Source organism: Photobacterium sp. TY1-4 (assembly GCF_025398175.1).
Lineage (GTDB): Bacteria > Pseudomonadota > Gammaproteobacteria > Enterobacterales > Vibrionaceae > Photobacterium.
On sequence record NZ_CP099735.1, the window covers coordinates 1441790 to 1499460 of the forward strand.

The 57671-nt window shown below is 54.9% G+C and carries 47 protein-coding genes (2 of these 47 running past the window's edge); 22 read left to right on the forward strand and 25 right to left on the reverse strand.

The window, feature by feature from the left end; genetic code table 11:
* A protein-coding gene (locus NH461_RS23200; RefSeq protein ID WP_261603319.1) for an efflux RND transporter periplasmic adaptor subunit crosses the window boundary here: on the reverse strand, positions 1–55 show its 5' portion. 1067 nt of this gene lie to the left of the window's left edge; only the first 55 of its 1122 coding nucleotides appear in the window; it begins with the start codon at positions 53–55; its stop codon lies beyond the left edge, outside the window.
* 352 nt (positions 56–407) lie between these two features.
* Positions 408–2408, reverse strand: coding sequence for a replication initiator protein RctB domain-containing protein (locus NH461_RS23205; protein ID WP_261603320.1), 2001 nt, complete (start codon positions 2406–2408; stop codon positions 408–410).
* 1421 nt (positions 2409–3829) lie between these two features.
* Here NH461_RS23205 and NH461_RS23210 point away from each other — a divergent pair.
* The 5 genes from NH461_RS23210 to NH461_RS23230 all read left to right on the forward strand — a co-directional run bounded on the left by NH461_RS23210 (position 3830) and on the right by NH461_RS23230 (position 11120).
* Complete coding sequence (locus NH461_RS23210; RefSeq protein ID WP_261603321.1) at positions 3830–5044, forward strand: AAA family ATPase; 1215 nt, start codon at positions 3830–3832, stop codon at positions 5042–5044.
* Between the two features lie 8 nt (positions 5045–5052).
* Entirely contained in the window at positions 5053–6027 is a 975-nt protein-coding gene (locus NH461_RS23215) for a ParB/RepB/Spo0J family partition protein (RefSeq protein WP_261603322.1), read from the forward strand.
* Positions 6028–6206: 179 nt separating this feature from the next.
* On the forward strand, positions 6207–8276 hold the full coding sequence (locus NH461_RS23220; RefSeq protein WP_261603323.1) for a tRNA(Met) cytidine acetyltransferase TmcA: 2070 nt from the start codon (positions 6207–6209) through the stop codon (positions 8274–8276).
* Between the two features lie 288 nt (positions 8277–8564).
* Positions 8565–8960 carry a hypothetical protein gene (locus tag NH461_RS23225; RefSeq protein WP_261603324.1) on the forward strand — a complete coding sequence of 132 codons (396 nt, stop codon included), beginning with the start codon at positions 8565–8567 and terminating at the stop codon, positions 8958–8960.
* Positions 8961–9488: 528 nt separating this feature from the next.
* Complete coding sequence (locus NH461_RS23230; protein WP_261603325.1) at positions 9489–11120, forward strand: DUF342 domain-containing protein; 1632 nt, start codon at positions 9489–9491, stop codon at positions 11118–11120.
* A 103-nt stretch (positions 11121–11223) separates the two neighbouring features.
* On the opposite strand, the gene NH461_RS23235 is transcribed toward NH461_RS23230, so the two are convergent.
* From NH461_RS23235 to NH461_RS23245, 3 genes are all read right to left on the reverse strand, one after another.
* A complete protein-coding gene (locus NH461_RS23235; RefSeq protein WP_261603326.1) occupies positions 11224–13176 on the reverse strand; it encodes an EAL domain-containing protein in 1953 nt (650 codons plus the stop codon).
* A gap of 488 nt (positions 13177–13664) precedes the next feature.
* Positions 13665–15017 carry a sigma-54-dependent transcriptional regulator gene (locus NH461_RS23240; protein WP_261603327.1) on the reverse strand — a complete coding sequence of 451 codons (1353 nt, stop codon included), beginning with the start codon at positions 15015–15017 and terminating at the stop codon, positions 13665–13667.
* Complete coding sequence (locus NH461_RS23245) at positions 15014–16846, reverse strand: ATP-binding protein (protein WP_410000149.1); 1833 nt, start codon at positions 16844–16846, stop codon at positions 15014–15016. Before NH461_RS23245 ends, NH461_RS23240 begins: the two co-directional genes overlap by 4 nt.
* Before the next feature lie 192 nt (positions 16847–17038).
* Between NH461_RS23245 and pdxH the strand changes: the two genes are divergently transcribed.
* The gene (gene pdxH / locus NH461_RS23250) at positions 17039–17674 is read left to right on the forward strand and encodes a pyridoxamine 5'-phosphate oxidase (protein WP_261603329.1); all 636 of its coding nucleotides are present in this window, start codon (positions 17039–17041) and stop codon (positions 17672–17674) included.
* 379 nt (positions 17675–18053) lie between these two features.
* On the opposite strand, the gene NH461_RS23255 is transcribed toward pdxH, so the two are convergent.
* From NH461_RS23255 to NH461_RS23265, 3 genes are all read right to left on the reverse strand, one after another.
* Complete coding sequence (locus NH461_RS23255; RefSeq protein ID WP_261603330.1) at positions 18054–18764, reverse strand: helix-turn-helix transcriptional regulator; 711 nt, start codon at positions 18762–18764, stop codon at positions 18054–18056.
* Positions 18765–19345: 581 nt separating this feature from the next.
* Positions 19346–20542, reverse strand: coding sequence for a putative manganese transporter (locus tag NH461_RS23260; RefSeq protein WP_261603331.1), 1197 nt, complete (start codon positions 20540–20542; stop codon positions 19346–19348).
* A 106-nt stretch (positions 20543–20648) separates the two neighbouring features.
* Positions 20649–21605, reverse strand: coding sequence for an AEC family transporter (locus tag NH461_RS23265; protein WP_261603332.1), 957 nt, complete (start codon positions 21603–21605; stop codon positions 20649–20651).
* Positions 21606–22276: 671 nt separating this feature from the next.
* Between NH461_RS23265 and NH461_RS23270 the strand changes: the two genes are divergently transcribed.
* The 4 genes from NH461_RS23270 (at position 22277) to putP (ending at position 28987) form a co-directional block, all read left to right on the forward strand.
* Positions 22277–23062: an AraC family transcriptional regulator gene (locus NH461_RS23270; protein ID WP_261603333.1), complete on the forward strand. Its 786-nt coding sequence runs from the start codon at positions 22277–22279 to the stop codon at positions 23060–23062.
* Positions 23063–23503: 441 nt separating this feature from the next.
* Positions 23504–26632, forward strand: a complete 3129-nt coding sequence (gene putA, locus NH461_RS23275; protein ID WP_261603334.1) for a bifunctional proline dehydrogenase/L-glutamate gamma-semialdehyde dehydrogenase PutA — start codon at positions 23504–23506, stop codon at positions 26630–26632.
* Between the two features lie 25 nt (positions 26633–26657).
* Positions 26658–27356 (forward strand): aldehyde dehydrogenase family protein, encoded by a 699-nt coding sequence (locus NH461_RS23280; RefSeq protein ID WP_261603335.1) that lies wholly within the window; start codon positions 26658–26660, stop codon positions 27354–27356.
* A 134-nt stretch (positions 27357–27490) separates the two neighbouring features.
* Positions 27491–28987 (forward strand): sodium/proline symporter PutP, encoded by a 1497-nt coding sequence (gene putP / locus NH461_RS23285; protein WP_261603336.1) that lies wholly within the window; start codon positions 27491–27493, stop codon positions 28985–28987.
* A gap of 99 nt (positions 28988–29086) precedes the next feature.
* On the opposite strand, the gene NH461_RS23290 is transcribed toward putP, so the two are convergent.
* Together NH461_RS23290 and NH461_RS23295 are read right to left on the reverse strand one after the other, a co-directional pair.
* Entirely contained in the window at positions 29087–30217 is a 1131-nt protein-coding gene (locus NH461_RS23290) for an HlyD family secretion protein (protein WP_261603337.1), read from the reverse strand.
* A complete protein-coding gene (locus tag NH461_RS23295; protein ID WP_261603338.1) occupies positions 30217–30645 on the reverse strand; it encodes a DUF3302 domain-containing protein in 429 nt (142 codons plus the stop codon). The genes NH461_RS23290 and NH461_RS23295 overlap by 1 nt, the downstream gene beginning before the upstream one ends.
* Before the next feature lie 267 nt (positions 30646–30912).
* Here NH461_RS23295 and NH461_RS23300 point away from each other — a divergent pair, with 267 nt between their 5' ends.
* Positions 30913–32220 (forward strand): tetratricopeptide repeat protein, encoded by a 1308-nt coding sequence (locus NH461_RS23300; protein ID WP_261603339.1) that lies wholly within the window; start codon positions 30913–30915, stop codon positions 32218–32220.
* A 12-nt stretch (positions 32221–32232) separates the two neighbouring features.
* Here the strand turns inward: NH461_RS23300 and yieH are convergent, their stop codons facing one another.
* Positions 32233–32928 (reverse strand): 6-phosphogluconate phosphatase, encoded by a 696-nt coding sequence (gene yieH, locus NH461_RS23305; protein WP_261603340.1) that lies wholly within the window; start codon positions 32926–32928, stop codon positions 32233–32235.
* Positions 32929–33333: 405 nt separating this feature from the next.
* Here yieH and NH461_RS23310 point away from each other — a divergent pair, with 405 nt between their 5' ends.
* The gene (locus NH461_RS23310; protein WP_261603341.1) at positions 33334–34005 is read left to right on the forward strand and encodes a CatB-related O-acetyltransferase; all 672 of its coding nucleotides are present in this window, start codon (positions 33334–33336) and stop codon (positions 34003–34005) included.
* Between the two features lie 133 nt (positions 34006–34138).
* On the opposite strand, the gene fabV is transcribed toward NH461_RS23310, so the two are convergent.
* Entirely contained in the window at positions 34139–35341 is a 1203-nt protein-coding gene (fabV, locus tag NH461_RS23315) for an enoyl-ACP reductase FabV (RefSeq protein ID WP_261603342.1), read from the reverse strand.
* A gap of 364 nt (positions 35342–35705) precedes the next feature.
* Between fabV and NH461_RS23320 the strand changes: the two genes are divergently transcribed.
* Positions 35706–36899: an acetate/propionate family kinase gene (locus NH461_RS23320; protein WP_261603343.1), complete on the forward strand. Its 1194-nt coding sequence runs from the start codon at positions 35706–35708 to the stop codon at positions 36897–36899.
* A 91-nt stretch (positions 36900–36990) separates the two neighbouring features.
* Here NH461_RS23320 and NH461_RS23325 read toward each other — a convergent pair whose 3' ends face one another.
* Positions 36991–37161 carry a CCGSCS motif protein gene (locus NH461_RS23325; protein WP_261603344.1) on the reverse strand — a complete coding sequence of 57 codons (171 nt, stop codon included), beginning with the start codon at positions 37159–37161 and terminating at the stop codon, positions 36991–36993.
* 268 nt (positions 37162–37429) lie between these two features.
* Between NH461_RS23325 and NH461_RS23330 the strand changes: the two genes are divergently transcribed.
* Both NH461_RS23330 and NH461_RS23335 read left to right on the forward strand, forming a co-directional pair.
* Positions 37430–37879: a GyrI-like domain-containing protein gene (locus tag NH461_RS23330; protein WP_261604620.1), complete on the forward strand. Its 450-nt coding sequence runs from the start codon at positions 37430–37432 to the stop codon at positions 37877–37879.
* A 283-nt stretch (positions 37880–38162) separates the two neighbouring features.
* Entirely contained in the window at positions 38163–38783 is a 621-nt protein-coding gene (locus NH461_RS23335) for a LysE family translocator (RefSeq protein WP_261603345.1), read from the forward strand.
* Between the two features lie 123 nt (positions 38784–38906).
* Here the strand turns inward: NH461_RS23335 and NH461_RS23340 are convergent, their stop codons facing one another.
* Positions 38907–39854, reverse strand: coding sequence for a siderophore ABC transporter substrate-binding protein (locus NH461_RS23340; RefSeq protein WP_261603346.1), 948 nt, complete (start codon positions 39852–39854; stop codon positions 38907–38909).
* A gap of 325 nt (positions 39855–40179) precedes the next feature.
* Positions 40180–40377, reverse strand: a complete 198-nt coding sequence (locus tag NH461_RS23345; RefSeq protein ID WP_261603347.1) for a hypothetical protein — start codon at positions 40375–40377, stop codon at positions 40180–40182.
* A 164-nt stretch (positions 40378–40541) separates the two neighbouring features.
* Here NH461_RS23345 and soxR point away from each other — a divergent pair, with 164 nt between their 5' ends.
* Positions 40542–41009 carry a redox-sensitive transcriptional activator SoxR gene (gene soxR / locus NH461_RS23350; RefSeq protein WP_261603348.1) on the forward strand — a complete coding sequence of 156 codons (468 nt, stop codon included), beginning with the start codon at positions 40542–40544 and terminating at the stop codon, positions 41007–41009.
* A 207-nt stretch (positions 41010–41216) separates the two neighbouring features.
* On the forward strand, positions 41217–41366 hold the full coding sequence (locus tag NH461_RS23355) for a hypothetical protein (RefSeq protein ID WP_261603349.1): 150 nt from the start codon (positions 41217–41219) through the stop codon (positions 41364–41366).
* A gap of 131 nt (positions 41367–41497) precedes the next feature.
* On the opposite strand, the gene NH461_RS23360 is transcribed toward NH461_RS23355, so the two are convergent.
* The gene (locus tag NH461_RS23360) at positions 41498–42841 is read right to left on the reverse strand and encodes a nicotinate phosphoribosyltransferase (protein WP_261603350.1); all 1344 of its coding nucleotides are present in this window, start codon (positions 42839–42841) and stop codon (positions 41498–41500) included.
* A gap of 280 nt (positions 42842–43121) precedes the next feature.
* Here NH461_RS23360 and NH461_RS23365 point away from each other — a divergent pair, with 280 nt between their 5' ends.
* A complete protein-coding gene (locus NH461_RS23365) occupies positions 43122–44063 on the forward strand; it encodes a universal stress protein (RefSeq protein ID WP_261603351.1) in 942 nt (313 codons plus the stop codon).
* Between the two features lie 40 nt (positions 44064–44103).
* Here the strand turns inward: NH461_RS23365 and NH461_RS23370 are convergent, their stop codons facing one another.
* Entirely contained in the window at positions 44104–45045 is a 942-nt protein-coding gene (locus NH461_RS23370; RefSeq protein ID WP_261603352.1) for a LysR family transcriptional regulator, read from the reverse strand.
* A 77-nt stretch (positions 45046–45122) separates the two neighbouring features.
* On the opposite strand from NH461_RS23370, the gene NH461_RS23375 reads away from it, so the two are divergent.
* Positions 45123–46109 (forward strand): aldo/keto reductase, encoded by a 987-nt coding sequence (locus NH461_RS23375; RefSeq protein ID WP_261603353.1) that lies wholly within the window; start codon positions 45123–45125, stop codon positions 46107–46109.
* Positions 46106–47374, forward strand: coding sequence for an MFS transporter (locus NH461_RS23380; RefSeq protein ID WP_261603354.1), 1269 nt, complete (start codon positions 46106–46108; stop codon positions 47372–47374). Before NH461_RS23375 ends, NH461_RS23380 begins: the two co-directional genes overlap by 4 nt.
* A 105-nt stretch (positions 47375–47479) precedes the next feature.
* On the opposite strand, the gene NH461_RS23385 is transcribed toward NH461_RS23380, so the two are convergent.
* The 8 genes from NH461_RS23385 to NH461_RS23420 all read right to left on the reverse strand — a co-directional run bounded on the left by NH461_RS23385 (position 47480) and on the right by NH461_RS23420 (position 54420).
* Positions 47480–48463, reverse strand: a complete 984-nt coding sequence (locus NH461_RS23385) for a LacI family DNA-binding transcriptional regulator (RefSeq protein ID WP_261603355.1) — start codon at positions 48461–48463, stop codon at positions 47480–47482.
* On the reverse strand, positions 48453–49199 hold the full coding sequence (locus tag NH461_RS23390) for a copper homeostasis protein CutC (RefSeq protein ID WP_261603356.1): 747 nt from the start codon (positions 49197–49199) through the stop codon (positions 48453–48455). The genes NH461_RS23385 and NH461_RS23390 overlap by 11 nt, the downstream gene beginning before the upstream one ends.
* A gap of 116 nt (positions 49200–49315) precedes the next feature.
* On the reverse strand, positions 49316–50110 hold the full coding sequence (locus NH461_RS23395; RefSeq protein WP_261603357.1) for a transporter substrate-binding domain-containing protein: 795 nt from the start codon (positions 50108–50110) through the stop codon (positions 49316–49318).
* Positions 50111–50125: 15 nt separating this feature from the next.
* Entirely contained in the window at positions 50126–51040 is a 915-nt protein-coding gene (locus NH461_RS23400) for a N(4)-(beta-N-acetylglucosaminyl)-L-asparaginase (RefSeq protein ID WP_261603358.1), read from the reverse strand.
* On the reverse strand, positions 51040–51777 hold the full coding sequence (locus NH461_RS23405) for an amino acid ABC transporter ATP-binding protein (protein ID WP_261603359.1): 738 nt from the start codon (positions 51775–51777) through the stop codon (positions 51040–51042). The genes NH461_RS23400 and NH461_RS23405 overlap by 1 nt, the downstream gene beginning before the upstream one ends.
* A 9-nt stretch (positions 51778–51786) precedes the next feature.
* Positions 51787–52458, reverse strand: a complete 672-nt coding sequence (locus NH461_RS23410; RefSeq protein WP_261603360.1) for an amino acid ABC transporter permease — start codon at positions 52456–52458, stop codon at positions 51787–51789.
* 2 nt (positions 52459–52460) lie between these two features.
* Complete coding sequence (locus NH461_RS23415; RefSeq protein WP_261603361.1) at positions 52461–53126, reverse strand: amino acid ABC transporter permease; 666 nt, start codon at positions 53124–53126, stop codon at positions 52461–52463.
* Positions 53127–53502: 376 nt separating this feature from the next.
* Complete coding sequence (locus tag NH461_RS23420) at positions 53503–54420, reverse strand: LysR family transcriptional regulator (RefSeq protein ID WP_261603362.1); 918 nt, start codon at positions 54418–54420, stop codon at positions 53503–53505.
* Positions 54421–54686: 266 nt separating this feature from the next.
* Between NH461_RS23420 and NH461_RS23425 the strand changes: the two genes are divergently transcribed.
* The gene (locus NH461_RS23425) at positions 54687–56591 is read left to right on the forward strand and encodes a dipeptide ABC transporter ATP-binding protein (RefSeq protein ID WP_261603363.1); all 1905 of its coding nucleotides are present in this window, start codon (positions 54687–54689) and stop codon (positions 56589–56591) included.
* Positions 56560–57671, forward strand: the 5' portion of a protein-coding gene (locus tag NH461_RS23430) for an ABC transporter substrate-binding protein (protein WP_261603364.1). The gene runs 418 nt beyond the window's last position; 1112 of the gene's 1530 nt are visible here — the first part of the coding sequence; the start codon lies at positions 56560–56562; the stop codon falls past the right edge of the window. Before NH461_RS23425 ends, NH461_RS23430 begins: the two co-directional genes overlap by 32 nt.

A 57671-nucleotide genomic window follows, 5' to 3' on the forward strand; every position in this document is an offset into this window, starting at 1 on the left:
ATTTCATGGTCCCTGCCTGATACCTGCGCCACAGCATCGTCAAAAGAAAGGTCATGATGTCTCCGCCGTCTCAGTGGATCCGCAGCGGAGATCAGAATTGGATTGATTTAAGTATAGGCAGGAGAATGCGCAGCGATGCTGCTGCAAATTCAGGAAGGTCCGCGGTAAAACAGGCAAAAAAAAGCGAGCCGCAGAGGACTCGCCAAAACTCATATATGCTTTTCGAAGGGTGGCTGATGAATGACTCCGACAACCATTTCAGGTCTTTCACCGCATTTCGAAAGGGACAAAGGTTATATCACGAACAAGTATGCCGGATTTCGTTGCCGTCATGTCAGGGGGATGTCAGAACTCTGTCCGGATGCGGTCAGCCCCGCGGGTCTGGACAGAAGATCACAGTTTTGTGCTTATATCCCGCGGGCCATGTCATCCAGCGCCGTCATCACCTGCTCATTCATATGCCCCTGGAGGATCAATTTACACACCTTGCGCCGTACCGCCAGGCCGGAGATCAGCCGCTCGATCGACAAGTGGCGCTCATCCTGCTGGGTGTTATAGAGCTCAATCGTCTGACTCAGCGTTTCGTATGGGATCACCTCATCCCCGACGCGCAGCCAGTCCAGCTTCTCCAGAAGCCCGTGACACTCTTCTGAGATAGAGGCAGCGGAGTGCCCTGTCATGGCCGATAACGCCGTGATACTGCGCTGGAGGGCTTCTGAGGAGGTATATTTGGACAAGATGATCGTCAACTCGTCGGCATTGATCTCCACCAGATGCTTTCTCAGCTTCACTCGACGCCCCAGACGACCCTTAGTACGACCTTCCTTGCGCTGGATCGGCTCGAACTCACCGTCGATGATCTCGGAAAGCTGATCAAGCTCCTGCTTGGGCAAAATTTCATTGCGCAGCGGGTTCGGCATGGTCGGCGCCATAGTCCGCTTGCCTTCGTTGGTGGTCTTGGCACGGGAGAAGCGGATCACCTCGTCGGCATCGCAGCGGATGTCGATCCGGTAGTCGCAATAACGCTTGTCCTGATCCTCGGGGCTGATCGTCAGATGGTAACCCCACAGATTGACCGCAAACACATGGTCGGTGATCTTACCTTCCGCAAGCTTGCGCAGCTCACGGATTAAATCCGTGGAAAAACGCCGCCATTCGATATTGCGCGCCAGCTTCTGGTTCAGCTCGCTCAGCAGCATCGAATCATTGGCCCGGCGTGACATCCGGCTGCGGAAAAACGAGTACAGCTGAAACACCAGAGTATGCTGGCGCAGAATTTCCGGCGGGAACAGGAAAAAATAATCCCGGGTCAGCAGCTCATCGAAAAACGACGGCTCCCAGACCAGAATGTAAAGATTCGGCTTGATCCGGATCTCGCCGTCTTCCCCTTCCTGCGGGGCTTCTTCAGAAGCGGTGATCGTCCGGGCCAGGAAGCGGAACCGATCACTCTTGAACCCTTCCGGCATGTTCTCGCTCAGCCAGCGGCCGGTCAGCTCATGAAGCTGGAAATCAGTAAATTCAATCCGATCAATACTTTCGCGAATGGAATCCCGGGCCGGGCCGCTGTCTTTCTTACCGCGCAGGGCCAGAATATCCGTGATGTAAATTGGGGTTTTATTACCCATCTGCCGGGACTGCAACTCATAATCAGGCAAGTGATGATCATGGTACTGCACGGTCAGGGTGAACAGGGCAAACAGCGTCATCAGATCATCGACCGTCATGATCGACTTGGAAGATCGGGTTTCAATGATCGCCTTGGTGCCGCTGATCGCCACCATCGACTTTTGGTAACTTTTCTTGGTCCGTGGCGGTGCCAGGGCCTGGTCAATGATCCCGGCCCAGCTGGTGGGAGAGACAACAATCTGATCAGCCTCATCCGGCATGGCGGGTGGCGTGCCCAGACCATATTCGGTCAACAGGCGACGGTTGACCTGATTTTGGGCCAAAGCTTTGGAGCGCTTCTGTTTCTCTTTGACCTTGCTTTGTTCTGAGTTCAGGCTGCCGACCCCGAGCTGGGCAATCAAGGAGGCCGGGTTGATGAAGTGGTGCAGCATGGTTTTGCCGGCCAGACCTTCTTCAAAGCGAACCGGTTGCTGGGTAAACAAGCCAATATTCACGGCTGCCCGCAAACGTTGCTGGACCGCAGCACGGGTTAATTGGCCTTCCGTCGCTTCAACCAGCTCAGTCGTCGAGACCATGCCATCCTGACAGGACAGGCCGCGCAGAGAAATCAGGTTCAATAATTCGATGATGCTTTTGGTCACGCCCTTGAAGTGTTGGTACTGCGGTAGCCAGTCAACCAGCGCATCAGGGATCGCAAAGAGATGGCCGTCTTTGTGGGATCGCGGAGCAGGGATCAGGATCTTTTCAGGATGTTTTGTGTTTGGGTGATCTGGCGCGTTCATCTGTCAATAGCCGTAGATTCATCATCTTTCCGGAAAGATTAATAGAAATAAACCAAGAAAGAAAGTTCTTTTTATTGAATCAGTTAAATACTGATCTTTTTGTTTTTGATGATCTATATGATGATGTGATCTTATGATCTGGCCAGGGTTTTCGCTATAACTTTATGAAATATATAGTGTTTCAAATCAGCCTGTTCGGAAAGATGATCAATGGCGGTCCGGAACGTTGATCAACACATCCCGGAAACCATGATCAAACCACGGCTGCAACGATGATCATCGGATCCTCGTATCAATGATCATTAGCGACCAGCAACGATGATCAGGGTGTGATTACAGGTTATCCACAGGGTTATCCCAGTCCATGGTTCCCCTCCCCTTTCCATGAGGTTCTTTGCGGCGATTTTTAGCCGATTTTGCCCCGGAACAATGATCAAGTTCAGGCCATTGCAATGCCGTGCGGCTAAAAAGCCATCGCTTTGGTGGCCTTGTCAGCACAGTTGAATCGACACCGACCGTAATTGGCCGAGCCGTTTGCATCTATCCGGCTGGATTACAGGGCGGAGAACAAGCTACGTGAATCCGGAAAAATGATCAAGTGTCGCGCGCTGCATTTCAATTCTATTTCACGATCCGGTTTTCAGGGCTCCGGGGCGACCGATTTCCGGCCCTTACTGACGTTTTTCCCAGTTCCGGCCTGCATTCACCGTAATTTAGCTGATGTTTTCCATGCTTCCGCAATGCCTCGAAGCAGTACCTGAAAAGATGATCGTTGGCTTGATCATTTTTCCGGATCTAGGCTCAAGTCGATCGGTCCGATGTCAGTTCAATACACGGCGTTTTTCGACCTTGATCATTGTTTCAGAATTTCGCTGGATCCGGTTGAAATTACGGAAGATTGATCAAGAGAGTGGAGATTGCCTTGCTTAAAGTGATCCGGTGTCCGGGTTGACGTTCGCTGTTTTATCGCCGCTATATCGAAGCTTTTACTCGGTTTGACGTAGCCGCCGCTGGCATGATTTCAGCCTGATCGGCTCGATGGTCATGAAATTATTCGATTTCATCATCTTTTTTGCTATTTTCTCAAGTTGAGCAGAAACTGAACGGAAATTACAGCGGAAAATCCAAATAACACACGCCGTAATTTGGCCCATGAAATATACGCTTCCGGCACGGATCCTTCAGGATCCAAATTTACATTGTAAAATAGTGACGCTGTAACTGTTTAAATCTGAGTATGTTCACTGTCTTGTTAGTCGCATTTGAAGCTTGCGTTGGTGTCGAAAATAGCGCTGTTTTTTTGCATTAAAAGCGGATTTTTACTTGAGACGAACATCACACGACTCTGTTCAGCTTTTTATTGTATGCGGTGTATATTGCTGTACAATAACGCAAAATACTCATAATGGCGAATTACACCAATGAATAGGGAACAGACGATTCAAAACTTGCTCCATATTGCGGAGCAGACGAAGCAGGTTCAGGCGGATAGGATCGAGATCGTGTTGGAAGAGCGTCGTGAAGAGCTTTTCCCTCCGATGTCCAAAGCGCTGATGGAAACGCGCTCGGGGCTGACGCGCCGGAAGCTTGATGATGCGATTGCACGTATGGAAGCCGCGGGCCACCAGTTTACTAAAAACAATGCCAACCATTATTCCATTACGCTTGAAGAAGCACACCAGTTGATGACTGCGGCAAAGAAGCCGGCATTCCACGAGCGTGAAGGCGCAGGCCGTAAACCTTGGATTGTAAATGTGCAAAACCAGAAAGGGGGCACCGGGAAGTCGATGACCGCCGTTCACCTGGCGGCATGCCTGGCTCTGGATCTCGATAAGCGCTACCGAATCTGTCTGATTGACCTCGATCCCCAGGGCTCGCTGCGTCTGTTCCTGAACCCGCAGATCAGCATTGGTGATCAGGAAACCATTTATTCGGCAGTTGATGTGATGCTGGGGAATGTGCCGGAAGGTCAGGCCATGGATAAAACCTTCCTGATGGAAAACGTGGTGATGCCGACCCAGTATCCGAACCTGAAAACCATTGCAGCCTTCCCGGAAGATGCGATGTTTAACGCCGATGCCTGGCAGGATTTGGCGGTAAATCAGGATCTGGATATTGTTCGCTTGCTCAAAGAGCGGGTGATTGATCCGATTGCCGATGAATTCGATGTGATCATGATTGACACCGGTCCGCATATCGACCCATTGGTGTGGAATGCAATGTACGCCTCGAATGCGCTGTTAATTCCCTGTGCCGCGAAGCGGCTGGACTGGGCATCGACGGTGAACTTCTTCCAGCATTTGCCGACGGTTTATGAGATGTTTCCGGACAATTGGCATGGACTGGAGTTTATCCGTCTGATGCCGACCATGTTTGAAGATGATAACAAGAAGCAGGTTTCAGTCCTGACGGAAATGAATTATTTGATGCGGGAGCAGGTGATGATGGCGACGGTGCCGCGGAGCCGGGCGTTTGAGACTTGCGCAGATACTTACAGTACCGTGTTTGATTTGACGGCTGCCGAATTTGAAGGTGGTAAAAAGACGCTTTCGACGGCTCAGGAAGCGATCCAACGGGTCGGGCTTGAGCTGGAGCGGGTCATGCACAGCCATTGGGCGAATTTGAATCAGGAGTAATTTAGCAGATGGCAATTAAAACCACAGATCTCAATGCACGTCTGTTCGGCAAGGCGGATAAACGCCGGGCTACGACCCCGGCGGAGGCGCAAACAGCGGCCCGGGATAAAGCGGCGGTGATTGAACTGGCTGTTGCCGGCGAGCAAACGGTCGCGTTCGAACTGGTCAAAATCAATGCTGCCGATGTGGCCGCCAAGACTCAGGTCTTTGCGGAAAATGCCCGTGAACAGGCATTTTTGAATGAACATGCGCTGGCAGATATTTTAAATACCCTCAAAGAGCGTGGTCAGCAATATCCGGCCGTCGGCCGATGGCTTGACGATGGTCGTATTGAAGTGCTGGACGGTAGTCGGCGTCGGATGTCCTGTATCCTGGCCGAGCGGGATTTTCTGATTTATGTCGCCAAGGGGATCAATGGCGAGCATGCCAAGTTCCTGTCTGACGTCGCCAATGCCCATAAACCACTGTCGCTGTACGAGCGCGGCAAAGAGATGCAATTGTTGCTCAGTAGCGGCAAAGTGGCCGATCAAAAAGAGCTGGCCAAGTATTGCCAGTGTAGTGAGGCCTTGGTGAGTGGTGCGCTGAAGGCCGCCAGCCTGCCGATGGAGCTGCTGATGGCCTATCCGAGTGTGGGTGAGCTGGGGCGTCCGACGATTGTTAAACTACACCGTTTATACTTTGGCCTGGATGACACGCAGCGTGATCAGCTGGTGCGCCAGGTGAATAACGGCGGCCAGGCTTTGTGGAAGACCATCGATGCCCAGGGGATCACCCGGATCACCCGTGAGGTCACCACCCAACTGGAGAGCTTCAGCGAAACGCTGCAGCCGAAGGTTGAAGTGGAAAAACCGAAAGCCCAAGAGTTGGTGAAAGGGAAGGTGAGCTATACCCGGGATGGCGATAAGCTGCAGCTCAAACTGAAAAAGCTGACCGAGCGCCAGAGTGAGGAAATCCTGGCGTATCTGGCCGATTATTTGAAGTAACCGTCATCAGCGTAAACCAGCCACGCCCGGCAACCATGCCCGGCGTGGCTTTTTTATACCTGCACATTTTGTTCGTGAGGGTATCAATCATCACGCTGTTGATTGTACTTTGCGGAGTCTACAGTTCGACAATTTATCCATGCTATGATCTGGCCTGAATATCAGCGTTGAGTACGAGCATGTTAGATCTTATCGATTATCAAAGCGCCCTGATCGAGCGCGCCAAGCAGGCCAATATCCGATACCTGGTGACGGTTCAGGGGGAGTGGGCCTGGTGCGAGCAGCAGGCGCGCCATTTGGCACAGCCATTTCCCCGGGTGCTGTGGGCAGGGGATCATGCGCCTGAGAACATGCAAGGTTTGGCGCAGAAAAAGGCCCGGCAATGGCTGGGGCAGGAATGCGATTGTTTAATTTTTAATGGTTATGACTCGATTAGTGCGGATGCCCTTGGCGCGTTATCCGGCACAGTGGCCGGCGGCGGGCTGTTGTTGTTACTTCTGCCACCGGACGGGGAGACGGCGTCGGCGCCCCCCTCTCGCCAACGCTTGTTCAATCTGATCGATGCGCCGGGTGTAATCGGCTTGAAACAAGGCCACCCGTTACCGCTGTTACCGGGCAACGTACTGCCGGCGCCAATTTACCAGGATCCGGAATTTGGCTGCCTGACCGCAGAGCAAACTGATGCTGTTCATGCGATCCGCCGGGTGGTGCTCGGTCACCGTAAACGCCCTTTGGTCCTGACGGCTGATCGCGGACGGGGAAAATCGGCGGCGCTGGGTATTGCTGCCGCCAGTCTGATGCGAGAGCGCTCGCTGCGGATTGTCGTTACCGCGCCATCATTTGCCTGCGCCGAAACCTTATTCCGTCACGCTGCTGCGGGTTTGGGCCAGGCTGAATCGTCGCAGAAGCAGTTGTCTTTCCTGCACAGTACGATCGAATTTATTGCGCCGGATGCGTTGCTCGACGATGGGGCTGCGGTGGATTTTCTGATCGTCGATGAAGCAGCCGCCATTCCGGCGCCATTGCTGCAAGCTTTCTTAAACCGTTTTCGCCGGATTGCATTTGCCAGTACGGTCCATGGCTATGAAGGGACCGGTCGTGGTTTTGCGATTAAATTTCGCCAGCAGCTCGACCGGATCGCGCCGCAATGGCGGGCGATGAAACTCAGCACTCCAATTCGCTGGGCTGCCGGTGATCCGCTAGAGTCCTGGATGTTCAAGGCCCTGTTGCTTGATGCCGAGTATCCGCAGTTCACCCTTCCGCTGAAATCGCCGGTTCAGTATCGCACGGTGTCTGCTGCTGAGCTCTTGAACCACGAATCGTATTTGTCGGCGCTGTTCGGCTTGTTGGTGAATGCGCATTACCAGACTTCGCCATCCGACCTGACGCAAATTCTCGATGACCCGGATGTTCAGGTGATTGTGGCGGAGGCGGCGCAGCAACTGGTGGGATGTGTGCTGCTGGCATCAGAAGGTGGATTTAGCGCGACGTTAGCCCAGCAAGTTATGCTTGGACAGCGTCGGCCGCGGGGGCATTTACTGGCGCAGTCGGTGGCGGCGCACTTGGGACTTGACGTTGGGGCGCAGCAGCGATGTGCTCGGATCATGCGAATTGCGGTTCATCCCGATTGTCAGCAGCAGGGGATCGGTAGCGGTTTGTTGGCTTACTGCCGGGCATGGGGGCAAACCCAATCCCTGGATTACCTGGGAACCAGTTTTGGGTTAGTCCCGGAGCTATTGAGCTTTTGGCAGCAAGCCGGGTATCGACCCGTTCGTCTCGGGATCAGCAAAGATGCAGCCAGCGGCGCCCATTCCATGTTGATGGTGTTGCCGCTCAGTACAGAGGCACAGACCTGGTGTGAGAGCGCAAGTGATATCTTTGCCGACAATTTTAATGCCCAGCGTGTCGAGCAATTTCGTAGCTTGAATACGACTTTGTTTTGTCAGCTTTACCAGAACCTGCTCGTATCGCAACCGACACGGTTACCCGGCCTGACGGCTGTTCATCGCCATCAATTACAAATCTATGCCGAGGGTGGTTTGGGTTATGATTTGATTGTCGCTGCACTGGAGCGCTGGTTGGTTGCACAGCTGGCACAGGCAACAGTGATTGAGCCGGTTCTGCAGATGGCGGTCGCCAAAATTTTGCAACGTCAGTCATGGGAGCAAGTGGTAAAAGAGTTTGGATATGCCGGGAAGCAGCAGGCGGATGCAGCACTACGTCAATTGGTGGCTCAAACCCCTTTATAGCCTGTTCACCATCACTTTACACTGTAAATTTAAGTTGAGCGTCTGCCATTCATACGGGTTTACAGTGTAAATTCAACAGCGACAAACAAGCATCATCCGATTCACCCCTGTAAAGCCCTGCCATAATAAAACATCGTTTCATTATGGCAGGGCTTTGTTCGATAGAAATATACGAGATTGGACCTTACTGCCAGAAAAATGGACTAAAGTTAGAAAGGAGAGGGAAGACTTTTTTGCGGTTAAATTAGTCCATGCGGAGTATGGCCACAGGAATATGGGGGAAACGAGATGAGTTTTGTCAAAGTTCATAGCCGGGCGTTGGAAAAGCTGACGCTGCCTGTATTTCATCCTGTGCAGCCGGATATCTTTTATTCACCGGGCAAGGCGGGGCTCGCTGCGCGCCTGTATCATCACTCTGTACTCGACAATGAGCTAGGATTTGGCATCGGATCCCGGGTTTGTGTGGCGCGGCTGAGCAAGCGTAGCCTCTACCTTCGTGCAAGTACGCCATTGGAGATGACCGCGGTGTATGAGATCGGGCTGCAAGGCATGCCGCCGTTGGCGGGGTATCTGACACCGGTTGAGCGGGGTGATACAGAAGGGCGTGGGTGTCAGTACCAGTTTCATTTCAATCATTGGCTGACAGATGAACAGCTGATGCGGCTGGTGATTGATCTGGATTAAGCCCTGTGCCCCGGTCATCGGGGCATACCCGTTTGACCGAGGTTGAGACAAAGGTTCGGTTGCCCTGCTGCCGGGTTGATAAAAACCTTGGCTTTCAATCAATGTTGATACGCACTGATGATAACAGACGCTAACTGACAGGCTGATAGTCGTGGGTTGCCGCCAATATATTTCAAAGCCCGCCCGAAAATTTACCCGGCGGGCAGCACTGCTCTTCGCATGTGACCGTCTGGGTCAAATCTCACTCGAAAATCTATCGTCTGCTCAGAAAAGAGTGGCTTTGACGGCTGCCCGGCAATACCTTTTCTGCTCTAATAGTGTCATAGACTCCTTGTTATTGCTCTTATCAATAAATTTGCAAATAGAAGTGTGACTAAGGCGTGATCCACTACATTGTCGCAGAGGTAGGATGAGTGGTAGTGTGGTCCTGTCGTGTTTTATTTCAATTATTTCCGGATACTTATGGATTGGTGTCAGAGGTGATACGTGCCCGTTCTTCAATTCTCTCAAGATGGTTGTTCGCTCTCATTGATTGCAAATTCTGGTCAGCGCCAGCATGAGCCGCCGCTGACGCGGGAGCTGATCACAGCCCAGATGATTGAACTGGGTGCGGAGCATTTTTTTGTGTTCGAACCGGCGCTTGCTGAGGCACTGGCGCAGCTAAACGCGGCTGCGACGGCAGAAGACGGCGATACCGATGTCGCCGTTGAAATTCGCCAGATTGTGATTGCTGAACGGCGGGATACCGGATTATTGGTCAAGACGGAACCGGATTTAATGACTGCATCGGTGACGGTGACAGGCGCATATGGCGGCGCGTTGCTCTCCGGCCAGCAGTTGATCACCGCGCTGCAGGAAAATCACATCGTCAAGGGGATCAGCAAGGCTGTGTTGCAGGAGCTCCTGGTTCAAGCTCAGCAATTGAAGCCGGGAGAAAAGCTGACGATGGCGGTGGCATTTGGCCGGGAGCCGTGCCATGGGTCGGATACCCGATTCGAACCTCTGGTCGCAGACGCCAGTCAGCGGATCCTGTGTCCGCAGGCGACTGAAGATGGCAAAGTAGATATGCTGGATTTGGGCGCCTTGATCACCGTTGAAGCCGGGCAGGCCCTGATGAAGCGGCATCCACCGACGCCGGGAAAAGACGGTTTTAATGTGCTTGGCAAAATGATGTCTGCGACGCCGGGCCAGGCGCTTGATTTTGAGGTGGGTGAAGGGACGGTAATGGATCCTTCAGATGAGAGCCTGTTACTGGCCGTAAAATCTGGGATCCCGCTGCGGAAGGGGCGCGGGATGCAGGTTGACGATGCGTTGACCTTAGCCGGGGTTGATGTTTCTACCGGACACATCCAATTTGATGGTAGCGTGGTGATTAACGGGGATATTAAACCGGGAATGAAAGTCGCCGCGACGGGGAATATAACCGTCAGTGGCTTCGTTGAGTTGGCAGTATTGGAAGCCGGCGGTGATATTCTGGTGACACAAGGGATCATTGGTCGTCAGCAGGACGGCAAAGCATTGCCTTGTCGGCTTCAGGCCGGGGGGAAGGTGGTCAGTAAGTTTGCCCAGTACGCCGATATCAGCGCTGGCGAAGGGATTTCATGCACCCTGCATGTGCTGCATTGTCGGGTGCAGACACCGGGCTTGGTTTCGGTTATGGATCAGACCCGACGGCAGGGAACGTTGAGTGGTGGGCTGATTGACGCGGGCCAGGGCGTGATTGCGGTAAATATTGGTGCCGCGGCCGGAGTTCCCACTGAGATTGTCGTCTTCAGCCAATATGGTGAGTGGCGTGAACGTCTCGGCGAGTTGCATCAGCAAATTGAAAGCGAGCAGCGCAATGGGTTCAAGCTCAAGCAAGCAAAGTTGAAGTTACTCAAAGTGACGGCGGACAAACGTCCGCCGGCGCTGATTGAAAAATTGAAAGCGGCCTCGTTATCTCATCAGCACAACCTGGATGATTTGAAGCAGCGCTATCAGACGTTACGTCAGCGCTATGATGAAACCCTTGAAGGGGCTCAGATCACCGCCGTCGGGCATTTCTATGCGCAGATCCGTTGTCAGATAGAAAAAGAAATGATGACGGTGACTGAAGAGCACGGTCCGACGGTTGTCCACTATTCAGAACGGAGCTTACAGCGCGCTCCTTACCATGCCTGAAATTTACACTGTAAATGCCTTTTTCATGATGCTCAAACTTTTCTGCGGATTGCCGGTTTGAAGGCAACTGAGCAATTTACAGTGTAAATGACCTAGTCCGATTTTACCGATGCGCAACCAAAGGTTGTAAGGGTGGCTGCGGACGATAGCCCTCGGTAATAAACCCCTGAAAACCACTCACGAATAATTCCGATAGCCGTTCGAGCTGTGTTTCCGTTTCGACGCGGGTTGCAATCGTCATGATATCCAAGCTATGCGCCGTCCTCGAAATAGAGGAAAGCAACTGGGACTTGGTCGGATCATTGAGCTGGTGAGTATACGCAAAATCGATTTTGACATAGTTCGGGCGAAAATCTGTCAGGTAGTCGAGCGATTTGAAATGGCGGCCATAATGATCGACCCCAAAACCAAACTGGTAAAAACGGATGGCGGCACACAACAAGCTTGTGGCGTCGGGGTGGTGAATGAAACAGGCTTCGGGAATTTCAAAATAGAGCCGGCCGGCTAAAGCCTGGTTTTTGTCGAGCAACTGGTTGAGCCAATGAATAAATGCCGGATCTCGGGTGCTGGTGCTGGTCAGGTTAATCGCCAGGGGACCGAGCTGTGTATCAGCATTGAGTCGGTTAATCTGCTGGGCCAGCACGTGGCGGTCGAATAAACTGCCGGCCCCGAGATCTTCGATGGCCCCGAGGAACTGGCTGGCTGAATAAGATTGACCATGCTTGGTGATTGCGCTGAATACTTCATGATGATAAACCTCATTTTGATCGGCAATCACCGGTTGGAAGCGGTAGCTGAACAAGTCGTTGTCGATTGCTTCAATCAGCAGCGCTTTCCATTGCTGTTTGCCCATGGCTGTCTGGCTATCGGGATCGGATACAAAGGCGATAGGTTGTTGCGGAGACAGTGCGGCCTGGCTCAGGGCGTTATCGAGCTGGGTTAGCAAGGTACTGGCATTGGATGCGTGATAGTTCAGGATCAGGCCGACATGGGCGGGGGTGGCTTGCTGGCTAGCGACCCGGGGTTGTAGCTGCGCGACGACAGAAAGCATGAACTGCCCGATTTCGAACAGCTTCTCCCGGCTGATATCCGGCGCCAACAAGGCAAACTCATCATAAGAAAGCCGGGCCAAGGTGAGATCGCTATAGGTGATCGACTGATTCAATCCATCGGCAATATCCCGGACCAGCGCATCGCCCGCCGTATAGCCCTGTTCACGATAACAGGCTTCAATCAGTGACGTTTTCATTAACGCCAGCCCGCCCTGGGCAGAGTTCGTCAGCCAGGAGTTGAGTTGACTGATAAAAAAGCTGCGGTTTCCCATGCCCGACACCTGATCCCGGTAGACCTGCTCGCGCAGCTGCATCGCTTCTCGGGCCTGAGTTTTGAAATTCTTCTCCAGTTGTACCGAGACATGATTGATGGCTTTGGCCAAACCTTGTAAATCACTGGCTGTGGGGAGGGAAAGTGGCGCACCAAACTGGTTTCGCAGCAGGGCATCGGCTCGACCTACCAGACTGCGCAGCGGTTTTAATGGCTGATTCACCGCCCAATGTATTCCTATCAGTGTCAGGGCCAACAGCACACCCAACGTCACCGAGGTCGTCAGCAGGGTTTGCCCCCACTGTTGATAAAACGCCTGCGGATTAGAAGAGACGGTGAGCCGGGCCATTATGGCACCTTCATTTGTGATCAGGCGCGTTTGGGTTTTACCGGGAAATAAATCAAAGGGCACTGCCCAAGCCGGTATCACAGCTTCAGCAGCCTGTGGATTGAACGAGAGCGTGAGGTCGTGCGCCAGCACTTCCAACTGAGCAGTATGCCAGCCCGAAGCATGGGCCAGCTCGGTCAGACGTTGTTCCAGCGCACGCGGTTCCGGCTGAGCGATTTCAGTAGCCAGGACCTGCGTCGCCAGCTGGAGATGTCGGTTCATCAGGGATGTTTGCTGTTGGATCAGCTGTTGATACTGGCTGTAGACAAACTGTGCTGCGATGGTGAGCAGGAGGACCACCACCAGAGCAACCAGACGGCGAAATAATTGTTTTTGTAATGTCATAGGGCACACTCATGCAGCGCTCGGATTCAGTCTCTGGCGTGTTCCTACCATTGGGGGCCGAGTTGTTGATGAATATGAGTCACTGCGTCGATAAGATTTATCAACACGAAATCACGGGGAGCGATGATGACCTGCCGCGATCGCTTGACAGAAATGGATAACCAAATTTAACAAAGTTGCTGTGCCATGGCGGTGAAAGATGCAAGCTTGTGAACAGTTTCGGAAGATGATTCAAAATATTACTGCATATCCGAGAGGCTTTCAGTTGAAAGAGCTGAGCCGGGACAAGATTGGTTGGGGGTCACAGGTCGGTGCATCGGAGAGCACCGATCCGTGGTTTATGTTGTGACGGAAGAATGCCTGTCTTCCTGCCCTCTGTATTTGGTCATCGCATCTTGCGCGGCTTAAGTTAACTGAATCGAATTACTCGCGCTGGCGACGGTGCAGGCTACGTGTGAACGAACCATTTTCCCCGGAATACTTTGGTATTACTGAGAGAGTTTGAAATCGTCCTTATCAATGTTGTGCTTTTTCATTTTGTCGTACAGCGTTTTGCGTGCCAGTCCCAGCTCTGATTGCACCTCCTTCAAGCGGCCGTGATGGCGTTTCAGTGCATCGGTCAGCAAGGTGTATTCGAATTGGTTGATGCGTTCAGCCAGAGTCGCTGTCTGCGTGTCGTCATCGAACGGATTGCTTTCGTTGAGGCGCGATGCATCTCCCATCAGCACCATCCGCTCGGCAAGATTGCGGAGCTCACGGATATTGCCCGGCCAGTCGTGCGCCATCAGGGTCTGTAGTTGCGCCAGGCTGATTTGCGGTGGCTCTGTCCCGTAGCGGGTGGCGGTAGTGCGAATAAAGTTTTGAAACAGGATCGGGATATCCTCCTGGCGCTCGCGCAGCGGTGGCAGGTTGATGCTGACCGCGTTGAGTCGGTAGTAGAGATCCGGTAGAAATCGGCCCCGATCACTGAGCTGCTGGAGGTCGGTTTTGGTCGCCGCGACAATACGGAGATCCAGCGGGAGGGCCGGCTGGGTGTCGGAGGCCTCGATGTGCCGCGCTTCCAGGACCCGGAGCAGTTTGGTCTGTATTGCCATCGGCATCGACTCTATTTCATCAAGAAACAGGGTGCCGCCGTTGGCGTGGATGAGCTTGCCGGTCCGTTTCTTCTGTCCGCTGGTCGGCATGGCAGGGTCGTTGCCGAATAGCTCGCTCTCCATCATGGCTTCCGGAATGGCGTCACAGTTGATTGGCACAAAGGGCTGATGTTGGCGGGCACTGTGCTCATGGAGAAAACGTGCGACGAGCTCTTTGCCGGTACCGGTTTCACCCTGGATCATCACATCTGTCCGGGTATCTTTGATATGGGACAGGATCCGGCGTAGTTGCTTGATTTGCGGGGTATTGCCGAGGATCCGCTGGCCCGGACCGCTCTGCGCCTCCAGCTCACGGCGCAGCTCCCGGTTTTCCAGCACGAGTTCTCGCTTATCGGCAGCGCGCTTGACCACGTCGAGCAAGTGATCGGTCGAAAACGGTTTTTCCAGGAAATCGTAGGCGCCGAGGCGCATGGCTTCAACCGCCATGGAGATGTCGCCGTGTCCGGTCAGCAGGATCACCGACAGCTCCGGGTCGATTGCCAGCGCCCGTTCGAGAAACGCCAGTCCATCGATCCCCGGCATGTTAATGTCGGAAATAATCACCCCCGGATAGTGGTTATCCAACACCTCCAGGGCCGGTTTGGCACCGGAAAAAAGCTGGACGTCGTAATCTTCGAGTTCCAGGGTTTGGCCCAGCGCGTCGCGGATCGATTTCTCGTCATCAATAAAAATTACTTGTGGCTTCATGCGGTGTCCTTGGTACTGCGGGGAAGGGTGATCACAAACTCAGCGCCGCCTTCGGGGTGATCGGTGACGGTGAGCGTCCCGGCAAATGAATCAATGATCCGGCGGGAAATGGTCAGCCCCAGTCCGAGCCCGTCATGTTTGGTGGTAAAAAACGGGGTAAAAATCTGGTGTTTCTGCGTCTCATCCATGCCGGGACCATTGTCCCAGATACGTACTTCCACCTGCTCGCCATCGGCCTGGAGTTGGATGCCGATTTGCGGCTGATGGGCGTCGGCCAGGGCCTGGATGGCATTGTGGAGCAGATTGACCAGCACCTGCTCGAACTGGACCGCATCGGCGTTGACCTGAATGTCCGGGGAAAGCTCGCCGACCCGAAGGATAATCCCCGCTTTGATCAGCTGATTGTGGAGCAGGGTGGTGGCCGCCCGGATGGCGTCGGCGGCAACGGTCCGGTTGTCACTGCCGCGGGCTTTGCGGGCAAATACTTTGAACCGGGCGATGATCTCAGCAACGCTGTGGTTGAGGTGAAGGATTTCATCTAAATTGCTGGCGACGGCATCGTAGCGCTCCTTCGCCAGCAGCTTGCGTGAGTTTTCCGTATATGTACGCATGGCGGCCAGAGGCTGGTTGATCTCATGGTTAATACTGGCCGATAACTCCCCCAGGGTGGCGAGTTTGGCAGCCTGGACCAACTCACTCTGGGTTTGCTTCAGTTCGGCCTGGCTGTGTTCATATTGCTTGACCGTTTCGCGCAGCCGCTGGTTGCTCTCGAGTAAGTTATTGGTTCGCTTGATCACCAGTTGTTCCAGGCGATCGTTCAGCTGGGCCAAGGCGCGCTGTGCCTTGCGGGTCTGCCACCAGGAAATCACGGCCAGACACAGCAGGGTATAGATCAGGGCAAACATCATGATGGCCTGGAAGACATAGCGATAAGCCACGGTGATCGGGCTGAATCCGTAAATTGTCATACCGGCCTGGGCCATGTCGCGGCTGGCAACCACGAAAGAAGCCCGGTGATCCTGGGCCGGCAGGGTCATCTGGCTGATGCTGTTTTGCTGAAAGGCTGCCAGCTCCCGGTGGGCGGTCAGCGGTGCCAGCGGCGCATTGCCGTATTGGCGGGAGGCGAAAATCTGGCTTTTCTGCTGGGCGGTGAGCGGCACCAGGGCGCGATACAGCCAGCTGGGCTCTGAGCTGTAAAAAATGACGCCGAACGGGTCGGCAATGACGTATTCCAGATCTTCGTATTGCCAGATATCTTCAATCAGCGACAGATCGACTTTGATTGTCAGGACCCCGATGATTTGCTCCCCTTGCGATACCGGCGAGGAGAAATAGTAGCCGCGCTTGTTTGAAAGCACGCCCAGCGCAAAAAATTGCCCTTTGCCGCCTTCGATGGCATCGCGAAAATAAGGGCGATAGCCGTAGTTGTGGCCGACAAAACTGTCCGCCTGCTGCCAGTTGCTGGCAGCAAGCGTGGTACCGGACTGGTTCAACAGGTAAATGGTATCGGCCCCGAGAATGGTGCCCCATTGCTCCAGTAATTCGCTGGTTGCCTGGTATTGCTGGGCGCTAGGTTCAGCAGGGGGCTCAATGGCCATATCTTGCAGCAAAGGCCGCAGCAGGCGGGGATCGCGGGCCAGTACTTCCGGCAGTTTACTGTAGCGCATCAGCTGGGCGTCGAGCTTTTGCCCCAGTTGGTTCACATTGAGGGTCAGTTTCTCCGTGGTATGTCGGGCAACCTGATGGTAAGTCAGGTAACCGATCCCTGCGCAAAGAAGCAGTCCGACGCCTGCCATCCACAATAGCGTTTTGAATTTTTGCACGATCATCATCCGGCTGGGTTGAACCGGCTTGTATAGCAGACTTTGGCGCCTGAAAATACGAGCTGGCTAGCAGAGCTGCAAGTCTCCGGGAAAAGAGTTGATAAACAGCTGAAAAACCGACCATTCTGCTATCGGAACTTGTTTTTCCGCCACGCAGGGCGCACAATTTCCCCAGCATAACCAAACGCGGAGTTAACAATGGAACTGTCTGATATTCGACGTGAGTATACTCGTGGCGGCTTACGGCGTCATGATTTACCCGAAGAGCCAATAAGCTTGTTCAGCAAATGGCTGCAGCAAGCGGTGGACGCACAATTGAGTGATCCGACAGCGATGACAGTGGCAACGGTGGATCCGCAGGGGCAGCCTTATCAGCGGATCGTGTTGCTGAAGCATTTTGATCAGGATGGATTTGTTTTTTATACCAATCTGGGGAGCCGGAAAGCGTCACAACTGGGCGAGAATCCGCGGATCAGTCTGCATTTTCCATGGCACCCGATTGAGCGACAGGTGCATATCACGGGTGAAGCCGAGAAACTCTCGACGATGGAAGTCATGAAGTATTTCTCTTCCCGGCCGAAAGAAAGCCAGATTGCGGCCTGGGCCAGCAAGCAGAGCAGCCGCATTTCGGCACGTCAGGCGCTGGAGAGTAAGTTCATGGAGCTGAAACAGAAGTTCGCGAAAGGGGAAGTGCCTGTCCCGACATTCTGGGGCGGTTACCGGGTGAAAGTGAACAGCATTGAATTCTGGCAGGGCGGTGCCAACCGGCTGCACGATCGGTTTTTGTTTACCCGGGACGGCGAGCAGTGGGATATCGAACGTCTGGCGCCTTAATTCGACCTTATCTGAGTGCAGCGCAATGCTGCACTTTTTATGGCTGAAGGGGATGCATTTTCCATCGGGCGTCATGTCGCATCGCCGACGGTCTTTTCATCGACACGCTCAACTACTGTCTGTAAATAGATATATTGGTGTTCAGAATATTTGCGTAGCTGTCATGATGCAGAGAAGCGCTGGACATGATCACTCGCCTGCGCCGGTAAAATGACACCAGGTTCAATAGATGATGCCAAATTCAGTGAGCCATGTGCAGGACGTTTATTGATTTCAGTTGTGGTTTATTTTATTACCGGAAGAATTCATTGTATCCATAAAGTTGATGTGCCGATTCGGAAATAAAAAATATTCTGAAAATAAAATAATCAAATAAAGTTTATTCTTTCAAAATAACCGAGAGTTGCCGCTTAAGCATACTCTCCGGAATATTCGATCCGAACCCCAGATCCAACGCGAGGTCGATTAATTCATTTTTCGAATTCGCGTTAAATTTCTCCCGCAGTCGCAACACATAGTTTTCAACGGTTTTGACGGAAACATTGAGGACCTTGGCAATGTATTGCGGCTTTTTACCATACAGCAGCAGAAACAGCACCTCAGACTCCCGGGTGTTCAGGGCGATGGGTTGGTTGGTTAAATCCAGGTTGAACGAGGCCTGCTCTTTGGTGCTGAGGCCGGCTGCCCGGCAGATCCAATGGCCGACTTCCAATATTGCCGTGTCTTTGAGTTCCACCCCTGAGAAAATGGTGCCGACGGTTTCATTGTCCTGATTTTTCCAGGGCGTCTTCGTGAATAAATGTGCACGCCAGCTACCGTCGGAATAAGGGTGAATATCTAAAATTCGCATCCGATTTCCGGTATTCATCACCAAATGGTCCTGCTCTTGAAAAGAATCCGCGCATTCGACCGTTGGGCTCGGCATATCAAAATCAGTGCGGCCGATACAATCTAAATGATGGTTAACACCGATGATATTTCCATATTCCTCGTTGGCGTAGACAAAAACAGAGTCTTTATCTTTACATCCCCAGCAACCGGGAAGTTGATCAAAGAGGTGGATAAGAGAGGGGTCGACTTTTTCTTTCACGGTGCAGTGCCTGGTCAATAGCGGATAGATTCACGGACTGGACAAAGTGTAATAGAAAGGAAAAATCTTACAATATCTCAATGCCGGATAGTTGGACACAAATCCAGAGAAAGGCAAAAAAAAGCCGGTCCAAGATGACCGGCAAAGACAAGAGTTTGACTCCGAAGAGCACAATCCTGTACGACGTGTAGAAGAGGTATCCAATTTAGTTCATATCTTTGATATGAGGGTGTATATCAAAGAAAACTCAATTGGCATGTATCCAATTGGATACTGCAAACAGTGAACTGTGTAGTTAGCTCCCTGTCTACGAGATGAAATATAGCGAATCGGGGTCGGCGAGATAAGGGGGGAAATCACCTATTGACATCGTTTGGATTATCTGAATGTTGATTATTTTGCTGTCGCGCCATATGCCGCAAAAAATTATGCATCATTTTGATTCTATTGTGAAAATAAAAAATGGAGCAAAAGCTCCATTTTTGATTAACGATGCATTTTGGCCGCATGAATTATACTGTTGCCGATCTGCCAGAGCGGTCACTGATGCCGCAGGCTTGAGCCCGGTGAAAGGTTCGGGGTTAAACCCATTCAAACCACGCAAAATAACCGTAGGCGACCACTAAGGCCGGGAGGGTTGAGTAAACCGTTGCCATCAAGGCTGCTTTCGGAGCCAGCGCAATTGCCGGGAAGAGGGCGTCGCCGTCATTGCTGATCGCATTGCCTAACTGTGCAGACAGTGGCACTGCGCCGGTGAGATATAAGCTGGTCACCAAAATCTGTGGGCCACAGCCGGGCAACAGGCCTACCATCACGCCCATCAGTGGCAGCAAGATGTACCATTGGGAGAAAAATTCGGTTGGATCCAATCCGGTCCAGAAAATCGTCAGTTCAAACAGCAGGAACGCTCCTACCACCCAGCTGGTGACGAAGTTGGTATCCTGGGCGACTCGCTGAAACAGGGTGTTGGTGGTGGGTTTTGGGTCTTCGGACACTGCAGATTGGTAGTTTGTGACATCCCGGCTGGTTGCCCACAGGAGCATTGCGACGAGGGCTGCGACGGCACCGATGATGCTGATGGTGCCACTGCCAAGGTGGAACATCTGATCAATATCGAGCTGGAGTGAACCCATGACGGCAATCACCGCAGCGGGAAGCAGCGCCCATTTCCAGAACAGTCCTTGCAGCTTCAGCGTTGAAGCCGTTGGCCGGTCTGATGATTGACCGGCGGCCTCTGGAGCATGTTGCGGTTTGGCCGGGCGCATAAAGTCGGGGCCGTGGATCCGATCGACGATCAGGCCGGAGATCAAACCGACGGCAAAACCGGTACCGACAATGGCCAGCCCGGTCGTCGGCTGGGCTGCGAGGAGCAGAAATGCGGCATCACCCATGGTCGCGGTTAATACGGCGACCACGGCTCCGAAGCTGAGCTTGCCGCTGACAAATTGGGTGATGACCACAATCGCGCCACCACATCCGGGCAAGGCGCCCATCAAAGATGCAAACAGCACTTGGTAGCGCGATTGGCCTTCCAGCAGATGTGTGAGTTTACTCTTTCGGGCCAGCCGGTCGGCAATCACATGATAAAGCGCCAGCGTTGCTGCGACGTAACTGGCCACCTGCCAGAACGCATCGGCGAGGACGCCGACGGTCAGTTCGGTGGTGCTGGGGGTCAGTAGTAAGGCGAACAGACAGACCGGCAGGATCAGCCGTTTATTCGCCAGCCGCCAGCGGTGCGATTGCAACTGTTGGTTGAAGACTTTTTGTAGCGATGCCATAGGGGCTCCCGAAAACTGAAGACAGATAATCTTTGATTCTCTTCATAGTAGATGTTAATGAGAATGATTATCAAGTGCCTTTGAGGTTTTTTCGGGAGAACTTGACTCAGTGCAACAATCCGGCGCTACTCAGGGCGGTGATCCCCAGGCTGCAGGTCAGCAGGGAGCCCAGCGTGGTCAAGGCTATCACATTGGCTGCCAGCCGGGCATTGGCACCCATCGATCGGGCCATGACATAGCTGGCTGCCGCGGTGGGGGCGGCGCTCATCAGAAAAAGGATCCCCAGCTCCATACCCCGAAAGCCGATTAGGCCGCCGGCGAGGGTGATCAACACCGGAGCGATGATCAAGCGGCCGCAGGTCGCATAGTTGGCGTGGGCCGAGTCCTGGCGCAGTTGGTTCAGATCCAGACTGGCGCCGGTGCACAGCAGCGCCAACGGCAGGGTCATATCCGCAAAATAACGGCCCGATTGCACCAGCACCGTCGGAAGCTCAATCTGGAGCAGGGAAAATGGCAGGGCTGCGCAGATACTGATGATCAGCGGGTTTTTGAGGATCGAGCGACACAGGCCGCTCAGGCTGAGCCCTTGCTGGCCGTTGGCCCGGGTTAAGGTGATCACGGCCAGGATGTTATAGAGCACCGTGATCACCGCAACATATAAAGAGCCGACGACAAGCCCGGTGTCACCGAAAGCATTGCTGACGTAGGCCAGTCCGATGATCCCGGTGTTGGCCCGAAAAGCGCCCTGGACCACGACGCCGACTTCCCGTTTATCTTTGATCAGCCAGGGGGCGAGCAGTTCGAACAGCAGGTAAACCAGGATGTTGGCGACAATCGCGAAGCCAAGCAGGCCGGCATTGCCGATTTGTTGCAGATCGGAGCCCACCACGCTGAGAAACAGCAGGGCCGGTAAGGTGACGGTAAATACCAGCCGGGAGCCTGATTCGACAAATTTTTCCTCAATCAGCCCTTGCCGGCGTAACAGCACCCCAAGCCCGAGCATAATAAAGATCGGCCCGGTCACCGAGAACGAGTAGTCAAGCTGGGTCAGAAATTCATCCATGATCTGTTTCCTTAGCATTTTATCAATTTGTATCACAAAGCATTGAAATACGGTATCTTTCGACGGAACGATGATCAAGTGCGGCCAGATAACGGTGAATGTCATTTCAATTGGAACGATGATCAAGAATGATCGGATTGGGATCTGATTTCCGGACCAATGATCAAGGTGCTTGCCGTATTTTTTCACCTGGAGATCAACCGGCCCCGCGTGTCTCCATCCGGAAAACCGGAACGATGATCAAGTGATCCTTTTTATAAGCTATTGATATTTATCGGGTGACGTGGTTTTGTGGGCGCAGGCCTCCAGCGAAACCCTGTCGGCATGGGCAGAGGAACCCTAGGAAAGTGCTGGGATATCTGTACTGAATCGCGCCGGGAAACAGTTGAAATGACACTCACCGTAATGAAAGCCAGCTTGATCATTGTTCCAGATTCTCCTGATCATCGATCCGCTTTTTTGCCTTCAGGCACTGTTGCTGGGGGAGCCGATCCGTCATGCTTGCGGTGATCCTTTGTGGCGGCGTGCCCCTGCGGGAGATATTCTGTCCACAATGGTGTGTTTACCGGCAATGATAATCACACGCATTACAAGCCGTAGGTGGCGAACGAGCGAGTTATGGTATGCTTCGTTAATGATGGAAACGTTAATCTCATTGAGTGCAATGCGCGATGAATGACAAGCATGATCCGAGCGTGTTTAAGCCTTCAGAATTGATCAAACTGCCGGAGCAGATGGAACACCATAACCATGGTTACAACCAGGTAGTGATTGGGCTGTCCGGGCAAACTGAGTTTGATATTGAAGGGTACGGCAATCTGGTGTGCCCGGGCCAGGGCTGTCTGGTGACCGCGGACTCAGAACATGCGTTTTCCGGCGTTGGCCGTAATGAAATTCTGGTGCTCAATATTCCGGCCAAACAGTTGCACCCGAGTTACGCCGGGGATCGGATGACCCGGTTGTTTGAACAATCGTCTTATTTCCACCTTGATACTCAGGCGCAGAATCTGATCCAGGCCCTGACGGCGGAAATGGCCGCGCATCCTGATGATCTGCTGCTGAGTAAGGCGTGTACTGATACCCTGATGTGTGTGTTGCAGCGTCATTTTAAACCCCAGCACGGGGAGCGCACGCTGCAGCGGCTGAACATGGATATTATTGATCAGTACATACTTCAGCATCTGACGCGCAAAATCTCGGTAACACAGCTGGCCGGGCTGGTGTTTCTCGGCGAGAGCCAGTTTCACCATTTGTTCAAAGAACAGACTGGGGTGACCCCTCACCAATACGTGTTGAAAAAACGGCTGGAGATGGCCAAACAACTGATCGAGGAAACCCCGCTGAGCATGGCGCAAGTGGCCCAGACCTCAGGGTTTGCCAGCCAGAGTAGTTTTACCCAGGCGTTTACCCGCCTTTACGGGGTGCCACCGGCCCGCTATCGGAAAGAACACGGCTGAAACTGCTAACTAATTGAATTATCAAGGCCCGGTGACGAATGTACCGGGCCTTTTTTATTCATCTTTCCTGAGTTTCTATTGATTTTCCGCAAAATCATGGTGGCTCGGCGTGTGGCGTTTTGTCCGGATCGCGCCTTGATCAGCGTTCCGCACATGCCATCAAAATGGGTTGGTGCGGAACGGGCAAACAGCCCGTGAGTGTCATGTAAATTTTGCAATCGGCGATATGAAACTGAAATTTTTGCTGTGGTTTTGTGTCAATTTCTGTTAAAAAACGGAGTTTTTCTAAAAACTATCGGAGAATCCAGCAAGACGGCGAGTGCGGCGGAAAAATACAATCCACCTCAATCCTAACACTGGTGTAACATTTATGGGTGACGCGATCGCCTTGGATATGGCTTACACTGGTCTTCAATCAGGTTCTTAATTGAGGGAATGATTATGTTCAATGCGGCAGATGTACTTCAGCCATCTTTTATTGAGCGACCATTGGATGAAATCTGGCAACTGATTTCCCCGCTCTATTCTGTTGATGAGTCTCAGTGGCTGAATCAACTTTTGCCGATGGCAGAGCCAACGGCGCAAGAGCGTCAGGCGACGGCAGATGAGGCAACGACACTGATTGAGCGTGTCCGTGCCGATCAGAATGCCATCCAGATGATCGATGCGTTGCTGCTGGAATACAGCCTGGATACCAAAGAAGGGATTTTGCTGATGTGTCTGGCAGAAGCCCTGATGCGGATCCCGGATGCGGCCACGGCTGATGCGCTGATCCGCGATAAGCTCAGTGTGGCAGACTGGAAGTCGCACCTGAAAAATTCCGACAAGCTGTTTGTGAACGCCTCCACCTGGGGCCTGATGCTGACCGGTAAGGTGGTCACGATGGATGCCAAGGAAGACGGGACACCAAGCCATGTGATCAACCGTCTGGTGAACAAAATGTCTGAGCCGGTGATCCGCCAGGCGATGAACCAGGCTATGAAGATCATGGGGCACCAGTTCGTGCTGGGTCGCAGTATCAGCGAAGCAATGAAAAATGGGAAGGAAAAGCGCGATCAGGGCTTTACTTACTCGTTTGACATGCTGGGTGAAGCCGCGCTGACTGTGCAGGATGCCCAGAAGTATTTTAAAGATTACATCATGGCGATCGAAGCGGTCGGCCGTGATAGCTACGGCAGCCAGAAGAGCAGCAACACCCGTTCACCGGATCCGACGGTGTCGATCAAGCTGTCGGCGCTGCATCCGCGATACGACGTGTCGAATGAAGCGCGGGTGATGGGCGAAATGTACGACTCCGTCCTGGCGCTGCTCAAGCGTGCCCGTGAACTGAATGTCGGGATCACCATTGATGCCGAGGAAGCGGACCGCTTGGAGCTGTCGCTGAAACTGTTTGAAAAGCTGTACCGCGCTGATGAAGTGCGTGGCTGGGGTCGGTTTGGCCTGGTGGTTCAGGCTTACTCGAAGCGGGCTCTGCCGGTTCTGGCCTGGTTGGCCGCACTGAGTAAAGAGCAGGGCGATGTGATCCCGCTGCGTCTGGTGAAAGGGGCGTACTGGGACAGTGAGCTCAAACTGTGTCAGCAAAGCGGTTATGAAGGTTACCCGGTCTTTACCCGTAAAGAAGGGACCGACTGTTCATACCTGGCCTGTGCCCGCTTCCTGCTGTCAGAGCACCTGCGTGGCCTGATTTACCCGCAGTTCGCCAGCCATAACGCCCACACGGTGTCAGCGATTGTGGCCATGGCCGGGAACAGCCGTAATTTTGAATTCCAGCGTCTGCATGGGATGGGCGATGCCCTCTACAACCATGTAATGGAAATGCACAAGGTGAACGTGCGGATTTACGCACCGGTCGGCAGCCACAAAGATCTGCTGCCGTACCTGGTTCGCCGCCTGCTGGAAAACGGGGCCAACAGCTCATTTGTTCACCGTCTGGTGGATGCCAACTGTCCGGTGGAAACCCTGATCCAGCATCCGGTTGATCAGCTGCGCTCGCGTGCGACGCTGCACAACCACCTGATCCCGCTGCCGCCGGCAATTTTCGGCGACACGCGTAAAAACTCAGCCGGGATCAACATTGATATTGAATCGCAGTGGCAGCCATTTACCGCCGCGGTGAAGGGCTTCAACGATCACCAGTGGACGGCCGGCCCGATCATCAACGGGGAGCACCTTGCCGGTGATGCGCAGGCGGTGACCGCACCTTACGATCGTCGTGAGTCGGTGGGGACTGTGGGCTTTGCCAACGCGGAGCAGGTTGATGCGGCGATTTCAGCGGCTGCGGATGCTTATCCTGCCTGGTCGGCGCGTCCGGCGGCGGAGCGTGCGGAATATCTGCAGCGTCTGGCGGACCTGCTGGAAAGCAATACCCCTGAGCTGGTGGCCCTGTGTCACCGTGAGGCTGGGAAGACCATCCAGGACAGCATTGATGAAATTCGTGAAGCGGTCGATTTCTGCCGTTTCTACGCCCATCAGGCTGCGACTGAGTTTGCTGACGCGAAGGAAGTGACCTGCTTTGATGGTACTTCAAAGCTGCTGAGCTACCAGGGCCGTGGCGTCTTTGTCTGTATCAGTCCGTGGAACTTCCCGCTGGCGATCTTCCTTGGTCAGGTGTCTGCGGCGCTGGCGGCAGGGAACACCGTGGTGGCCAAACCGGCAGAGCAGACCTCGCTGATTGCCCACCGCGGGATTGAGCTGATGCTGGAAGCCGGCTTGCCGGCCGGGGCGATTCAGTTTGTGCCGGGCACCGGGGCTGTGGTGGGGACGCCACTGACGTCGGATCCGCGCATCGCCGGGGTGGCCTTTACCGGCTCCACCGAAACCGCGCAGCGGATCAACCGCACGCTGGCTGCCCGCGACTGTGAGCCTGCGGTTCTGGTGGCCGAGACTGGTGGCCAGAATGCAATGATTGTCGACAGTACGGCGTTGCCGGAGCAGGTGGTCCGCGATGTGGTTCGTTCGGCCTTTGCGTCGGCGGGTCAGCGCTGTTCCGCTCTGCGGGTGCTGTATGTTCAGGCGGATATTGCCGATCGTATTGTCGACCTGATCAAAGGGGCGATGGCAGAGCTCTCCGTTGGCCGCCCGCAGCTGCATAGCACGGATGTGGGCCCGGTGATTGACAAGGGTGCCCGTCAGAAACTGCTGACGCACATCGAGTCGCTGAAGAACCAGGCCAAGCTGGTTGCGCAGGCGAAACTGGGTGAGGTTTGTCAGCATGGTGATTTCGTTGCGCCGACGGCGTTTGAAATCAGCGGCATTGATGTGCTGAAAAATGAAAACTTTGGTCCGATCCTTCACATCGTTCGCTTCAAGGCCAACGAGCTTGATCAGGTGATCGATCAAATCAACAACACCGGATTCGGTCTGACGATGGGGGTTCATAGCCGCAATGAGCGCACCTATGGCCACATTGAGCGTCGTGCCCGGGTGGGGAACTGCTATGTGAACCGCGATCAGGTCGGTGCCGTGGTCGGCGTACAGCCGTTCGGCGGCCAGGGTCTGTCCGGGACGGGTCCGAAAGCGGGTGGTCCGCACTACCTGTACCGCTTTACCCAAGATGTGTTTAACGCTTGATGGTTGTTGAGTTGAGAAGGAATAAATGATGACACAGATTCAAACCCTGATTGAAAACAGCTCAGCAGCCTGGGAAGGCTGGAACGGACTGGGCTATGAAGCGCGGACGCAAATTCTGGAGCGCTGGACGGAAACGCTGGCGCCGGAAGCTCGGGCGATGGTGACCTTTCAGTGTCGCAATGCGGCCGAGCATGTGGCCGAAACCCTGCTGATGCCGGGGCCGACCGGGGAAAGCAATGAGCTGTACTGCGCCGGTCGCGGCAGCTTTGTGGTCACGGCGGATGCCGAGACGCCGCTGGTGGCTGTGGTGGGTCAGATCGCCGCAGTCTTGGTGACCGGGAATACGGCTTTCGTTTGCCTGCCGTCGAATAGTGTGGTGTCGGCAGGTGAGTTGGTGGCACAGCTGGAACAGTGTGGCTGTGTCGGCGGTGTGATCACCGCAGTTGACAGTGCTGACCTGACTGCTTTGGTCAGCCACCCGTCTGTAGCCGGCGTGGCTTATGCCGGGACACTGTCAACATCTCAGGCGCTCGCGCGCCAACTGGCTGCCCGTGACGGTTTGCTGGCTCAGCTGATCTGTGAAACAGATTGCGAGTCACTGCCGGTGATTGGCAGCCCGACGTACTCACTGCGTTTCGTGACCGAACGGACACGAACCATCAATGTGACAGCGGTCGGCGGTAACGCCACGCTGCTGGAGCTGGGGAGCGGTGAGGAGCATTAACGAGCGTTGTAGTAAGGCGGCAAGCGGTCGGATGGAACCCGGCTGATCGGCGCCGTTACAACATGGCTGAATTATTCAGCGCCATAAACAAAGCCCCTGCTATGGACAGGGGCTCAAAGTGAGGGAACTCAAAAATGATAGAAAATAGCTTTGCTATTACAGGAACGTTTATCGTCTACCTGATCGGGATGATGGCGATTGGTTACTATGCATACAAGCGAACGTCTGATTCATCGGATTATTTCCTGGGTGGCCGCTCTCTGGGGCCATGGCCTGCGGCCATTTCTGCCGGTGCCTCCGACATGAGTGGCTGGCTGTTGCTGGGTCTGCCGGGTTACGCCTATGCAGCGGGGATGGAATCGCTGTGGCTGGCGGGCGGCCTGATGCTGGGAACCTGGCTGAACTGGCTGATCTGTGCCAAGCGCTTGCGGACCTACACCATCACCGCAGATAACTCGATCACACTTCCTGAATATCTGTCCCGTCGTTTCCACGACAACTCGAAACTGATTCAGACGATTTCGGCATTTTTCATTCTGCTGTTCTTCCTTTTCTACACCAGTTCGGGTCTGGTTGCCGGCGGCAAGTTGTTTGAAACCGTCTTTGGCCTGGATTACACCATCGCGGTCATTGTGGGCACGGTCTGCGTGGTGTCTTACACCCTGTTCGGTGGCTTCCTGGCGGTATCCTGGACGGACCTGGTTCAGGGCCTGCTGATGGCCGCAGCGTTGCTGATCGTGCCGATTGCAGCAATGGAAGGCGGTGTGGGCGACCTGAGCGCTGCGCTGACGGCGAAGAACCCGGAGCTGATGACTCTGTTCAACGATATGAAGGGTGAGCCGCTTTCTGCCATCGCGATCATTTCGCTGGCGGCCTGGGGCCTGGGCTATTTCGGTCAGCCACACATCCTGGCGCGTTTTAATGCTACCCGTTCAAACCGGGATATCGTTACCGCGCGTCGTATCGCGGTGACCTGGACTGCGCTGTCAATGGCGGGTGCTATCCTGGTGGGCTTGGTGGGGATCCTGTATGTGGATAACCAGCTTGCGGGCTCACTGGACGATGGCGAACGTATCTTCATGCTGCTGGTGAATGCCATCTTCCACCCAGTGATTGCCGGTATCCTGCTGGCTGCGATCCTGGCGGCGATCATGAGTACTGCTGATTCTCAGTTGCTGGTGTCTTCTTCTGCCCTGGCGGAAGACTTCTACAAGCAAGTGTTCCGCCCGCAAGCTTCGACGGAAGAGATTGTCCTGGTTGGCCGTGTAGCGGTAATCGCTCTATCCGTCATTGCCCTGATGCTGGCGATGAATCCGGACAGCACGGTTCTGGGTCTGGTGTCTTACGCCTGGGCTGGTTTCGGTGCTGCCTTTGGTCCGGCGCTGCTGCTGAGCCTGTACTGGAAAGACATGAACCGCAATGGTGCCCTGGCGGGGATCGTGGTGGGTGCACTCACCGTGGTGGTTTGGAAGCAACTGAGCGGCGGTCTGTTCGACCTGTACGAAATCGTCCCGGGCTTCATTTTCGCGACGGTTGCGATCATCGCGATCAGCAAGGCGACCGGTGGTGCTTCGCGTGAAGTGATTGCACAGTTCGACACCTACGAGAAAAACCTGGTTGAGTTCGATTAATTCAGCCTGATTGATCGTCTTCACGACGATGCATTAAAAAGCCAGTCGCGGTAACGCGGCTGGCTTTTTTGATGCCTGTCTTTCGAGGTCCAATTCGGTTCAATGATCAAGGTAGAGATAGTTCTGCCAGCTCTTCATCCGGATCAGCACTTTGCGCATCACCGACACATGTTCGAAACTGTCTGAGTAGACGGCGATTTCGACGCTGGCTCCCTGCGGCAGTTGGTACGCGCTCAAATCATCTGTGATTTTCAGTTTCACCAGCGGACGGCCCTGGTTCTGCAGCAGGGCACTGCCGTAGAGCGCCCCGGCCGCCTGAACCTGGCCTTCGCCAATGGCCGGCAACACTTCAACCACTTCACCGGCAAAGGTTTTGCCGGGCAAGGCCCGAAAAACAAAGTCGGCTTTAAACCCCGGGCGCAGGCGCATCAATGAGTTCTGGCGAAACGCGCCGATATAGAATTGCTCCTCCCGGTGTATAAAGGTCATCACCGGGCGCAGCGGAACCGGCACCGCCATCATCCCCGGCCGGAGGGTCACCTGGGTCACATAGCCGTCCGTGGGGGCCTCGACGACAGTCTGGCTGAGGTTGAACTGCGCCTGGGTCAGTTGGGCCCGAATTTTGGCAACGGTGGTATTTTCTCCCATCACTTCGGAATCATAGGCCAGCTTGGCCCGGCGCTCTTCGGCTTGAGCAGCCTCCAGCGCGGCTTCGGCACTGAGATAAAACTGGCGTCGGTTGTCGACATCAGCCCGGGTAAACGCCCCGCGTTTGAAGCCTTTTTCGTAGCGACGGAACTGTTGCAAGGTCCGGTCGCGTTCGGCTTGCGCTTTGGCAGTCGTCGCCTGCGATGACTTATAGGCGGCTTCCAACCCGAGGACGCTCTGCTTGGCTTCGGCCAGGGCGGCTTCTTGCAGCCGGACCTCGGCAGCAAACGGGGTCGGGTCGATCTTAAACAGGATATCGCCTTTTTTTAGTGGTTGGTTGGGGGTGACGGGAACCTCGATCACCTTGCCTCTGACGCCGGGAACTATCGGGGTGGAGACGAAAAACTGCCCGCCGAAGTTGGTATGCGGGTGGTTGTAGTTCATCAGTAGGATCAGGCTGCCGATGAGAATAATTCCGCCCAGCACTGCTGTCGGAACGGTCCACTTGTTCAGGGGGATCTTGAAAATCTTAAAGATGGCCACGCAAAATGCGGCATAGGTCAGAATCAGCAAGAGATCCATTAGTCTTGCCCTCCGGAAGTTGTGCCGGGTTTGGCTGATACAGAATTGGCCGCTGCATTGGCGCCTGCATTTACCCCGGTGGCCTGGCCGGTGCGTGACAGCTCCAGCTGGGTAACCTTCTCGCTGAGTTTTTCTATCTGTTCGCTCAGCTTCAGGACTTCATGGTGCAGCTCGTGTTGTTCGTTCTGGATCTGGGTAAATCCCCAGCCGCGATCTTCGCGCCACAGCGTGGCCCAAATCCAGAGAAACGGCCACAGGACATGCAGGGTAAACAGGCTGACCCATCCGGCGTAATGGATGGCATCCTGGTGGGGGTGATTGCGGCTCTTGGCAATTTCATAGGGAATGTCATGGAGCGCAATAATGCCGTAGAACAAGACGACAGCAACGAAAATTAAGATCCCTAGCGCGAAGTAATCAAGAAACATGGCGGCTCCTTCTGATGTCTGTGTCACCCCGAACGGGGCCGGGCAGGCGTGACAGGGCGCTTGCGGGCGGTATGGGGAGACGGAACGGCATACATAAAAAGTAGCACTGAATCACGGTGTTAGCCCCGAGCCTAGCGTCAGAGCCGTATTGATTTCGGGACAAATGCCGAAGATGTAGTCGGATCCCGACGATTTTTACGATTTTGTTGCAGTTTTCCGGTATCCTGCCGCTATATAGCAGGATCAATATTGTTTCTACGAGGGGTTATGTCGAACCTGGTTATCGGTTTAAGCCTGGCCGGCGGTGCACTGGTTGCGGTGGTGGTGCATTACTTTGCGGTGATGAATCGTCAGCGTCGCAAGCAGCAGACGCAAGTCCTGAAAGATGAGAATTACCAACGGGTTCTGGAAAAGGCCAAGATCGCTGAACGTGAAGAAAAGATCTTCAAAGCCAATACCGGTCATATCGCCAGCCAGCTGTCGCTGGCCAAAGAGTATGAAATGGTCAGTATCGCTAAGGCGATTTTCTGGTACCGCAAGGCGGCTGAACTGGGAAATGAGATTGCCCAGAATGCCTTGGCGCGTCTGCACCGGCTGGACTCGTCCGATTCGGACGGGGAGGCGAAGTCCCGTTATTGGGAGCAGGTGGTCCGTGCGAAGCAACAGGAGCCGGAGGCCCTGTTTTTACTCGGCTCCTACCAATATCAGGGCTATGGCACCGAGCAGAATATCGCGGCAGCGATAGAGCATATGACGTTAGCTGCGGAGCAGGATCATGTCGAGGCGCAATTGTTTCTGGGCGACTGGTATGTCGCCGAGAGCAATCCGGATAAAATGCCGTTGCTGGCGTTTGGCTGGCGAGTCCGGGCGGCTTTGAACGAGAGTGTCAAAGGCTGTATCAAGGTTGCTTATTGCTATCAGGCTGGGATTGGGGTGGCGAAAGATCGACGCCGGGCCATCTATTGGCTGGAAAGGGCCGCGGAAACCGGCAGTGCGGAAGGCCAGTTCCTGGCGGCCAAAATGCATCTGGGCGGTGAAGCCACCGAGGCGGCCATTGCTTATGTCTGGTACTCCATCGCCCATGCTTTCGGCCACCCGCAAGCGCGGACGGAGCGGGATCAGGCGGCGCATTCGATCGCCATTGATGCGATTTTATCGGCGCAAAGTGTCGCCAACTCGGTGTATCGTAAATTGAAAGATCAGCCGGTGGCGCGCCATGCGGTGATCTCGGTGCTGGACAAAGTCTACGATCGGCAGCGATACCGGCCGGATGAGCAGGTGCTGGTATCGTTGTCCGGCGGTGAGTTGGCCGGGGATCCTGATCAGGCCGAAGCCATTGCCAGCCGCGACGGCGAGGTGACGTTGATTGAGAGCCCAAGCCAAAGCTCAAACTCTGGTCAAACAAGCCAGCGCCAGGAGCCGCCTGAGGTCGCGGCGGCTGAAACTGAGGCCGAGATCGAGACTGCGGAGGTCAACGTGACGGCAGCCAACGAGTATCGTGAGCAGGGCTGGGCGACCTCCTGGGATAAACTCACCACAGAAACGCAACCAGCTCCGCCTTCCCGGAACCGCTGAGCCGACAGCGGATCAGCCTGCGGGGAGTGATACATAATCCAGCAGCTGCGGCATCGCCGTCAGGGTGGTGACCCGCGGGTGAACGATGGCGCGGCTGTAGGGATTGGCTGCAAAATGGAATGTGCGGATCCCGGCATTAATCCCTGCCTGAACCCCTTTCGGGGTGTCATCAACAAATACGCATTCTGACAGAGCCATGCCCATGTGCATGGCCGCAAAGTGCAGGATGTCCGGCTCCGGCTTCCAGCTGCTGGCTTCAAAGCCGCTGAACAATTTCCCGTCAAAGTAGGGCAGCAGCCCGGTCAGGCTGAGGGTGTGCTCAATTTTGCTGACCGGCGCATTGGAGGCGATGCACATTTCACAACCCCGGGCGTTTAGGGTTGCCAGCAGTTCCGGTACGCCGGGGATCGGGGATAGTCCTTGCTCAAACAGGCGTCGGCACTCCGCCCGGTAGAGGGGCTCCAGCGTATCGACCGAAACCCGGATCCCGGCCCGGACCCGGGTTTCGGTGAGGATATCGGTCAGCTTGCCGCCCTGAAAGTGGCGCAGGCATTCCTCCAGACTCAACTGGGCGCCAAAGCGGTTAAACACATTGACCAATGCCTGGTTACACAGGGTTTCGCTGTCGACCAGGGTGCCGTCGCAATCAAAAATGATGCAGCGAATGTCAGATTGTGCTGTCTGGCGATCATCGGATTCGTTCATCATGGGTGTCCGGATAGGCTGTTGTCACTGATATCTCATTGTTAATACCTCAATTGAGGTTCTACAACCGGCGGATGAAGGTTTTGCTATCTTTATCGTACTTAAGGTGGGATTTTTGCGCTTTCTGAGAGTTCTCCCTCAACCTGCACAATGCAATGAAAAATTGTCTGGCAAGCGTGGTGTTCAGGAGATTGTGTCGGATCCGCGAGGCCCTCGCGGCGAGGATGACAGCGGTGGCTTGCCGCGGCAAGCATTGTTGGGTAAGTTGTCAGAAACAGGGAACCACAGGCGAAGCGAGGCGGGAGGAACCCAGCCGCGCAGCAGCGAACCTTGGGAACCGTTGGCCAGCCATGCCGGGTTGGTCGTGCGCAGTGGTTAAGGACAGTCAGATAATAATAGGGGTGGCCTATGTCATCATCCATCTTCCCTTCATGGCTGGGCGGCTATGAAGTGCGTGAACATCTCAAAAACCCGAATATTTCCGTCGGCGAGCATACGTATTACTCCGGGTATTACCACGATAAACATTTTGAGGATCACTGTGTCCGGTATTTGTTGGGGGATCATTCCAGCCGGGCGGTATGGGAATCCGGGATCTTCGGGGAGGTAGATAAACTGGAGATCGGCAAATTTTGCTCCATTGCATCAGGGGCAACTTTTATGCTGGCCGGCAATCAGGGTCATCGGCACGACTGGATCTCTTCGTTTCCGTTTGATGTGAGTAAGTTCGGCAATAAAGTGAAATCCGGCTTTGAACGCGCCGGGGATACCATCATCGGCAATGACGTCTGGATTGGCACCGAGTGCGTCATTATGCCGGGCGTCACCATTGGCGACGGTGCAGTGATTGGTGCCCGGGCTGTGGTCACCAAAGATGTCGCACCGTACGCGGTGGTGGTGGGAAATCCGGGGCAAACCGTGAAAAAGCGTTTCAGTGACGAGCAGATTGCGATGCTGCTGGAAATGAAATGGTGGGACTGGCCGCTGAAAACCCTGCAGGCCAATATGGATATGATGTGCAGCGCCGACGTCGAAGGGCTGTTTGAACGCTATTGCCATTTCCCCCGCGAGTCTTCGTAAAGCTGTCAGCCACAGCGAGTCACTGTGGCTGACGGTGGCTTTCGGTTGGTGTGCCCCTCCGGAAGTCATTGCCCGCCGGAACTGCGGGCTGTAGATGGCCTGTAACCAAGTCCTGAGGTGAGTGCTGGCGACCTTAAGGTTTCAGACGATACAGCGCGCTTGGGTCGATTGGTTGGGTGTAGTCGATATTCTCAAACCCGAAGCCGTTCAGGTGAAGGAAATCAGTCAAATAGCCATCAACATCGCCGTATTCACGGAAGTTTTCCGGTGTCATTTGCGCCAGCAAGCGGCTGACTTCCTGTTGCACATCATCGCTTAATTCCCAATCATCGACCCGGATCAATCGCTGCGGGTCTGTCACCACCCTGCCGTTCTCCGGATAAAGACGCTGGCTGAGTAGGCGTTGCATCTGCTCGATACAGCCTTCATGCAAGCCTTTGGCTTTCATGACCTGAAACAGCGCCAGCAAATAGGGCGACAGGCCGGGAATAAATACACTGGCTTTGGTGATCAGCGCTTTGCAAACCGCCACATAAGCTTCACCGCCGATGGACGCCAGCTGCTGGTGGAGCCGATCGGCGGTCTGATGCAAATCTTCCTTGGCTTTCCCCAGCGTGCCGTGGTGATAAATCGGGTAGGTGTGCGATGGGCCGATATAGGAGTAAGCCAGCGTTTTGCAACCGGGCGCCAAGACATCGGCCTGAGCCAGGGCGTCAATCCAGCTTGCCCAGTCTTCGCCGCCCATCACTTTGACAGTGTCATGGATTTCCTGCGCAGAGGCCGGCGGTAGGGTGGTTTGCGTTAAGATCTGGTGCTCCAGATCCAACGTTGCTCCCTGGTAGGGCTGGCCGATTGGCTTGATACTTGAGCGCCAGAAATCGCCAGTGTCCGGATTGGGGCGAATCCCGCTGGCCAGGCTATAGACGATCAGATCGACTTGTCCGCCGAAGTCCGTGCGGATGGTATCAATGACCTGTTGGCGTGTTGCTGGGGAAAACGCATCACCTACCAGGTTCGGGGCCTTGAGCCCGGCTTGCTCGGCGGCCTGACGGAAATAGACGTTGTTGTACCATCCGGCACTGCCGACCCCTTTGTCCGACGGACCCCGTTCGAATGAGACGCCGAGGGTGTCGGTACCGGTGCCGCCGAACGCCAGTGCGATCCGGGTGGCGAGGCCAAAACCGGACGAGGCGCCGAGGATCAAGGCGCGTTTGGGTCCAGGTCCGATCGGCTGGGCTCCCCGGCAATAGGTGATTTGGCGTCGGATGGCCTCTTCACAGCCGGACGGATGCGCAGAGCGGGCGATCACGCCCTGAATGATGGGGTTAATAATCATCAGCTTGAATATCCTGAAAAATTGAATATGCATTTGGATACGTTTTGCTGATCATCTGAATGCATACGAAATTTGTTGATTGATGAATCAATTATTTGAAAAACAGATCGGCTCAGGTGGTATTTTGACCAAGGGTAAACGTTTTCGATGCTCAAAACTTGATCTCTTACATTAAAATCTAAATTTTTCTTACTTTTTTAAAAGCAAAAGTTGAGTTATTCAAAAAAAATTGAATAATGTAATCAAAATACATAATGCATGAGGTCATGCTGCTCCACACATGCCTCAGACATTATACCTCCGTGTTATGGGACATCACTGTGATCAGAGGTGTTCTGAGCCAACCTAATCTGATGAGATAACTATGAGCAACTCTCTTGTACTGGTAATCAACTCTGGTAGCTCTTCGCTGAAGTTTGCATTGATTGACACTGTCACCGGTGAAGCGACACTCAGTGGCTTGGGTGAGTGCTTCGGTTTGCCTGAAGCAAACGTAAGCTGGAAAATTAACGGCGAAAAGCAGGAAGTGAAGCTGGAAGCGACGGGCAGCCACCATCAGCAGGCCGTTGATCGCATTGTCGCGCTGCTGGATGAGCTGGGTATCAAGCAAGATATCGTTGCCATTGGTCACCGTGTCGTCCATGGCGGCGAGAAGTTTACTCATACGGTGAAGGTGGATGACACGGTTCTGGAAGAGATTGAGAAGCTGAGCGATCTGGCGCCGCTGCACAACCCGGCCCACGTGATTGGCATGCGTGCGACCATGAAAGCTTTCCCGGCGCTGTCTCAGTACGCTGTATTCGATACCGCCTTCCATCAGTCTATGCCAGCCAAAGCCTACACCGGCGCCATCTCCCGCAAGCTGTACGACGACTACGGTATCCGCCGCTACGGTTTCCACGGCACCAGCCATTACTTTGTCAGCCGTGAAGCGGCCAAGGTGATGAACAAGCCGGTTGAGAAGAGTAACTTTATCTCGGTTCACCTGGGCAATGGCGCCTCGGTTTGTGCCGTGAAGAACGGCAAGAGTGTCGATACCAGCATGGGCTTCACCCCGCTGGCCGGTCTGATGATGGGCACCCGCTGTGGCGACCTGGACCCAAGTATCATCGAGTTCCTGCTGAAAAAAGGCTGGAGCCAGGAAGATGTGTTCACTGAGCTGAACAAGAACTCGGGCCTGTTGGGCGTTTCCGGCCTGACCAGCGACTGCCGCGGCATCGTGGAAGCGATGGAAAACGGTCACGAAGGCGCGACCCTGGCGTTCGAAATTTTCTGTTACCGTGTGGCCAAATACATCGGCTCTTACATGGTGGCACTGGATGAGCTGGATGCGATTATCTTCACCGCGGGGATTGGTGAAAACTCCCTGCCGGTTCGCAGCAAGATCCTGGAAAACCTGAAGATCTTTGGCTACCGCGAAGATGCAGAAGCGAACGCGGCCGCGCGCTTCGGTAACCAAGGCATCATTACCCAGCCAAATACCCCGGTTGCCATGGTGATCCCGACCAATGAAGAGTGGGTGATTGCCAAGCAGTCGATGGAAATGCTACACAGCTAATCCACCCGGCGATATCGCTGACACCATACATCAAACCCCGGCTGACCTTCAGTTCGGGGTTTTTTATTATCCGTTGAATCTGAGGTTCGGCTCAGGAGCACGAGCCGCAGCAGAATCCCGGCTCACCATGTTTTCCTTTCTTCTGCTCGTTCTCGTCGGCGTGCTGATGCTGAACCGCATCATCAGCGGCGGTGTGTTCAGCCGTTGCTTGCTCGGGTTGGGTGTCTTCTTTTTTGAAAATCTTTTTCACTGAGAATGTCATGCGGATCTCCTTACGGTGGTTTTAATGTTTCATATGAAATGCATGTTAAGGTTTGTTCGGAAGACAGTCAATGCGTATGGCGGTGCGGGAACGTCGTAACACTGTTTTTTGTGACTGATGGGGTGATATCACGCCTTGAGAGCGTCGCTTCAGGGCATGAGACATTTGACTCAAAGTCTGTATGTATATACAGTTCGTTTCAGATGTGAAATTTAGATCTGCTTTGGCAATCTGAAGGGAAGACATGGGATTGGAACAAGGAGAGAAGATGATACTTAAGCATATCGATGGCTTTGAGGTGAGGGGATTTTCAGTCAGAACCACCAATGGCGATGAAATGAATCCATCGACAGCCAAAATCGGCCAGCTTTGGGAAACGTTTTATGCCCAGGCTTATCCTAAGTTAACGGCTGGATCGAACGTCTACGGTGTTTATACCCACTATGAATCTGATTTTACCGGTGCATATGATGTGATGGCGTGCTCAGACGGTTTGGCTGCTGATGCGCTGAAGGGAGCGGTCGCCACGCAGATTGTGTCCGGGAAGTACCTGACATTTACTGCACAAGGTGAAATGCCCCAGGCTGTTATCAGTTTGTGGGGAACCATTTGGGATTACTTTCGTGCTGATGACTGCCCACACACCCGGGCCTATACGACAGATTTTGAACAATACTTCAGTGTCGATGAAGTCGCGATCTCCATCGCCATTCAATAGCGGAGTCCCTTCATTTGATGCTGATCGCGCATGGGCTCATCGGATTTGATGAGCCTGTGACAACCCCGGGGAAACAGCCGACTAACCATCGATCAGGCACACTTTGCATTTCCTGAATCATCCGCGCCTCCTGCAACGTTGATATTTCGTTATCTTCTGACACGCTTTTTATGCCAAGATGCTGTATTCACCCCTGTTCATTCACTCAATAACAAACAAGCCAGGCCATTGACGCCGGATGGATTGAGTCGAAGTTGTTCTGTCTGTTTACAAGGAAGTAAAGATGAATCTCGCGTTGTTAAGTCTATTTATTCCCACCTTCTTTTTTGTCTCCATTACGCCGGGAATGTGCATGACGCTGGCCCTGACGTTGGGGATGAGTATTGGCTATAGACGCACCCTCTGGATGATGCTCGGCGAAGTGATTGGTGTCGGTCTGGTGGCGGTTGCGGCAGTGCTGGGGATTGCCTCGGTGATGCTGAATTATCCCTGGTTATTTACCCTGCTCAAGTCGGTCGGGGCAGCCTACTTGTGTTACCTGGGAATTTCGATGTGGCAGTCGAAAGGTAAGCTGGCCCTGAGCGAAGACAATACCGAAGTTCAGGCGGGCCGGAATTGGGATCTCGTGATGCAGGGCTTTGTTACTGCGGTGGCCAATCCCAAGGGCTGGGCGTTCATGGTGTCGCTGCTGCCGCCTTTTATTGACAGCAGCCAGCCGCTGGCTTCGCAACTGAGTCTGCTGGTGGCGATTATCCTGTTGTTTGAGTTTATCTGTATGACCATTTACGCCACGGGTGGCAAGGGACTGAAGCGGATACTGGGCCATGCAAAGAACATCCGCCTGATCAACCGGATTTCCGGAAGTTTGATGATGGGTGTGGGCGTGTGGCTGTTTGTGAGCTGAGTCGCTTGTAAGTTGAGTCGCTGTTGAGTTGAGTTGCTTTTGAGTCGAATTGTTGCGCGGCGAGCAGGAAAGCTCTTGAACCAAAAAGCCCTGACCGGAAGGTCAGGGCTGGAATCAAGACATTTAGTCGGCAAAGCGTGCTTGCAGTTCGTTGAGCGCCTTGGTGACGCTCTGATAACCACCGGTTGCCAGGTACCAATCCCGCGGGTTGAGGTAATAGACATGCTTCGCCTGCCAGGCTTTTGAGTTCGCAATCTGAGCATTCCCTGCCAGTGTCTGCGCGCCGATCCCTTCACCGCCGGTTGCTGCACCGCGATCCAGGACCACCAACCAGTCAGGATTGTTGTCCAGAGCTTTGGCAAGACGTTGCTTGCGGGCTTCTTGCTGCGCTTTCGCCGCTTCAGACCCTGGTTTTGCACGCGGCGAAGGGGCGGCCGGGGTGACGACCGGTGCCAGACCCGTGAGATCATACAGCATCCCGAAACGTTCGCCGGGCGCATGGGCGATAATGTGCTCTTTCATCGTAAACAGCACCAGGCCGGTGCCCGGTGCCTGGCCTTTCAGCGATGCTAGGGTCTTGTCCAGTGTTGTATTCAGTTCCTGCGCTTTATTTTGCTTGTCGAAAATCTCCCCCAACAGCGAAATATTGCGCTGCATTCCCGCGACAAAGTGCTGATCGCCCAGGCTTAAATCAATGGTCGGAGCCAGCTGGCTCAGTGCTGGATAGGCACTTCTGGAGCGCCCTGAAACAATGATCAAATCGGGTTGGAGTGTTTTCAGCGCATCATAATCCGGATCAAACAGGCTCCCCACCTTGGCATAGCGCTCGTTTGAATAGCGTTTGAGATAATCAGGCCAGAACGCATTGGCATCCGGCACGTCTGCGGCAGAAACCCCCAGGGCATTCATGGTGTCCAGTGAAGCGAGATCAAACACCGCAACCCGTTTGGGCAGCTGGGCAATCACGGTTGTCCCCTGAGCATGTTCAACCGTTAAAGGGAAGGCGTAGCTGTAACGGACAGTGGAAAAAAGACAGCAGAGTGAGACCAGTAATAAAGACAGTTTTTTCATATCGGATTCCCGGCAAATGCCCTGAACAATAAGGTGTCAGCTTTCAGTTCGTGGTGAAAAAGCAGATCAGGGCGGTTTAGCTGCTTTTCCGGTCATGACCCGAACATACACTTAAATGAAAATGATTATCAAATTCAGGTGTGGATTTAGGCATAAATTCAGCGCAAAGGAAAGGCCGGCTGCTGGAATGCTTCGGACCAGTTATGGAACATCCGGCTGTGTGGGGGCTGAGATGCTGTTAGGCGTCGAAATGCATCAGCCTGGTCCAAAAAACATCAGCCTCAGTCAGACTGAGGCTTATTGGCGTGAGAAGGTACTGCGGGGGCTATTGTGGCTCCTGGAGATGACTTAAGATCACGCTCCATTGGTCATCCAGTTGTTGGTTTGCGATGCGCGGGGTACTGATCCGGTTGAGCACCTCGGTGGTGAGCTGCGCGCTCAGGCGGCTCACGACGCATAATTCAATGACGAGTAGCAGGCCAATCAACAGGATGTGTCCACCTTGTTTAAACCATGTTTGCATGGATGACGCCATAGACAAAATGGTAGGAGTCATACGGTGTCTTGTTTGCCTTTGACGTTTATTTTTCATGATCAGTCGACCTCATCAAGTACGTTCAACGAATTGCGTATATGTAACTTTTGAGGCAGTCTAAGACCTTAACTTAAGTTAAGGTAAAGCGGAAAATGACAAATAATCACAGCCAGTTTGCAATCTGGGTTTCCGTCGGTGAAGTGGCGGAGCGTACCGGACTGAGTATTTCGGCCATCCATTTTTACGAGCGGAAAGGGCTCATCCACAGTATCCGGAATGAATCCAACCACCGTCGTTACCCCCGTGTCACCTTCCGGATTTTGTCGATTGTCCGGGTTGCCCAAAATGCCGGATACACTCTGGAACAGATCAAGGCAGAGCTCAGCAGTCTGCCCGACCGGGCAGCCATCACCAAGCAGGATTGGGGGCGGTTGTCTGCACACTGGCGGGATGACTTGAACCAGAAGATCGAACAGCTCACCTTGCTGCGGGACAATATGACCGAATGTATCGGCTGTGGTTGTCTCTCGATGGAAAAATGCGCCCTGGTCAACCCGGATGACATTCTGTCCCGGCAAGGGCCCGGCCCGCACTTTGTCCCCCAAGAGCCTTCCGAGTAGGTGGGCTATCCGGTTGCTATCACTGCGCCAGGCTGTCTATCTGCTGGTGGAGATCTTCCCATGTTCTTCCCGTCGGTTTGCTTCTACGATTGAAAAGATTCAGGTCATTGAGCCGGGGTGAACCCGGCACTTTCGTGTCTTCTGGAGTGCGTGATGCGATTACCGATGAAAGACAGACGACGAGCCGGTTTGGCTTTGGCCTGAGCCTTGCAATCTTTGCCGGAGCTCAGCGCCCCGCTGGTCCTGGCCACGTCCGAGCCGTTTTATGCCATCAGTTGTTGGTACCGCGACTTTGATCAGGTCAGTGACGAGGAGGTGAGCACCCTGTTGTTGATGTCACAACAAAACCATGGCTAAGCGCTTTCTGCCGGGCGATTTGTTGTGCATCAGAACCAGAAAGCGCCGCTTAATCACCAACCTCGTATGGCATGCTGCCGTTCGATTTGGGCGGGTTTCTTGGTTAATGGACGCAATGCGAGCCGCCCCCCTTAGCCATGAAACCGTTGGTCGGTGTTGCGGGTCAGCCGTTGCAGGTCAGGCGAAATGTTCAGTGCGAATCTGGCTGGCTTAGACAGATCCGCCAACGCCGGCGTCAGTATGGTTAATTGCTGTGTCACCCGCTGACGTAAGGTGTCGAGTGATTCCGGTGTTGCGAGCTGTTTGCCGTTCCGCATGACCGGCTGTAGCAAGGGCTGTCCTTGCTCAGGTATTTCTGTGGCTAAGCAAAGCTGATCATAGTCCAGTTGCCCGTTGTCTTTCAGATGGCGATAAACCTGCTTGCAGCCAGGCCAGGTCGCTTTGCCTTGGGAGCGTTTGCGTCGTGCGATGCCCGCGTATTCCTGGAGCTTATAGGCACAGTTCAGGAAAGGGGCATCTTCCGAGGTCGTCAGGCTGGTACCAATGCCATACCCATCAACCGGGGCCTGTTGCCGGCGTAATTGTTCGATCAGATACTCATCGACACTGCTGCTGACCAGGATCCCGATTTCCGGATGACCTGAGCGATCAAGCAGCGCCCTGATTTTGACGGCTTCCTCCTCCAGAACGCCGCTGTCGATCCGTACCGCCTTGATCGATTTCCCTTCGTGTTTTAACTGCTCCGCCAGTTCGATCACCCGTTCAGCGCCACGGGAACAATCGTAGGTGTCGATGAGTAACACAAGATTATCCGGCTGGCTGGCGGCAAAGTGTTGAAATGCTTTCGTTTCCGAGTCATGAGCCTGAATATAGGCATGCGCCATCGTGCCATAAATCGGAATACCATACTGTTGGCCGGCAAGGACATTGGACGTACCGTCTAAGCCGGCAAGATAACTGGCCCGCGCCGCCAGCATCCCGGCTTCTGCGCCATGGGCGCGACGCAGGCCAAAATCAATCAATCGCTTGTCGGCTGCGGCAAGCCGACAACGCGCGGCTTTGGTGGCGACCAGGATGGGGAACTGCAACAGATTAATGAGCCGTGTCTCGATTAACTGCGCTTCCGGTAACGATGCGGTGATCCGAACCACCGGTTCATTGGCAAAAAACAAGGTTCCTTCCGGCATGGCATCAACTTGCCCGGTAAACCGAAATTTTCTGAGGTAATCAATCAGATTCCGTCGGAAATAGCCGCTGTTGGCCAGATACTCCAGCTCATCCTCGCGAAAGCGAGCCTGTGCCAGAAAGTCCAGTAATTGCGCTAACCCGGCAGCCACTAAAAAGTTGCGTTTGGGCGGCAACTTGCGCACGAAAAATTCAAACACCGCCTTCTCTGCCATCCCATGATCAAGATAGCTCTGGACCATCGTCAGCTGGTAAAGATCGGTTAACTGCGGGCTCTCATCGATGGCCATGTTCTAGCTCCTTTACACCCGTCTCCGTGGATCCGGCCTCTCTCCCGGCGCGTATCGCGAACATCACCGGAATTGAGGATCGCCTTTTGCGTAGCCGACTTCAGTCGAATCACATTCCCCCCTTTCATTTTGTCAGGTCTCGTATTCAAGAATAGGATACCTGCGGATGCGCAGTCCCCCTCTCTGCCAGACTTGTCTATGCTTTTGAAGCGACCATTTTTAATGTTTCGCGAGCCACTGCGGCAACGTGCCCGGCTGATGTTACATCGGAGGAGGTCCTATGAGCTTTCGTCACCTGCTGCTTCCTGTCGCCCCGGAGCAACCGCTGGGGGACGCCTTCCAGGAAGTGTTGAAAATTGCTGATACCCTGTCGTCCAAGGTTACATTGGTCACGGTTATTGAAAAGCTTGATGAATTAAAAGAGATTGCCCAGTACTCCTGCACCGCGTTGGGGCTTTTGGATGAGGCGACGAAATCATCGCATCAGGCCCTGGAAGAGAACGTCCAGTTTTTGAAATCCAAATACCCGAATATCCAGTTTTCAGCGTTTGTCCGGCTGGGGATTCCGTTCATTGAGATTATCAAGGCGGCTGATGAATTTGAGGCCAGCATGATCGTCATTGATACGCATCGCCAGGATAAAACGCAAGCCTGTCAGCGGGGGAGTACCACCCGTCATTTAATGCGAAAATCGGTGCTGCCGATTTGGTCCAGCAGCATGCGTGACGCCTCGATCCGCCGGATTGCCGTGGCGGTCGATGTGTCCTCACCGGAACAGTCTTCCTTTAATGAGAAAATCTTGTCATTGGCTTTAGAGGTTTGCGCCCTGACCGGGGCGGAGTTGATTCTGCTGCATGCTTGGCGCATGGAGCTTGAGGGTTTTTTCCGCCGGTGGGGAAGTTACCGCGAGCTGGATGTCGATTTAATCGCGAAAGACATGCGTACCGACCGTGCGGAACGGATGAAATCCTTACTGGCACCGTATACCCGTTCGCCGGTGAAACAGCAAATGCAACTGCTTGAAGGGGAAGCCAAAGTGGTGATCCCGCGCTTTGTGACGGAGCAGGCGATCGACATGGTGATTATGGGCTCGTTGTCCCGGACCGGGATCGCCGGTTTTTTGATGGGCAACACCGCAGAATCCATGCTCGATAGGCTCACTTGCTCCGTGCTCACTCTTAAACCCGATGCGTTTCGCTCGCCGGTGCTGGCGGGAAAATAAGGGAGCCGACTCGAAAGATTCAGCGTGGCGCCGACGGGTGCTATCGACCTTCGCCGCTGAGTTGCGCGCGGTTGCGGCTGACCAGATCGACCAGAAAGTCAGCCACCGCCCGGGTGCGGCGCGACTGCGCCAGATCCGACTGGATGGCCAGATAAATCGGCTGATCGACCCCGAGATCTGACGCCACACAAACCAACCCGGCCTTCACGGCAAGGAAGTGGGGTAACACCGCCAGTCCGAGCCCGGCTTGGGCTGCGGCGATCTGCGTTGCAACTGAGGTGGTGGTCAATACTGGCTCACGCCCTTGCAGGACTCGCTCGACCCATTGTGCGGCAGGCAGGTGGGACTGCATTTCGTTCCAGGTGATGAAGGCATCCTGATCAAAATTGCCTGAATCGGGATGGATGTCGCGCTGCGTCAGATAGCTCGGGTGGCCGTACAGCCCGTAACCCAGCGAGCCCAAACGTCGGAGCGTGACGTTACCCCGTTCCGGTTTTACCATCCGCAGCGCCAGATCGGCATCGCGTCGATGCAGGCTGACTGTCGCGATATCTGTCACCAGTTCAATCGTAATGCCGGGATACTGTTGGTGAAATTCAGGCAGAGCCGGGAGGATGAGCTCCGTTGCCAGGTTCTCGGCAGTGGCCAGCCGTACTTTCCCTGTCATTTGTGCGTAGGTGGCGACCCCGGAGGTGAATGCCGCGGCCGCCGCTTCCAATGCTTCCGCTTTCTCAAGCAGCCCCGTGCCTTCCTCCGTCAATTGATAGCCTGATTGCTGGCGCACGAATAGCGGCAGGTTGAACGCTGCTTCCAGCCGCTCAATGCGTCGGGACAGGGTGGCAATACCGAGGTTGAGCTCGGAGGCTGCGCCGCTCAGCGTGCCGTGGCGGGCGACTGCAAGAAACGCGCGGGTGTCGTCCCAGACCCAGGATCGCGGCATCTGTTTTTCAAAACTGGAAATCGGGTTACCTAAATCGTTCATTTTTTTCATTACCGGATGGTGCCACGATGTCACTACACGATTCAAGAAAAACGGCAAGAAGAACGAAAAGGAGAACGATGATGGAAAAACGTACACTGGGCGCTAATTTATCGGTTTCGGCCATTGGCCTGGGTTGCATGGGCATGAGTGAGTTTTACGGCCCGCGGGAAGATCGTGAATCGCTGCGGGTCCTTGCACGCGCCGTCGAGCTTGGGATCGACTTTTTTGATACGGCAGACATGTACGGACCGCATCACAACGAGGAACTGCTGGGGCGTTTTCTGGCGCAACAGCAGCAACCGGTTCGCATTGCAACCAAGTTCGGCATTGTGCGCCGCCCCGGTGAGTATCGGCGCAGTCTGAACAATAGTGCGGCATATGCCCGCCAGTCCTGTGAGGCGTCGCTGAAACGGCTTGGCGTAGAGCAGATTGATCTCTATTACGTGCATCGCATCAATCCCGAAGAGCCGATCGAAGAGACAATCGACGGGCTGTCGGCTCTGGTCAAAGAAGGGAAGATCGCCCACATCGGTTTGTGCGAGGTCAGTGCCGACACCCTACGCAGGGCGCATGCGGTCCATCCGATCACCGCGCTCCAGACCGAATATTCCCTTTGGACCCGCGATGTGGAGCAGGACATTTTGCCGACTTGCCGTGAGCTCGGGGTGGGATTTGTGCCTTATTCTCCGCTCGGCCGCGGCTTCCTGACCGGCCGGTTCCAGGACACGGCGGCGTTTGAGGAAGGGGATTTCCGTGCGCATCTGCCGCGCTTTGCCGAAGCAGCAATAGACAGCAACCGCCGGATCGCGGACGTGATTGCCGGCATGGCAGCAGAGAAGGGCTGCACCCCGGCGCAGCTGTCGCTGGCCTGGCTGTTGTCCAAGGGGCCCGATATTGTACCGATCCCGGGGACCAAGAAACTGCGCTATATCGATGAAAATGCAGCGGCGGCACAAGTGACGCTCAGTGCCGCGGAGCAGCGCCAGCTTGAAGCCGCGACCGAACGCCTGCCGGTGATGGGAGCGCGCTATACCCCGGAAGGCATGAAGGGGGTGAATGCATGAGCGACGAGTTTTCCGCGAGCCATGCGGGGCAACCGGCATCTGAGATGGCTGCTCAGAAGACGAGCTGGCGGAACTGGGTTGCCGTGACGGCACTCGGCATTGGCAGCTTCACCATTGTGACTTCTGAACTGGCACCGATCGGGTTGCTTTCCGGCATCGGCGATGATCTCGGGATATCCACCTCACAAGCGGGGCTGATCGTGACGCTCTATGCCTGGATCGCGGCCGCTGCGGCATTGTTCTCGGCGATGGTGTTGTCCCGGGTGCCGCGACGACCGTTGTTGACTGCCCTGATGTTGATCTTGGCGGTGTCCAGTGGTGCTGCCGCGATGGCCGGGTCTTTTCCTGTGTTGATGGGCGCACGGGTGATTGGCGCGCTTTCCCACGGTGCGTTTTGGGTCTCCATTGGTATTGTGAGTACCCAGTTAGTCCCGCCTCATCGGGTTGGCTTGGCGACATCGATTATTTTCGGAGGCGTTTCGGCTGCCAGTGTGCTGGGAGTGCCGCTGGCGAGTCTGATTGGTACCGACGAAGGGTGGCGCACTGCTTTTGCCGCGGTTTCCGCATTGTCTTTCGCGGTGGCGCTCATCTGTGGCATGACGTTGCCGAAGCTGCCCGGGAGCCAGAGTGTCGGTTTTTCCGATATGGGCCGGGTGTTGTCGAACCCACGTTTCTTGCGCATTTTCGCTGCGGCGGTGCTGGCGATCACCGCACATTTCATGGCATTCACCTATATCGAGCCTTACCTTCATGTACAAAGCGCGATCAAGCCTTCATTCATCGCGCCGTTGCTGCTCGCGTTTGGTGGTGCCGGGCTGGTCGCGAATATTGTGACCGGCGGCCTTATCGATCGCAGGCTCAAACAGGTACTCATGTTCTCGCTTTCTGTCGCTTCGGGCGCGCTGTGGCTGTTGTCCTCGTCGGCAAATATGCTCGGGCTTTCGGGGACGGTGCTGATGCTGATCCTGTGGGGTGGGGCAATCGCCGTTGTGATGGTGAGCTTCCAGACCTGGATCCTCAAAGAAGCGGGTGTGGATGCTTTGCCGGCCTCTGCAATTTACGTGGCGATCTTTAATCTCTCGATTGGTCTGGGTGCCGTGATCGGCGCTTTCATCCTGACGTTGGCCGAGCTCTCACAGATCTTTTTTAGCGCAGCCACGGCAACAGCGATGGGGGCGTTCCTGATTGTTCTCATTGCCGCCCCGGCGACTGCGCCGAGTGATCAACAAATGGCATCAGGTTCGGATGGGATAGCGGACACGTGACATACAAGGACGCATGAAAAGCACCTGATATTCTCAGCCTGTCAGTAGAAGGGACGCACTGATCGACCTTTGGGTCAGTGCGTCGTGAGGGGGAGCTGTGGTCTGTCAACGGGCGTAAAACCGGGTGGCGACGATCCGGTGCTTCTGTGGCGCGGTGGTGAGGTTGTCCTCGGTCAGCAGCCGGACAATGGCGCTGACAAACTCGTCTTTACAATAGCCGATGGTGGAGAACCGGTAGCTGCCTAGCTGGGAAAACGGTGTGTTATCAAACCCGAAGATTGCTTGTCGCTCGATCATCGCCGGGCTGGTGGTGCGGAAGAAATCCATTGCCGCCATTGCCATGGAATCTGAGGTGCAGAAGACGCCGAGTCCGTCAGTTTGCGGGATCGGGTGGGACTGCAAGTAGTCCAGCGCCGTTTCATAGGCGTAATCACAGTAGCCGAGCTGAACGAGTGTGATCCCGTGCTGGTGCATGGCCTGGCGGTAACTTTCCACCCGCTGCAACTCGACCTGAGATGTTTCACGGCCACAGAGCAAAATGGCCTGGCGGATCTGTTTGCGCTGCGCCTCGGCAATTGCCTGTTCAATGCCAAGCGATTCGTTGATGGTCACCGACAGGCCCTGCTCGTCTTTCCTGCCGTTCAGCATGATGACCTGATTGGTATAGAACAGGTTGGGGGCTTCGTCGGGTTCGATGAGGTCGGAGAAAATCAGAGCCGCGTCGACGCGGTGGACAAAGGGGTTGCGCTTGATTTCGGCAATATCCTGCTGCGATCGCAGACGGATAAACAGGGTTTGTTTGCCGAGGGCCTGAATGGCCTGGATCAGCGAGTCAAACAGGGTCAGGTCACTGATGTCGGCAATATGGTTGACGACAATGGCGATCAGGCCGGTCGACTTGTTGCTCAGGCTCTGGGCGAACGGGTTCGCGACATAGCCTAAGGTTTCGGCGGCATCTAGCACCCGCTGTTTTTTATCCGCCGAGATCGGGCGGTTCTTTCCGGACAGCGCCCGGGACGCGACGGCTTTCGAGACGCCGGCCAATGCTGCTACATCATCTAAGGTCGGAAGAGAAGGTTTACTGGTCATTGAGCTGTTTCACTACATGATGAATGATCTGAGCGTCCGTGACATCGATAAAGTTATCATTCGCCGAATTGTTGCCCATGACGGCGGCGTCAGCAGGCCGGTTCATTTTGCTAGGTCTTTGTTTTTTACCTGATAAATGTATCTCAGTGGCACCGGTGATATCAATGATTTGCTTTGCATTGTCCCGGTTGATCCCACATCCCGGCATGATGGAGAGCTGGTTGCCTGCCTGTTTGACCAGATCCCGAATGCACAAAGCCCCCTGCTCGGCGCTGGCTTGCAGTCCTGAGGTCAGAATGCGCTCGCAACCGAGATCGATCACCTGCGCCAGGGCGATGGCCGGGTCTGCGACCAGGTCAAATGCGCGGTGAAAGGTGATCCCCAATCCGGCTGCCTGAGCAACCCATTGCCTGACGGCGTGCTGGTCGATTTGCCGGTCTGCGGTCAGGGCGCCGATGACGATGCCATCCACACCGGCGTCCCGGAAATACGCAATTTCATCGCTTATCATCGCCACTTCGTCGGGCGAAAACAGGAAGTCGCCGCTGCGGGGGCGGATCATGGCATACACCGGGATCGGCGCATGCTGAACCGCATACCGGGTCAGCCCGGGCGTGGGCGTGAGGCCGCCGAGTGAGAGGGCGCTGCACAGCTCGATTCGATCTGCGCCTGCGGCGATCGCGGTTTGAAGTGATTCGATGTTATCGACGCAGACTTCTACGTTTATGTGATGCATTTGTTTTTTCACTGCTGTTGGGTGATGATGAGCGCCCTTTCGCCTCAGTGTCGTACATGTGCCGGAACAGAGACGCTGTCAAGACGAAAGGGCCGTTTCAATCGCTGATGACGAGTTTACCAGACGCCAATCAGCGCTGGTGGATTGGCATCATCTCCCCACCATTTATGGTAAGACTTCTCGTAATCGCCGGAGTTGATGTAATCAGAGACGAACATGTCCATCCAACGCAAAAACTCCGGGTCGCCTTTGCGGATCCCGATGGCAATCGGATCATTGGAGTGTAGTCCCGGTAGCGTCGCCAGCCGCTGGTTTTGGGTGGCGAGGTAATCAATCAGCGAGCTGTCTTCAATCCCTGCATCGACCCGTCCCTGGCGCAGCAGCAAAATCCCGTCCGGCGCGAAGTTATCGGTATACACCAGCTTGGCGCCCGGCACCGCCCGCTTCAGGAAGGCTTCCCCGGTGGAGCCCCGGCCGACGACGACTTTCTTGCCGTCCAGATCGGCAAGTGATTGGATCTTCTGATCTTTTTGGTACACCACCCGCAGACCGGCACGGGCGTACGGGAGCGTGAAGTTGACGGATTTTGCCCGGGCCAGTGTGGCCGACATGTTGCCGATCACGGCATCGAGTTGGTCCGAGAACAGCATGGAAACCCGCGCGTCACCGTGAACATCGGTAAAGCGGGGCTCAACTCCCAGTTTTTCGGCCAGGCGGTAGGCCAGATCCACGTCGTAGCCTGCCGGTTGGTTCTTGGCATCGCGAAATCCGATAGGCTCGCCGCCGAGCGAGACGCCGATTTTGATAAACCCGCGCTCGCGGATCTCTTCCATCTTGCCCGCCAGCGCGGCGGTTGAGCTCAGCGCGATCACGCCGCTCAGTAATGTTGCCATTAACGTTTTTAGTTTCATTGCCTTGCTCCCTCGTTAACATTTTTCCGCGATGAACTGCTGCGGCTTTTCCATGGCTGATGTGTAAACCCAGTACTTGATGTCTCCCTCACAACCGACATTGACCACGCGGTAGTTGTCGTCTTTGTCGATGGCATGAATCACCACGCCGGCGAGAAATCCCCCGCGCAGTGCTTTCAAATCTTCGATGGCCATATCCACCGCCTGATGCAGGGAATAGCCCAGTTTCATGGCCATGACGATGGCGTGGGACGTGTTGGCCCGGATGGTCATTTCGCCGGTGTGGGTACAGGCGGCGGCCCCGAACCGGCTGTCGGCGTAGAACCCCGCCCCGACAATCGGGGAGTCGCCCAGGCGGCCGGGATACTTCCAGGCCCAGCCGGAGGTGCTGGTGGCGGTATAAATACTCTGGTTGCGATCTTTGGTGAGAAACACGGTGGTATCGCGCACTTTTTCCGGATCAGTGATCAAGGTATTGAGCTTGGCCAGCGGTCGCTTCGACATGTCCGGGTTTGACTCGCCGGTGATCTCCTGCAGCTTTTTGAACCAGACTTCTTTTGAGTTTTCCATTAGCGGGTTGCTGCATTGAAACCCCATTTCGTCAGCAAAGCGGGTTGCGCCTTCGCCGACTAAGATCTCGTGGTTGAGCTCTTCCATCACTTTGCGGGCGACGCGGGTGACATGAAAATGGTTTTTGACCGCGCCGACGGCACCGGTGCGCAGGGTGTCCCCGTCCATCACCGCTCCGTCAAACTCCATCTCGCCGAGGAGGTTCGGCCAGCCGCCGTAGCCGACGCTGCGGACTTTCGGCTCGGCCTCGACCCGTTCAATACCACAGAGAATGGCGTCCAGGCCGTTCTCGCCGTGGTCCAGCATGTCGGCGGTTTCCTCAATGCCCGGCCAGGCTTCTGAATTCGAAAGAACAATCATTATTTGCTATCCATTTTGTCTAAGAATCGTTGAATGCGGGGATCCTGCTTGCCGCCCTGCTCGGAGAAGAACTGATCTTTGTCCATGTCGACGCGCACCCGGCCTTCGTCCAGAAAGACGATCCGGTTGGAAATCTTGCGCGCGAAAGCAATTTCGTGGGTGACGAAAATCAGGGTGGTGCCGGTATTGCTCGCCAGATCGGCCAGCACGTCCAGCACTTCCGAGGTCATTTCCGGGTCCAGCGCGCTGGTGACTTCGTCGAGCAACAGGCATGACGGATCCATCGCCAGCGCCCGGCAAATGCCGACCCGTTGTTTCTGGCCGCCGGAGAGCTGGGCCGGGTAGGCATCCTGTTTGTCGGCCAGCCCGACTAAATCCAGCAGTTCCTGCGCTTTCTGCCGGGCCTGGGCTTTGGGGATCCCGAGCACTTCCACCGGGGCCAGGGTAATGTTGTCGATCACTTTCAAATGCGGATACAGGTTGAAGTGCTGGAAGACCGTTGCGACGTTTTTTCGGATTTCCGCCAGTTCATTGGCGTTGGTGACGGTGAGTCCGCCGATCCTGATGTCGCCGCCGTTGAGTTTTTCCAGGCCGTTGATACAGCGAATCAGGGTGGACTTCCCGGATCCGCTGGCCCCGAGGATCGAGACCACATCGCCTCGGCGGATGTGGAGCGAAACCCCGTTGAGAATGGTGGCGTTTCCGAAACGCTTTTCGACATTGTCTATCTGAATCATGATCAATCCTTACAGGCTGGCCCAGTCCTGATGCTTCTTGAGATGGGTTTCTAACGTCCGGCCGAGCTTGGTGAGCAGCCAGGACAACATGAAATAGGTCGCGCCGATCACCGGCCAGACGATAAACGGCTGCCAGGTGCGCTGATTCAGGATCTGCCCGACTTTGGTGATGTCCATGACGCCAATCACCGAGATCAGCGAGGTGACCTGAAGCTGGTTCACCGCCAGCCCGACCAAAGGTGCAATCGCCACTAGCAAGGCTTGCGGGGTAATGATCTTGGCGAGGACTTTCCACTCGCTCAGGCCGAATGAGCGCGCCGCTTCCACTTGCCCCTTATCGATGGAGGCCAGGGCGGAAACCACAATTACGGAGATGAAGGCCGCGGTATTGCCGGACAGGGTGATCACCGCTGCTTCCGTCGCGGTCATATCGACCCCCAGCAAAATGGGCAGGCCGAAGTAGATCAAGAACAGCTGCACCAGCACCGGGGAGTTTTTCAGAAACTCGCTGGTAAAGGTCGCGGCATGTCCCAGCCCAGGCACCTGATAATGGCGCGTGAGCGCGAGCAGCGTTCCCAGCACCGCGCCGATCAGGCTGGAGATCAGAAACACCTGCAGGGACACGCCGATGCCGCTGAGCAAGACGATGAAATCGTAGGGTACGAATGCGTTATTCGACACGGTTAATCCTCCAGGACAAATTGTTTGTTCAAACGGGCGTGCAGGCGTGAAATGGCCAGCGACAGGATGTAAGTCAGCACGCAGTAAAACAGCAGCAGCAAGAAATAGACTTCAAAGGGCCGGAAGGTTTCTGCGGCAATGATCTTGGCGGTGCCGGTGAGCTCATTCAGCGTGACCGTCGAGAGAATGGAAGTCGTCAGGATCAGGTTGATAAAAATCGACCCCAGCGGGCGAATGGCGTTGCGCAGTGCGATGGGCAAGATCACTTTCTGGTAGATCACCCGGCGCTTGAGGCCAAACGACTGGGCGGCTTCAATCACGTCTTTGTCCACCTGCAGCACACTGGCCCGCAGCACATCGGCGCAGTAGGCCCCGACGGCGAGTGACAGGGCAATTACGCCGGTGGTGTAGGGGTCGATGAAAATCCCGAGTTCAGGCAAGCCGTAGAAAATGAAAAAGACCTGAACGATAAACGGAATATTGCGGAAACAGTTGATGTATCCGTTGCCGAATCGGCTCTGCCACGGATGGCGGCTGACACAGGCAAACATGACGGCCAGGCCGACGCCAAAGCTGCCGAGAATCGCCAGAGAGCTGACCGTTGCGGTGATGATAAACCCGTCGGTAAAGGACCCGAAATATTGCGAGATGATACTGAGATCAAACATAAAACCGCCATCCAGTTGCAAAAGTGAAACCGATTTCACTTTAGGCGGTGATGGCTTATTCGCAATGTACAAAATAAGAATTTGCTATCTGGATCGGCTCAATTGAATGAAACAACGGTGTGTGTGCATAAAAAGATGTCGGGAAGGACTAACTTTTCATCATCGTGGATACTCTTGGATCGAAATATGCTTTATGCCGCAAAACACAAAACACAAAACACAAAACACAAAACACAAAGCACAAGGAACAAGCACATTTGGCGAGAAAAGTGGCGCATGAGGACGAATGGTGGCGTATCAAGGTACATGGTTTCCGTCACAGCGCCGGCTTCGCGCAAACGCTGGGGGATGTGACGGTTGAGCCGGTGCGAATTCCTTAGCTCTGAAGCTGCGCTTCAAAAATTTCCGGCATGGATTTGGCGGCGTTTTTGATCGACTCGGTAAAGCTGTGGAGCGATTTATGATGCCGGGTGTTGGTCGGGTAGGCGAGGTTATAGGGGTAGTAAATCGCCGGTTCAAATGGGCGGGTGACGACGCCGTTGGCGGCCCATACCCGGGCGGCGAACGGCTCCAGGACGCCGACGGCCAGCCCGGCGGCGATCATCGAATAGCCAGTGTGCGAGGTGTCGATAAACAGCTGCTTGCTGACCTTGGTTTCAACCGGCTCCAGCGCCTGGCCCAGTTTACTCCAGTAGGTCGGGTTGGAATCGAGGACAGTGAGCACCGACTCCCCGATCAGATCTTCGGCCGTGATGACGCTTTTTCGGGTCAGCGGGTGGTCATGACGGGCGGCGAAAACAAAACGCGCATTGCCGATAAATTCCTGCTCAATGCCGCTTAATTGCGGCAGTTGCAGCCCCACGGCCAGATCGACCGAGTTGGTTTGCAGCTTCATGACGATTTCCGCCATGCCGTCGGTGTGCACCACGATCCGCTCGTTTGGAAAATATTTCTTATGCTCGCTGAGCGCCAGCGGGAGCAGGGTGCTGGCAATTGCCGAGGTGCTGGCAATTTTGAGCTCTTTCGGCGCCCGGGTCCGGATATGGGCCGCTACTGATTGCAGCTTTTCCAACCCTAAAAAACTCTCCTCCACCGAGCGGAAAAACTCGGCTGCTTCGTGGGTCGGGTGCAGGCGTCCCTTGCGCCGTTCAAACAGCAAGAAACCGAGCGAGTGCTCCAGATCACTGATGAGTCGGCTGACCGCGGGTTGGGTGACGTGCATTTCCGCAGCGGCGGCGGCGGTGGTCCCGCGTAACATGATGTAGCGGAAGGCTTCAATCTGTCGAAATTTCATGGGTTGTCCATAACAAGTGCTAAGCCGTAACAAGTGTTTATTCACAGCAAGTGCTTATCCATCCCAAATGTTCATCCATAACATTTGTTTATCGACCATGCCTGAATATAAGTGGATGGTATTACATTTAGTTTACATGATGGACTTAGTTACACAATGCTCAGGAGACATCCCTCCCTGAGTTTCAGCCGTGGTTTCCTGTCATGCACGGAGGTGTGAAGGAGCCAATTTGCAGCCCAATGTACTGTCAGCACAAGGATGAACACGTGACCGATCCGTCTACATCTCAAATTCTTTCCGTCGAAAACTTATCGGTGGCTTTTGGCCCAAATCAGGTGATTGAGAACCTGAGCTTTTCCGTGGTGCCCGGTCGGACCCTGGCGATTGTCGGTGAATCCGGCTCCGGGAAATCGGTGACGTCGCAGTCGATCATGCGGCTGGCTGATATGAGCGGTGCCCGGTATGTCTCCGGTCGGATCCAGTATCGCGGGGCAGCGCAACCGGTCGATTTGTTGACGCTGACCCAGCCCCAGATGCGGCAGGTGCGGGGCAAAGAGATCGCGATGATTTTCCAGGAGCCGATGACCTCGCTCAACCCGGTGTTCACTATCGGCGATCAGCTCTGTGAAGCCTTGCTGCTGCATGAAAATCTCTCGAAATCCGAAGCGATGGCTGAAAGTCAGCACTTACTTGAAATGGTGCGCTTGCCGGATGCCAGGGAGATGCTCGGTCGCTATCCGCATCAGCTCTCGGGCGGCATGCGCCAGCGGGTGATGATTGCGATGGCGCTGGCATGTAAGCCGAAAATCCTGATCGCCGATGAGCCGACCACCGCCCTCGATGTGACCATTCAGGCGCAGATCCTGGCGATTATGGCGGATCTGCAAAAAGAGCTGAATATGGCAGTGATTTTCATCACTCACGACATGGGCGTGGTGGCTGAAATTGCCGATGATGTGGTGGTGATGTGGCAAGGCAAGAAAGTGGAGCAGGGCACGGTGCAGGACATCTTCGCCCGGCCGCAGCATCCGTATACCCAGGCGCTGCTGGCGTCGGTGCCTCGCCTCGGGAGTATGGCGGGCGAGCCTTTGCCCAAGCGTTTTCCGGTCACGGTGATGGAAGGCGGGATGCCGACCGTGGTCGGCGAAGAGCAGGTGCAGGACACCGCCGATTACAGCCAGCCGCCGCTGCTCAGTGTTCGTGATCTGGTGACCCGTTTTGATGCCCGCAAAGGTTTCTGGGGCCGGGTCACCCACCGCATTCATGCGGTCGAGCAGGTGAATTTTGATATCTACCCCGGTGAAACCCTGGCGCTGGTCGGGGAGTCCGGCTCCGGAAAATCCACCATCGGCCGTACCATTCAGCAATTGCAGGCGGCAACCAGCGGCACCATCAGCTTTGAAGGTCAGCCGTTAACGGCGTGCAGCAAGGCCGAGCAGCGCCGGTTGAAACAGGAAATTCAGTATATCTTTCAGGATCCGTATGCCTCACTGGATCCGAGAAAAACCATCGGCTTCTCCATTGCCGAGCCGATCAAAACCCATCGCCTGATCCAGGGCGAGCAGAACATTCGCCGGCGGGTGGCCGAGCTGCTGGAACGGGTCGGGCTGAGTCCCGAACATGCCTCGCGCTATCCCCATGAGTTTTCCGGCGGCCAGCGCCAGCGGATCTGTATTGCCCGGGCCCTGGCCTCGAACCCGAAATTAATCATTGCCGATGAAGCACTGTCTGCGCTCGATGTCTCCATTCAGGCGCAAATCATCAACCTGTTTATGGCACTGCAGGCGGAGTACGGCATTGCGTACCTGTTTATCAGCCACGATATGGCGGTGGTCGAAAAAATGAGTCACCGGGTCGCGGTGCTCTATCTGGGACAAATCGCCGAAATCGGCTCGCGCCGACAAATTCTGGAGACGCCGCAACACCCGTATACCCAACGCTTGCTGAGTGCGGTGCCCGTGGCGGACCCGAACCATGTCCGCACCAGCGTTCGTTTGACCGGAGACATTCCCAGCCCGATTCGGGCAGTCGGCGATGAGCCGAGCACCCTGGCTTATCTCGAAGTCGCCCCCGGCCACTTTGTCGCACAAGCCCCACAGGAAGGGGCACTCCAACCTACCTTTGACGGAGAATATTTCAATGATGAAGCACAACCCTCAACACTGGCTTAAGACCCTGTCGCTCACGGCCGGACTGACCTTTTCATCCCTGGCGATGGCGGGCGGAACGCTGACCGTCGCGTCGCCGCAGGACCCGGGCAGCTGGGATCCGGTGGACACTTTTTTGGTCAACTGGGCCTCGGTCGCCACCAATATTTATGACGGTCTGACCTATCGCGGTCCGGATCTGAAACTCCAGCCGGGTCTGGCGACCAACTGGGAGCTGCTCGATGACGGGCGGCGGATCCGCTTTACGCTGCGTCAGAACGTGACTTTCCATAATGGCGAGGCGTTTAACGCCAACGCGGTGAAGTTTACCTTTGATCGCCTGTTGGGCGAGGAAGGGAAAAAGGGCCCGCAACGCTCGAACTATACCGCGATTGCGCGGGTGGACATCGTTGATGACTACACGGTGGATTTCTTCCTCAACAAGCCTGATCCGGTGCTGCTGACCAAGCTGGCGGGCTACGGCGCGATGATTGTGCCTCCGAAATATATTGCCGAGAAAGGCGAGCAGTATTTCAACACCCATCCTGTCGGCACCGGGCCGTTTCAGTTTGTGAACTATGAGCCGAAAGTCGGCATTGAACTGAAAGCCTACGGTAATCACTGGGGCAGCGCGCCGAACATCTCGCAGCTGAACTATCGCTTTATTTCCGAGCCGTCGACCGCGGTTGCTGAGTTGCAGGCCGGCCGAGTGGATCTGGTGATCCCGCCGACCATTCCGATTGCGATGATCCCGACCATTGAAGCCAACCCGAAACTGTCGGTCGTGGCCACACCAAGCCCGACCGTATACGCGCTGCGCTTTAACTCAGAAAGCGGGATCACCCAAGATGAGCGGGTGCGCAAGGCGATGATTTACGGCGTGGATCGTAAGGCGATTATCGACTCGATCCTCGGCGGTCAGGCCGAGCAGATTGCCAGCTTCCAAAGCTCTATCTCATTCGGCAACGATCCGGCGATGCAGCCGCTGCCGTACGATCCGTCCAAAGCCATGCAGCTGCTGAAACAGGCTGGGGTGAAACCCGGCGCTAAGGTGCAGATTGATATTCGCGGCAACGATGCCACTTTTAACGAAGTGACGCAGGC

Excerpts from the sequence above, each read along its gene's own strand:
- NH461_RS23270 (WP_261603333.1), top strand. The coding sequence starts at position 22,277 with ATGAATGACAAGCATGATCCGAGCGTGTTTAAGCCTTCAGAATTGATC.
- NH461_RS23320 (WP_261603343.1), top strand. The coding sequence starts at position 35,706 with ATGAGCAACTCTCTTGTACTGGTAATCAACTCTGGTAGCTCTTCGCTG.
- NH461_RS23405 (WP_261603359.1), bottom strand. The coding sequence starts at position 51,777 with ATGATTCAGATAGACAATGTCGAAAAGCGTTTCGGAAACGCCACCATT.
- pdxH (WP_261603329.1), top strand. The coding sequence starts at position 17,039 with ATGGAACTGTCTGATATTCGACGTGAGTATACTCGTGGCGGCTTACGG.
- NH461_RS23395 (WP_261603357.1), bottom strand. The coding sequence starts at position 50,110 with ATGAAACTAAAAACGTTAATGGCAACATTACTGAGCGGCGTGATCGCG.
- fabV (WP_261603342.1), bottom strand. The coding sequence starts at position 35,341 with ATGATTATTAACCCCATCATTCAGGGCGTGATCGCCCGCTCTGCGCAT.
- NH461_RS23310 (WP_261603341.1), top strand. The coding sequence starts at position 33,334 with ATGTCATCATCCATCTTCCCTTCATGGCTGGGCGGCTATGAAGTGCGT.
- NH461_RS23290 (WP_261603337.1), bottom strand. The coding sequence starts at position 30,217 with ATGGATCTCTTGCTGATTCTGACCTATGCCGCATTTTGCGTGGCCATC.
- soxR (WP_261603348.1), top strand. The coding sequence starts at position 40,542 with ATGACAAATAATCACAGCCAGTTTGCAATCTGGGTTTCCGTCGGTGAA.
- NH461_RS23220 (WP_261603323.1), top strand. The coding sequence starts at position 6,207 with ATGTTAGATCTTATCGATTATCAAAGCGCCCTGATCGAGCGCGCCAAG.
- putA (WP_261603334.1), top strand. The coding sequence starts at position 23,504 with ATGTTCAATGCGGCAGATGTACTTCAGCCATCTTTTATTGAGCGACCA.
- NH461_RS23325 (WP_261603344.1), bottom strand. The coding sequence starts at position 37,161 with ATGACATTCTCAGTGAAAAAGATTTTCAAAAAAGAAGACACCCAACCC.
- NH461_RS23235 (WP_261603326.1), bottom strand. The coding sequence starts at position 13,176 with ATGACATTACAAAAACAATTATTTCGCCGTCTGGTTGCTCTGGTGGTG.
- NH461_RS23335 (WP_261603345.1), top strand. The coding sequence starts at position 38,163 with ATGAATCTCGCGTTGTTAAGTCTATTTATTCCCACCTTCTTTTTTGTC.
- NH461_RS23360 (WP_261603350.1), bottom strand. The coding sequence starts at position 42,841 with ATGGCCATCGATGAGAGCCCGCAGTTAACCGATCTTTACCAGCTGACG.
- NH461_RS23390 (WP_261603356.1), bottom strand. The coding sequence starts at position 49,199 with ATGCATCACATAAACGTAGAAGTCTGCGTCGATAACATCGAATCACTT.
- NH461_RS23210 (WP_261603321.1), top strand. The coding sequence starts at position 3,830 with ATGAATAGGGAACAGACGATTCAAAACTTGCTCCATATTGCGGAGCAG.
- NH461_RS23375 (WP_261603353.1), top strand. The coding sequence starts at position 45,123 with ATGATGGAAAAACGTACACTGGGCGCTAATTTATCGGTTTCGGCCATT.
- NH461_RS23365 (WP_261603351.1), top strand. The coding sequence starts at position 43,122 with ATGAGCTTTCGTCACCTGCTGCTTCCTGTCGCCCCGGAGCAACCGCTG.
- NH461_RS23400 (WP_261603358.1), bottom strand. The coding sequence starts at position 51,040 with ATGATTGTTCTTTCGAATTCAGAAGCCTGGCCGGGCATTGAGGAAACC.
- NH461_RS23340 (WP_261603346.1), bottom strand. The coding sequence starts at position 39,854 with ATGAAAAAACTGTCTTTATTACTGGTCTCACTCTGCTGTCTTTTTTCC.
- yieH (WP_261603340.1), bottom strand. The coding sequence starts at position 32,928 with ATGATGAACGAATCCGATGATCGCCAGACAGCACAATCTGACATTCGC.
- NH461_RS23420 (WP_261603362.1), bottom strand. The coding sequence starts at position 54,420 with ATGAAATTTCGACAGATTGAAGCCTTCCGCTACATCATGTTACGCGGG.
- NH461_RS23345 (WP_261603347.1), bottom strand. The coding sequence starts at position 40,377 with ATGCAAACATGGTTTAAACAAGGTGGACACATCCTGTTGATTGGCCTG.
- NH461_RS23295 (WP_261603338.1), bottom strand. The coding sequence starts at position 30,645 with ATGTTTCTTGATTACTTCGCGCTAGGGATCTTAATTTTCGTTGCTGTC.
- NH461_RS23260 (WP_261603331.1), bottom strand. The coding sequence starts at position 20,542 with ATGGCATCGCTACAAAAAGTCTTCAACCAACAGTTGCAATCGCACCGC.
- NH461_RS23385 (WP_261603355.1), bottom strand. The coding sequence starts at position 48,463 with ATGACCAGTAAACCTTCTCTTCCGACCTTAGATGATGTAGCAGCATTG.
- NH461_RS23380 (WP_261603354.1), top strand. The coding sequence starts at position 46,106 with ATGAGCGACGAGTTTTCCGCGAGCCATGCGGGGCAACCGGCATCTGAG.
- NH461_RS23265 (WP_261603332.1), bottom strand. The coding sequence starts at position 21,605 with ATGGATGAATTTCTGACCCAGCTTGACTACTCGTTCTCGGTGACCGGG.
- NH461_RS23245 (WP_410000149.1), bottom strand. The coding sequence starts at position 16,846 with ATGATCGTGCAAAAATTCAAAACGCTATTGTGGATGGCAGGCGTCGGA.
- NH461_RS23225 (WP_261603324.1), top strand. The coding sequence starts at position 8,565 with ATGAGTTTTGTCAAAGTTCATAGCCGGGCGTTGGAAAAGCTGACGCTG.
- NH461_RS23205 (WP_261603320.1), bottom strand. The coding sequence starts at position 2,408 with ATGAACGCGCCAGATCACCCAAACACAAAACATCCTGAAAAGATCCTG.
- NH461_RS23370 (WP_261603352.1), bottom strand. The coding sequence starts at position 45,045 with ATGAACGATTTAGGTAACCCGATTTCCAGTTTTGAAAAACAGATGCCG.
- NH461_RS23330 (WP_261604620.1), top strand. The coding sequence starts at position 37,430 with ATGATACTTAAGCATATCGATGGCTTTGAGGTGAGGGGATTTTCAGTC.
- NH461_RS23240 (WP_261603327.1), bottom strand. The coding sequence starts at position 15,017 with ATGAAGCCACAAGTAATTTTTATTGATGACGAGAAATCGATCCGCGAC.
- NH461_RS23300 (WP_261603339.1), top strand. The coding sequence starts at position 30,913 with ATGTCGAACCTGGTTATCGGTTTAAGCCTGGCCGGCGGTGCACTGGTT.
- NH461_RS23280 (WP_261603335.1), top strand. The coding sequence starts at position 26,658 with ATGATGACACAGATTCAAACCCTGATTGAAAACAGCTCAGCAGCCTGG.
- NH461_RS23415 (WP_261603361.1), bottom strand. The coding sequence starts at position 53,126 with ATGTTTGATCTCAGTATCATCTCGCAATATTTCGGGTCCTTTACCGAC.
- NH461_RS23215 (WP_261603322.1), top strand. The coding sequence starts at position 5,053 with ATGGCAATTAAAACCACAGATCTCAATGCACGTCTGTTCGGCAAGGCG.
- putP (WP_261603336.1), top strand. The coding sequence starts at position 27,491 with ATGATAGAAAATAGCTTTGCTATTACAGGAACGTTTATCGTCTACCTG.